At 69.5% G+C, this 55982-nt stretch carries 58 protein-coding genes (2 of these 58 cut by a window edge); 28 read left to right on the forward strand and 30 right to left on the reverse strand.

Annotated features, from left to right (window positions below; translation table 11 throughout):
* The 7 genes from purB to CEF10_RS09215 form a co-directional block, all read left to right on the forward strand.
* Positions 1–791: the 3' portion of an adenylosuccinate lyase gene (gene purB, locus CEF10_RS09190; protein ID WP_101067884.1), read on the forward strand. The gene continues 523 nt to the left of window position 1, outside the view; 791 of the gene's 1314 nt are visible here — the last part of the coding sequence; its start codon lies off the left edge, out of view; it ends in the stop codon at positions 789–791.
* 53 nt (positions 792–844) lie between these two features.
* Positions 845–1000, forward strand: a complete 156-nt coding sequence (locus tag CEF10_RS16880; protein WP_157932991.1) for a hypothetical protein — start codon at positions 845–847, stop codon at positions 998–1000.
* A gap of 74 nt (positions 1001–1074) precedes the next feature.
* Complete coding sequence (locus CEF10_RS09195) at positions 1075–2154, forward strand: flagellar motor switch protein FliG (RefSeq protein WP_101067885.1); 1080 nt, start codon at positions 1075–1077, stop codon at positions 2152–2154.
* A gap of 52 nt (positions 2155–2206) precedes the next feature.
* Positions 2207–2545 carry a ScnB-like protein gene (locus CEF10_RS17425; RefSeq protein ID WP_332870144.1) on the forward strand — a complete coding sequence of 113 codons (339 nt, stop codon included), beginning with the start codon at positions 2207–2209 and terminating at the stop codon, positions 2543–2545.
* Complete coding sequence (locus CEF10_RS17430) at positions 2538–2801, forward strand: SH3-like domain-containing protein (protein WP_101067886.1); 264 nt, start codon at positions 2538–2540, stop codon at positions 2799–2801. The genes CEF10_RS17425 and CEF10_RS17430 overlap by 8 nt, the downstream gene beginning before the upstream one ends.
* Positions 2802–2804: 3 nt before the next feature.
* Positions 2805–3446, forward strand: coding sequence for a nitrile hydratase subunit alpha (gene nthA, locus CEF10_RS09210; RefSeq protein WP_101067887.1), 642 nt, complete (start codon positions 2805–2807; stop codon positions 3444–3446).
* Between the two features lie 78 nt (positions 3447–3524).
* The gene (locus tag CEF10_RS09215; protein ID WP_232796454.1) at positions 3525–4457 is read left to right on the forward strand and encodes a lysophospholipid acyltransferase family protein; all 933 of its coding nucleotides are present in this window, start codon (positions 3525–3527) and stop codon (positions 4455–4457) included.
* Positions 4458–4471: 14 nt separating this feature from the next.
* Here the strand turns inward: CEF10_RS09215 and CEF10_RS09220 are convergent, their stop codons facing one another.
* Positions 4472–5197 carry a DUF1223 domain-containing protein gene (locus tag CEF10_RS09220; protein WP_232796455.1) on the reverse strand — a complete coding sequence of 242 codons (726 nt, stop codon included), beginning with the start codon at positions 5195–5197 and terminating at the stop codon, positions 4472–4474.
* Between the two features lie 193 nt (positions 5198–5390).
* Here CEF10_RS09220 and acnA point away from each other — a divergent pair, with 193 nt between their 5' ends.
* The 4 genes from acnA to CEF10_RS17335 all read left to right on the forward strand — a co-directional run bounded on the left by acnA (position 5391) and on the right by CEF10_RS17335 (position 10241).
* Positions 5391–8144 carry an aconitate hydratase AcnA gene (gene acnA, locus CEF10_RS09225; protein ID WP_101067889.1) on the forward strand — a complete coding sequence of 918 codons (2754 nt, stop codon included), beginning with the start codon at positions 5391–5393 and terminating at the stop codon, positions 8142–8144.
* Positions 8145–8417: 273 nt separating this feature from the next.
* A complete protein-coding gene (locus CEF10_RS09230; RefSeq protein ID WP_157932992.1) occupies positions 8418–8975 on the forward strand; it encodes a toxin-activating lysine-acyltransferase in 558 nt (185 codons plus the stop codon).
* 3 nt (positions 8976–8978) lie between these two features.
* Complete coding sequence (locus CEF10_RS09235; protein WP_101067891.1) at positions 8979–9920, forward strand: Hint domain-containing protein; 942 nt, start codon at positions 8979–8981, stop codon at positions 9918–9920.
* A 186-nt stretch (positions 9921–10106) separates the two neighbouring features.
* Positions 10107–10241: a hypothetical protein gene (locus CEF10_RS17335; RefSeq protein WP_269801319.1), complete on the forward strand. Its 135-nt coding sequence runs from the start codon at positions 10107–10109 to the stop codon at positions 10239–10241.
* A 17-nt stretch (positions 10242–10258) separates the two neighbouring features.
* On the opposite strand, the gene CEF10_RS09240 is transcribed toward CEF10_RS17335, so the two are convergent.
* Genes CEF10_RS09240 through ccmA form a run of 5 tightly spaced genes read right to left on the reverse strand, consistent with a single transcriptional unit; the run spans position 10259 to position 12980 of the window.
* Positions 10259–10795, reverse strand: coding sequence for a DsbE family thiol:disulfide interchange protein (locus tag CEF10_RS09240; RefSeq protein ID WP_101067892.1), 537 nt, complete (start codon positions 10793–10795; stop codon positions 10259–10261).
* Positions 10782–10943 (reverse strand): heme exporter protein CcmD, encoded by a 162-nt coding sequence (ccmD, locus tag CEF10_RS09245; protein WP_101067893.1) that lies wholly within the window; start codon positions 10941–10943, stop codon positions 10782–10784. Before ccmD ends, CEF10_RS09240 begins: the two co-directional genes overlap by 14 nt.
* Positions 10944–10947: 4 nt before the next feature.
* Complete coding sequence (locus tag CEF10_RS09250) at positions 10948–11685, reverse strand: heme ABC transporter permease (protein ID WP_101067894.1); 738 nt, start codon at positions 11683–11685, stop codon at positions 10948–10950.
* A gap of 24 nt (positions 11686–11709) precedes the next feature.
* Entirely contained in the window at positions 11710–12366 is a 657-nt protein-coding gene (gene ccmB, locus CEF10_RS09255) for a heme exporter protein CcmB (RefSeq protein WP_101067895.1), read from the reverse strand.
* Positions 12363–12980, reverse strand: coding sequence for a heme ABC exporter ATP-binding protein CcmA (ccmA, locus tag CEF10_RS09260; protein WP_101067896.1), 618 nt, complete (start codon positions 12978–12980; stop codon positions 12363–12365). The genes ccmB and ccmA overlap by 4 nt, the downstream gene beginning before the upstream one ends.
* A gap of 173 nt (positions 12981–13153) precedes the next feature.
* On the opposite strand from ccmA, the gene CEF10_RS09265 reads away from it, so the two are divergent.
* Complete coding sequence (locus CEF10_RS09265) at positions 13154–13474, forward strand: hypothetical protein (protein ID WP_157932993.1); 321 nt, start codon at positions 13154–13156, stop codon at positions 13472–13474.
* Between the two features lie 126 nt (positions 13475–13600).
* Positions 13601–14116, forward strand: coding sequence for a DUF411 domain-containing protein (locus CEF10_RS09270; protein WP_232796456.1), 516 nt, complete (start codon positions 13601–13603; stop codon positions 14114–14116).
* Positions 14117–14157: 41 nt separating this feature from the next.
* Here CEF10_RS09270 and CEF10_RS09275 read toward each other — a convergent pair whose 3' ends face one another.
* Genes CEF10_RS09275 through yajC form a run of 4 tightly spaced genes read right to left on the reverse strand, consistent with a single transcriptional unit; the run spans position 14158 to position 18240 of the window.
* Positions 14158–14526 carry an Mth938-like domain-containing protein gene (locus tag CEF10_RS09275; protein ID WP_101067899.1) on the reverse strand — a complete coding sequence of 123 codons (369 nt, stop codon included), beginning with the start codon at positions 14524–14526 and terminating at the stop codon, positions 14158–14160.
* Between the two features lies 1 nt (position 14527).
* Complete coding sequence (locus tag CEF10_RS09280) at positions 14528–15289, reverse strand: sulfite exporter TauE/SafE family protein (RefSeq protein WP_101067900.1); 762 nt, start codon at positions 15287–15289, stop codon at positions 14528–14530.
* Entirely contained in the window at positions 15282–17915 is a 2634-nt protein-coding gene (gene secD / locus CEF10_RS09285; RefSeq protein ID WP_101067901.1) for a protein translocase subunit SecD, read from the reverse strand. Before secD ends, CEF10_RS09280 begins: the two co-directional genes overlap by 8 nt.
* A gap of 43 nt (positions 17916–17958) precedes the next feature.
* Complete coding sequence (gene yajC / locus CEF10_RS09290) at positions 17959–18240, reverse strand: preprotein translocase subunit YajC (protein WP_101067902.1); 282 nt, start codon at positions 18238–18240, stop codon at positions 17959–17961.
* 211 nt (positions 18241–18451) lie between these two features.
* Here yajC and CEF10_RS09295 point away from each other — a divergent pair, with 211 nt between their 5' ends.
* Both CEF10_RS09295 and serS read left to right on the forward strand, forming a co-directional pair.
* A complete protein-coding gene (locus CEF10_RS09295; protein ID WP_101067903.1) occupies positions 18452–19912 on the forward strand; it encodes a pentapeptide repeat-containing protein in 1461 nt (486 codons plus the stop codon).
* Positions 19913–20124: 212 nt separating this feature from the next.
* Entirely contained in the window at positions 20125–21417 is a 1293-nt protein-coding gene (serS, locus tag CEF10_RS09300) for a serine--tRNA ligase (RefSeq protein WP_101067904.1), read from the forward strand.
* A 100-nt stretch (positions 21418–21517) separates the two neighbouring features.
* On the opposite strand, the gene CEF10_RS09305 is transcribed toward serS, so the two are convergent.
* Positions 21518–22681: a M20 aminoacylase family protein gene (locus CEF10_RS09305; protein WP_101067905.1), complete on the reverse strand. Its 1164-nt coding sequence runs from the start codon at positions 22679–22681 to the stop codon at positions 21518–21520.
* Between the two features lie 301 nt (positions 22682–22982).
* Between CEF10_RS09305 and CEF10_RS09310 the strand changes: the two genes are divergently transcribed.
* Positions 22983–24050: a YeeE/YedE thiosulfate transporter family protein gene (locus CEF10_RS09310; protein WP_101067906.1), complete on the forward strand. Its 1068-nt coding sequence runs from the start codon at positions 22983–22985 to the stop codon at positions 24048–24050.
* Here CEF10_RS09310 and CEF10_RS09315 read toward each other — a convergent pair.
* The 7 genes from CEF10_RS09315 to CEF10_RS09345 form a co-directional block, all read right to left on the reverse strand.
* The gene (locus CEF10_RS09315) at positions 23986–25266 is read right to left on the reverse strand and encodes a DUF3422 family protein (RefSeq protein ID WP_101067907.1); all 1281 of its coding nucleotides are present in this window, start codon (positions 25264–25266) and stop codon (positions 23986–23988) included. The two genes, CEF10_RS09310 and CEF10_RS09315, sit on opposite strands and share 65 nt — an antisense overlap.
* 164 nt (positions 25267–25430) lie before the next feature.
* Positions 25431–25610: a hypothetical protein gene (locus CEF10_RS09320; RefSeq protein WP_101067908.1), complete on the reverse strand. Its 180-nt coding sequence runs from the start codon at positions 25608–25610 to the stop codon at positions 25431–25433.
* Positions 25611–25662: 52 nt separating this feature from the next.
* On the reverse strand, positions 25663–27147 hold the full coding sequence (locus tag CEF10_RS09325) for an NAD(P)(+) transhydrogenase (Re/Si-specific) subunit beta (protein WP_101067909.1): 1485 nt from the start codon (positions 27145–27147) through the stop codon (positions 25663–25665).
* 14 nt (positions 27148–27161) lie between these two features.
* The gene (locus CEF10_RS09330; protein ID WP_101067910.1) at positions 27162–28736 is read right to left on the reverse strand and encodes a Re/Si-specific NAD(P)(+) transhydrogenase subunit alpha; all 1575 of its coding nucleotides are present in this window, start codon (positions 28734–28736) and stop codon (positions 27162–27164) included.
* Between the two features lie 34 nt (positions 28737–28770).
* Positions 28771–29265: a phasin family protein gene (locus CEF10_RS09335; protein ID WP_101067911.1), complete on the reverse strand. Its 495-nt coding sequence runs from the start codon at positions 29263–29265 to the stop codon at positions 28771–28773.
* Between the two features lie 125 nt (positions 29266–29390).
* Complete coding sequence (locus CEF10_RS09340) at positions 29391–29843, reverse strand: methyltransferase family protein (RefSeq protein WP_101067912.1); 453 nt, start codon at positions 29841–29843, stop codon at positions 29391–29393.
* 115 nt (positions 29844–29958) lie between these two features.
* Complete coding sequence (locus tag CEF10_RS09345; protein WP_232796457.1) at positions 29959–30915, reverse strand: MBL fold metallo-hydrolase; 957 nt, start codon at positions 30913–30915, stop codon at positions 29959–29961.
* A gap of 146 nt (positions 30916–31061) precedes the next feature.
* Between CEF10_RS09345 and CEF10_RS09350 the strand changes: the two genes are divergently transcribed.
* The 3 genes from CEF10_RS09350 (at position 31062) to CEF10_RS09360 (ending at position 35697) form a co-directional block, all read left to right on the forward strand.
* On the forward strand, positions 31062–31820 hold the full coding sequence (locus CEF10_RS09350) for an SDR family NAD(P)-dependent oxidoreductase (protein WP_101067969.1): 759 nt from the start codon (positions 31062–31064) through the stop codon (positions 31818–31820).
* An 11-nt stretch (positions 31821–31831) separates the two neighbouring features.
* A complete protein-coding gene (gene kynU, locus CEF10_RS09355) occupies positions 31832–33031 on the forward strand; it encodes a kynureninase (protein ID WP_101067914.1) in 1200 nt (399 codons plus the stop codon).
* Positions 33032–33222: 191 nt separating this feature from the next.
* Positions 33223–35697: a choice-of-anchor L domain-containing protein gene (locus CEF10_RS09360; protein ID WP_101067915.1), complete on the forward strand. Its 2475-nt coding sequence runs from the start codon at positions 33223–33225 to the stop codon at positions 35695–35697.
* Here the strand turns inward: CEF10_RS09360 and CEF10_RS09365 are convergent, their stop codons facing one another.
* The 6 genes from CEF10_RS09365 to CEF10_RS09390 all read right to left on the reverse strand — a co-directional run bounded on the left by CEF10_RS09365 (position 35698) and on the right by CEF10_RS09390 (position 41629).
* Positions 35698–36222, reverse strand: a complete 525-nt coding sequence (locus CEF10_RS09365; RefSeq protein ID WP_101067916.1) for a flavodoxin domain-containing protein — start codon at positions 36220–36222, stop codon at positions 35698–35700.
* Between the two features lie 110 nt (positions 36223–36332).
* The gene (locus CEF10_RS09370) at positions 36333–37109 is read right to left on the reverse strand and encodes a gamma-glutamyl-gamma-aminobutyrate hydrolase family protein (protein WP_101067917.1); all 777 of its coding nucleotides are present in this window, start codon (positions 37107–37109) and stop codon (positions 36333–36335) included.
* 98 nt (positions 37110–37207) lie between these two features.
* On the reverse strand, positions 37208–37636 hold the full coding sequence (locus CEF10_RS09375; RefSeq protein WP_101067918.1) for a GlcG/HbpS family heme-binding protein: 429 nt from the start codon (positions 37634–37636) through the stop codon (positions 37208–37210).
* A gap of 83 nt (positions 37637–37719) precedes the next feature.
* Complete coding sequence (locus CEF10_RS09380) at positions 37720–39852, reverse strand: malate synthase G (protein WP_101067919.1); 2133 nt, start codon at positions 39850–39852, stop codon at positions 37720–37722.
* A 137-nt stretch (positions 39853–39989) separates the two neighbouring features.
* On the reverse strand, positions 39990–40136 hold the full coding sequence (locus tag CEF10_RS09385) for a DUF2256 domain-containing protein (RefSeq protein ID WP_101067920.1): 147 nt from the start codon (positions 40134–40136) through the stop codon (positions 39990–39992).
* A complete protein-coding gene (locus tag CEF10_RS09390; RefSeq protein ID WP_101067970.1) occupies positions 40136–41629 on the reverse strand; it encodes an FAD-binding domain-containing protein in 1494 nt (497 codons plus the stop codon). The genes CEF10_RS09385 and CEF10_RS09390 overlap by 1 nt, the downstream gene beginning before the upstream one ends.
* Before the next feature lie 104 nt (positions 41630–41733).
* On the opposite strand from CEF10_RS09390, the gene pepN reads away from it, so the two are divergent.
* The 6 genes from pepN to CEF10_RS09420 all read left to right on the forward strand — a co-directional run bounded on the left by pepN (position 41734) and on the right by CEF10_RS09420 (position 48764).
* The gene (pepN, locus tag CEF10_RS09395) at positions 41734–44286 is read left to right on the forward strand and encodes an aminopeptidase N (protein WP_101067971.1); all 2553 of its coding nucleotides are present in this window, start codon (positions 41734–41736) and stop codon (positions 44284–44286) included.
* Between the two features lie 111 nt (positions 44287–44397).
* Complete coding sequence (locus CEF10_RS09400; protein WP_101067921.1) at positions 44398–45660, forward strand: hypothetical protein; 1263 nt, start codon at positions 44398–44400, stop codon at positions 45658–45660.
* 86 nt (positions 45661–45746) lie between these two features.
* Positions 45747–47261, forward strand: a complete 1515-nt coding sequence (gene gatB / locus CEF10_RS09405; RefSeq protein WP_101067922.1) for an Asp-tRNA(Asn)/Glu-tRNA(Gln) amidotransferase subunit GatB — start codon at positions 45747–45749, stop codon at positions 47259–47261.
* Between the two features lie 5 nt (positions 47262–47266).
* Positions 47267–47671, forward strand: coding sequence for a CopD family protein (locus CEF10_RS09410; RefSeq protein ID WP_157932994.1), 405 nt, complete (start codon positions 47267–47269; stop codon positions 47669–47671).
* 27 nt (positions 47672–47698) lie between these two features.
* On the forward strand, positions 47699–48175 hold the full coding sequence (locus CEF10_RS09415) for a thioesterase family protein (RefSeq protein WP_101067924.1): 477 nt from the start codon (positions 47699–47701) through the stop codon (positions 48173–48175).
* Positions 48176–48254: 79 nt separating this feature from the next.
* Positions 48255–48764: a DUF4177 domain-containing protein gene (locus CEF10_RS09420; protein ID WP_101067925.1), complete on the forward strand. Its 510-nt coding sequence runs from the start codon at positions 48255–48257 to the stop codon at positions 48762–48764.
* Here CEF10_RS09420 and CEF10_RS09425 read toward each other — a convergent pair whose 3' ends face one another.
* Positions 48765–49022, reverse strand: a complete 258-nt coding sequence (locus CEF10_RS09425; protein WP_101067926.1) for a BolA family protein — start codon at positions 49020–49022, stop codon at positions 48765–48767.
* Positions 49023–49097: 75 nt separating this feature from the next.
* Between CEF10_RS09425 and CEF10_RS09430 the strand changes: the two genes are divergently transcribed.
* On the forward strand, positions 49098–49721 hold the full coding sequence (locus tag CEF10_RS09430) for a J domain-containing protein (RefSeq protein ID WP_101067927.1): 624 nt from the start codon (positions 49098–49100) through the stop codon (positions 49719–49721).
* 173 nt (positions 49722–49894) lie between these two features.
* On the opposite strand, the gene CEF10_RS09435 is transcribed toward CEF10_RS09430, so the two are convergent.
* The 5 genes from CEF10_RS09435 to CEF10_RS09455 all read right to left on the reverse strand — a co-directional run bounded on the left by CEF10_RS09435 (position 49895) and on the right by CEF10_RS09455 (position 52931).
* On the reverse strand, positions 49895–50317 hold the full coding sequence (locus CEF10_RS09435) for an OsmC family protein (RefSeq protein WP_101067928.1): 423 nt from the start codon (positions 50315–50317) through the stop codon (positions 49895–49897).
* 117 nt (positions 50318–50434) lie between these two features.
* Positions 50435–50926: a peptide-methionine (R)-S-oxide reductase MsrB gene (gene msrB / locus CEF10_RS09440; RefSeq protein WP_101067929.1), complete on the reverse strand. Its 492-nt coding sequence runs from the start codon at positions 50924–50926 to the stop codon at positions 50435–50437.
* 89 nt (positions 50927–51015) lie between these two features.
* The gene (locus CEF10_RS09445) at positions 51016–51588 is read right to left on the reverse strand and encodes a fasciclin domain-containing protein (RefSeq protein ID WP_101067972.1); all 573 of its coding nucleotides are present in this window, start codon (positions 51586–51588) and stop codon (positions 51016–51018) included.
* A gap of 99 nt (positions 51589–51687) precedes the next feature.
* Complete coding sequence (locus CEF10_RS09450) at positions 51688–52392, reverse strand: anti-sigma factor (RefSeq protein WP_101067930.1); 705 nt, start codon at positions 52390–52392, stop codon at positions 51688–51690.
* A complete protein-coding gene (locus CEF10_RS09455; RefSeq protein ID WP_101067973.1) occupies positions 52389–52931 on the reverse strand; it encodes a sigma-70 family RNA polymerase sigma factor in 543 nt (180 codons plus the stop codon). The genes CEF10_RS09450 and CEF10_RS09455 overlap by 4 nt, the downstream gene beginning before the upstream one ends.
* A 143-nt stretch (positions 52932–53074) precedes the next feature.
* Here CEF10_RS09455 and cobS point away from each other — a divergent pair, with 143 nt between their 5' ends.
* The gene (gene cobS / locus CEF10_RS09460) at positions 53075–54061 is read left to right on the forward strand and encodes a cobaltochelatase subunit CobS (RefSeq protein ID WP_101067931.1); all 987 of its coding nucleotides are present in this window, start codon (positions 53075–53077) and stop codon (positions 54059–54061) included.
* 86 nt (positions 54062–54147) lie between these two features.
* Positions 54148–55982, forward strand: the 5' portion of a protein-coding gene (cobT, locus tag CEF10_RS09465; protein WP_101067932.1) for a cobaltochelatase subunit CobT. The gene runs 43 nt beyond the window's last position; 1835 of the gene's 1878 nt are visible here — the first part of the coding sequence; the start codon lies at positions 54148–54150; its stop codon lies off the right edge, out of view.

Consider the following 55982-nt stretch of genomic DNA (forward strand, 5'->3'; position numbering starts at 1 on the left):
GCGAGGAGGTGGCGACGGGCGCGATCTCGGGCGCGGTGGGCACCTTCGCCAACATCGACCCGGCGGTCGAGGAACACGTCTGCGCGCAATTGGGCCTGAAACCCGAACCCATCAGCACCCAGGTGATCCCGCGCGACCGTCATGCCGCCTTCTTCGCCGCGCTTGGCGTCGTGGCCTCGTCGATCGAGAACATCGCGGTCGAGGTGCGCCACATGCAACGCACCGAGGTGCTGGAAGGCGAGGAATTCTTCGCCAAGGGGCAGAAGGGTTCCTCGGCCATGCCGCACAAGCGCAACCCGGTGCTCAGCGAGAACCTGACCGGGCTGGCACGGCTGGTGCGCGGCGCGGTGATCCCGGCGATGGAGAACGTCGCGCTGTGGCACGAGCGCGACATCTCGCATTCCTCGGTCGAGCGCATGATCGGTCCCGACGCCACCGTGACACTGGATTTCGCGCTGCACCGGCTGACCGGCGTGATCGACAAGATGGTCATCTACCCCGAGACCATGCTCGAGAACATGCACAAGTTCCGCGGGTTGGTGATGAGCCAGCGCGTGCTGCTCGCACTCACCCAGGCCGGGGTATCGCGCGAGGATGCCTACCGGCTCGTCCAGCGCAACGCGATGAAGGTCTGGGAAGAGGGCAAGGACTTCAAGACCGAGCTTCTGGCCGACGCGGAGGTGCGCGCGGCCCTCGGCGAGGACGAGATCGAGGAGAAATTCGACCTTGGCTACCACACCAAGCACGTCGACACGATCTTCGAGCGGGTCTTCGGCACCTCCGCGCTTTGACGCCGGGGAAAGGCATGCTACCCTTGGAATGCGGCCAACAGGGAGCGACTGCCATGAAGACGCGTATCGTGCTCACCACCCTCGCGCTGACCTTCGCATCGGCCACGGCGGGCCAGGCCTGCCCGTGGCACGACAAGCACGCCATGTCCTGCGCGGACGGCATGGTCTACGACAAGGACGCCCGCACCTGCGTGAAAGTCACGGGCTGAACCGCCGGGCTTAGACATTTCTTCACCGCGGGTCCCGTAACCTTCGGGGCGACGGGCCGCGCCAGGGTGAAGCAATGTCTCGATCCAACAATGTCGCACAGATCGCGCCGCCGCGCGAAAAGGGGGCTGCCGCGCGCCTGACGCGCAAGCAGAAGGCGGCGATCATCGTTCGTTTCCTGCTCAACGAAGGGGCAGACGTCCCCCTGTCGGACCTGCCCGACGGCTTGCAGGCCGATCTGACCACCCAGATGGGCGCCATGCGCTACGTCGACCGCGCGACGCTGGCCGAGGTGGTGGCCGAATTCGCCGGGGAACTCGAATCGCTCGGGCTGACCTTTCCGCGCGGCGTCTCGGGCGCGCTTGCGGCGCTGGACGGGCGCATCAGCCCGCTAACGGCGGCGCGCCTGCGGCGCGAGGCGGGCGTGCGGCAAACGGGCGACCCCTGGGACCAGGTGCGCGACGCCAGCCTTGACGTGCTCGCCCCGATCGCCGCCGCCGAAAGCCCGGAAATCGCGGCGGTCATCCTGTCCAAGCTCGACGTCGACAGGGCGGCCGCGCTTCTGGCCAAGCTGCCCGGCGAAAGGGCGCGCCGCATCACCTACGCCGTGTCGCAAACGCAATCTGTCACGCCCGAAGCGGTGGACCGCATCGGGCTGTCGATCGCCGGACAGATCGCCGACATCCCCGACACCGCCTTTGCCGACGGCCCGGAAAAGCGCGTGGGCGAGATCCTGAACTCCTCGACGGCCGAAATCCGCGACGCCGTGCTTTCCGGGCTGGAGGAAACCGACGGGGATTTCGCCAGCCGCGTGCGGCGCGCGATATTCACCTTCGCCGACATCCCCCGCCGGCTGGAACCGCTGGACGTGCCCAAGATGCTGCGCGGCGTCGAGCAGCCCACGCTGGTCGCCGCGCTGGGCGCCGCCCGCGACGAGGACACCGGCGCCGCCGCCGAATTCCTGTTCGAGAACATGTCGCGGCGCATGGCCGACGCCCTGCGCGAGGAAATCGACGACGCCGGCCCCGTCAAGCCCCGCGAGGGCGAGGCGGCGATGACCGAAGTGGTCAATGCCATCCGCCGGCTCGAGGCCGCGGGGGAACTGCGCCTGCGCACGCCCGAGGATGACGCCAGCGACGATGCCGATGACGGCTGACCCGCACGGCGGGGACGTGGACATGGCCGTCCACACGGCGTAGTCTGCGGGAATGACGGATACGGACGGACGCCGCTGGCATGACATGGGCGGGCAAACCGCCGGGCCCGTGCCCCTGGACGAACACGATCACGCGCTGTGGGAAAAGCGTGTGGACGCGCTGATGGTGCTGTGCTCCGGCAAGGGGCTGTTCACCGTGGACGGCCTGCGCCGCGCGCTCGAGGACATGGGCGAGGATGCCTTCGAGCGCCACAGCTACTACGAACGCTGGATCGCGGCAGTGAACCAGAACCTGGTCGAGGCCGGGGTCTACACGCTGGCCGAACTTGGCGCGCGGATGCACGAGGTCGCCGCGCGCGGCGAGACCTACGCACAGGTCAACGATGGCTGAGCGGGTGCGCGTGAAAACGTGGATGCCGCCCGGCCACGTGCGCGCGCCGGCCTACCTGCGCGGCAAGACCGGCGTGATCGAGCGCGCGCTGGGCGCGTTCGGCAACCCCGAGCAACTGGCCTATGGCCTTCCCGCGGAAAAGCAGCCGCTCTACCGCGTGCGGTTCTCGATGGCCGAGGTCTGGGGCGCGGGCGCCGAGGTGTCCGATGACACGCTGGATGCCGAGATCTACGGCCACTGGCTGGAAAGGGTCTGACAGATGCCGCACGACCACCCCGACCACGCGGGGATCAGCGCCTCGGGACACCCCTTCCGTCCCGACAACGACACGCCGCTGACCTACTGGCAGCGCATGGAGGTTGCCGTGCGCGAGCTGCTCATCGAGAAGGGCGTGACCACGCCGGCCGAGATCGCCGCCCAGATCGACGCGATGGACGCCCGCACGCCGGCCAACGGCGCAAGGGTCGTCGCCCGCGCCTGGACCGACCCGGCGTTCAAGGCGCGGCTGCTGGCCGACGGCTCCGCCGCCTGCCGCGAGATGGACTTCGACATCGGCGCGCTCAACCTCGTCGCCGTGGAGAACACCGATGATGTCCACAACCTGATCGTCTGCACCCTGTGCTCGTGCTACCCGCGCAACCTGCTGGGGTTGCCGCCGGACTGGTACAAGACCCGCGAATACCGCAGCCGCGCGGTGCGCGAGCCGCGCGCGGTACTGCGGGAATTCGGGGTCGAGCTGCCCGCGCAGACCCGGGTGCGCGTCCACGACAGCACCGCCGACATGCGCTACATCGTGATCCCCGCGCGCCCGCCCGGCACCGAGGGCATGGACAGCACATCACTGGCCGCGCTGGTGACGCGGGATTCGATGATCGGCACGGGCCTGCCGCGGTGCCCCTGACGCACGGTGGCGTGCTTGCGCCCGACGGCCCCACCAACTATGACTGCGCGGATCAACGAAAAATCCGGCCCGGACCCGATGGGTAAACCCGACGACAGCTTCCGACAGCGCGCACGCGAATACGCCGTGAACCTCGTGCTTCAGGGCCTTCTGGGTGCGGCCCGCGCCCTGCCCTACCGCTGGCGCGTGCCGCTCATGGGGCGGCTGACGGCGCGCGTGGTTTCCCCCATCGCCGGGTACTCGCAGCGGGTGCGCACCAATCTCAACTACGTTCTGCCGGACCTTCCCGAGCGCGAGATCCGCCGGCTTGAACGCGCCGCGCCCGACAACGCCGGCCGGACCATGATCGAGCTCTACTCGGCGCGCGAATTCAAGGCACGCGCGCGCAACGCGCCGGTTTCCGGCCCCGGGCTGGCGACAGCGCGGGCAGCGGCGGAGGCGGGCAAGCCCGTGATCTTTGTCAGCGGCCATTTCGGCAGCTTCAACGCGGGGCGGGTGGCGCTGGTCGCCCAGGGTTTCGAGATGGGCGTGTTCTACCGTCCGATGAGCAACCGCTATTTCAACCGGCACTACGTGCGCGCCATGGCCACGCTGAGCGAGCCGATGTTCGAACAGGGCCGCCGCGGCACGCGGGAGATGGTCCAGCACCTGCGCCGCGGCGGGGCGCTGGGTGTGCTCACCGACATCAATGCGCACGACGGCATCCCGCTGGATTTCTTCGGCAAGCCGGCGCTGTCGTCGCTCAACATGGCCGAGCTGGCGCTCAAGTTCGACGCACCTCTCGTGCCATTCTGGGGGATCCGGGCCGCCAACGGGATCGACTTCGAGGTGACCGTGGAATCCCCAATTCCCCACACCGACGCGGTCACCATGACACAGGCGGTCAACGACCGGCTCGAGGCGCAGGTGCGCGCACACATGGATCAATGGTTCTGGATACACCGCCGCTGGAAGGATGGGACCGGCCCGGTGGCCGAGATGCGCCTGCGCCAGTGGCGCGAACGCACCTGAGCGTGCAATCCGGCTCAGCGCAGGCGCGCGGCCGCCTCGATCGCGCCCATGCCCGCGCGCTGGGCGATCACCACGACGGGGTCATTCCCGCCGAGTTCGACCTCGAGCTGCATCTCCCGGCCGTTCTCCCAGCGGCCGATGTCGCGAATCTCGGTCACGATGTTGGTATAGCTCAGCGTGCGGCCTGCATTCTCGCCCCGCGTTATGTCCACGGTGGCCTCGGGACGGTAGCGCAGCAGTTGCAGCTTCATCGGCCAGGGCGCCCCGGCCGCGGCACGGCAAATGACGGTCAGCCGGTCTCCGTCGCGCCTGAGGTCGAGGGTTACCTCGTGGTCCGCGTCGCGGTGGCGATCGATGATCCCGTCGACCCGCTCGGGGTGCGTGCCCATGACATGGTCCTGCCCCTGGACGATGATCTGGGGCGTGTAGACGCTGCCATGCCCCCCGGCCGCGGCATAGGCTTTCTGGCGGCGGGTATGCGCGGGATCGCCGAAACTGTCCTTCCACCCGATGTAATCCCAGTAGTCGACGTGCAACGCCAGCGGGATCACGTCGTCGTGGTCGGCCAGTTCGGCAAGGTAGGCATCGGCCGGCGGGCAGGATGAACAGCCCTGCGAGGTGTAAAGCTCGACGATCACGGCCCGCTCCTGCGCGGAAAGCGGCGCGGCAAGGGCGAGCAAGGCCAGAACGATTCCGGCGAAGCGGTGTATCATGCGATGCAGTTCGGTCATGCAGGTCATGGTGCGCCTTCCTGCATAATGCCATTGCGCGGCGACTGCCAATCAAGGTTTCGCGAGACGCGCGTGCGCGTCCGGCCTTGCGCCGAATTGTGTGCGACAGTATACATTTTGACCAGCGCCCCCTTGATCGGTCCCGCGAAATGGGCCAGAAGCGGGGCCAGCCATTCCTGCGAGACCCGAAAGGAACGCCAAGATGCCCATCACCGTCGGACATGATACCGCGCGCACGCGCAAGACGCTTCAGGTCGGCGACCAGAGCCTGGCCTATTATTCCATCGCCGCGGCCGAGGCGGCGGGGCTCGGCGATTTCTCGCGCCTGCCGATCGCGCTGCGCGTCGTTCTGGAAAACATGCTGCGCTACGAGGACGGCAAGACCGTCGTCACCGACGACATCAAGGCGTTCTCGGACTGGGCGGCGCAGGGCGGCCAGACCGCGCGCGAGATCGCCTATCGCCCGGCGCGCGTGCTGATGCAGGACTTCACCGGGGTTCCGGCGGTCGTGGACCTGGCTGCCATGCGCGACGGCATCGAGGCGCTGGGCGGCAAGGCCAGCCAGATCAACCCGCTCAACCCCGTCGACCTGGTGATCGACCACTCGGTGATGATCGACGAGTTCGGCAACCCGCGCGCCTTCCAGATGAACGTGGACCGCGAGTACGAGCGCAACATGGAACGCTACCAGTTCCTCAAGTGGGGCCAGTCCGCGTTCGAGAACTTCCGCGTCGTGCCGCCGGGCACCGGCATCTGCCACCAGGTGAACCTCGAATACCTCGCCCAGACGGTCTGGACCGACACCGACCAGAACGGTGAAACGGTGGCCTACCCCGACACTCTGGTGGGCACCGACAGCCACACAACCATGATCAACGGGGTCGCCGTGCTGGGCTGGGGCGTCGGCGGGATCGAGGCCGAGGCCGCCATGCTGGGCCAGCCGATCTCGATGCTGATCCCCGAGGTCGTGGGCTTCGAACTCACGGGCGCGATGGTCGAGGGCACCACCGGCACCGACCTGGTGCTCAAGGTCGTCGAGATGCTGCGCGCCAAGGGCGTGGTGGGCAAGTTCGTCGAGTTCTACGGCGACGGGCTGGACAACCTGCCGCTGGCCGACCGCGCGACGATCGCCAACATGGCGCCCGAATACGGCGCGACCTGCGGTTTCTTCCCGATCGACGACGAGACGCTGCGTTACCTGCGTCAGACGGGCCGTGACGAGAACCGCATCAAGCTGGTCGAAGCCTACGCCAAGGAAAACGGGTTCTGGCGCACCCCCGACTACGCACCGGTCTACACCGACACGCTCAAGCTGGACATGGGCGAGATCGTGCCGGCCGTCTCGGGCCCCAAGCGCCCGCAGGATTACGTCGCGCTCGACCAGGCGGCCCAGAAGTTCTTCGAGGTCGTCTCGGAGTACCGTGGCGAGGACGAGGGCAACGGCGCCACCGCCATGGCCGCCGAGGGCCCGGCGCCCGACGCGCTGGTCGACCCGCGCAAGACCCAGAAGGTGGAAGGCGAGGACTACGCGCTGCGCGACGGCTCGGTCGTGATCGCCTCGATCACCTCGTGCACCAACACCTCCAACCCCTACGTCATGATCGGGGCCGGGCTGGTGGCCAAGAAGGCCCACGAACTGGGCATGACCCGCAAGCCGTGGGTCAAGACCTCGCTCGCGCCGGGCAGCCAGGTGGTCAGCGAATACCTGGAGGCCGCCGGCCTGCAGGAGCATCTCGACGCCATCGGCTTCAACCTCGTGGGCTATGGCTGCACCACCTGCATCGGCAACTCCGGCCCGCTGCAGAAGGAAATCAGCGAAGCCATCGCCGAGGGCGACCTCGTGGCGACCTCGGTGCTGTCGGGCAACCGCAACTTCGAGGGCCGGATCAGCCCGGACGTGCGCGCGAACTACCTCGCCAGCCCGCCGCTGGTGGTGGTCTACGCACTGGCCGGCGACATGAACATCGACCTGACGCGTGATCCGATCGGCCAGGACAAGGACGGCAAAGACGTCTACATGCAGGACCTGTGGCCGAGCCAGCAGGAGATCGCCGCGCTGGTCGAACAGACCGTGACGCGCGAGGCGTTCCGGGAAAAATACGCGGACGTCTTCAAGGGCGACGAGAAGTGGCGCGAGGTCGAGGTCTCGGGCGGCGAAACCTACGACTGGCCCGAAGAGTCGACCTACGTGCGCAACCCGCCCTACTTCCAGGGCATGTCGCGCGAACCGGGCCGGATCGAGGACATCCGGGGCGCACGCATGCTGGCGCTGCTGGGCGACATGGTCACCACCGACCACATCAGCCCCGCCGGTTCGTTCAAGCCCGACACGCCGGCCGGCCAGTACCTGACCGAGCGGGGCGTGCAGCCGCGCGACTTCAACTCCTACGGGTCGCGGCGGGGCAACCACGAGGTGATGATGCGCGGCACCTTCGCCAACATCCGTATCCGCAACGAGATGCTCGAGGGTGTCGAGGGCGGCTTCACCAAGGCCCCCGACGGCGGCACCGTGCCGATCTTCGACGCGGCCATGGCCTGGCAGGACAAGGGCGTGCCGCTCGTCGTCGTGGCCGGTGAACAGTACGGCGCCGGATCCAGCCGGGACTGGGCCGCGAAAGGCACCAACCTGCTCGGTGTCAAGGCCGTGATCGCCGAAAGCTACGAGCGCATCCACCGGTCCAATCTGATCGGCATGGGCGTCATCCCGTTCGAATTCACCGGAGAAGACACGCGCAAGACGCTGGAGCTGACCGGCGACGAGAGCTTCGACATCACCGGACTGGCCGGTGACATGAAACCCCAGGCCGAGGTGCCATGCACCATCACCTATGCCGACGGCAGCACCAAGCAAATCACGCTGAAAAGCCGGATCGACACGGCCGTCGAGAAGGAATACGTCGAGAACGGCGGCGTGCTGCACTACGTGTTGCGCAATCTCGCGCGCAACGCCGCCTGAGGCCCCACGCCGGGCTGATGCGACGAAACGGGGCGGCCCCTGCGGCCGCCCTTTTTTCCTTGGCCCGGTCACCAACTGTGGTAGGATATCCATAATGGCGGCGTCAGACCGCCGAACAAACCCGAGGCAGAGCGCCCGCCCGACAGACCGCCCCTATCGGCCCGCGTGACGACCGCGACGGCGTGGCCAAGGCAACGCGAGGCAGGCCACTGCCGCCAAAGGCGGGGGCAACCAGGCTTGAGCAGGCCCGAACAGGATTTTCTGCGCACGTCCATGCGCCATCTGGCCGCCCTGCGCGACGCCGGGCCAAGTTCCACGTCCAACGACATACCCTTCCCCGACGGCTGGTTCGACCTGCCGCAGGATACCCTGGCCGACCTGGGCGCGATGATGTATCTCGCCGCGCTCAGCCGCTTCAACCGCACCCGCACGCTGCCGCAGGCGCTGGCACAGATCGAGCCACCGCTCCGGCTGAGCCAGTACAAGCTTTTCCGGTCCAACGGCTTTCCGCGCGCCTTCGTGACATGGGCCGGGCTGACGCACGATGCGGAGTACCGGCTGGCCATCGATCACCAGCCGCTGCAGCCGCAGGACTGGAACAGTGGCGCCTCGAAATGGCTGATCGATCTCGTGGCGCCCTTCGGCCACGTCGAACAGGTGCTAACCCGCCTGGCCGCCAACCCCGAGGAGACGCGCGTGCGCGCGCTTTGGCACAACCGGGCCGGCACACGCTACCGCATCGTGGAATGGACCCGCGCCGATCCGGGCGGCGAAATCGCGGTCGGCTCCTACGGCGTCGGCCAGTTCCGCAGACGGCTGGCGGAGGGCTGAGCGATGGGCTTCCCGGTCATCGGCGGCGACATCACCGGCACCGTCACCGAGGGCAGCGGCGACCTTGTCACCGGTGATCTCGACGATGTGCTGCAACCGGACAACCCCGATGACACCTGGTCGATCACGAGCGGGGCCAGCTACGGCACGGCCTCGATCGACCCGGCGACCGGGGAGTGGTCCTATGACCTCGACGACAGCCACCCCGCGGTGAAGGCGCTGGACCCGGGCGAGACGCTGACCGACACCTTCACCGTGCTGGCCGAAGACGCCGGCGGCGGCACCGACACACAGCAGGTGACCATCACCATCAGGGGCGCGGTCTGCTTTGCCGCGGGCACCCTGATCGAGACCGAAACCGGCCCCCGCCCGGTCGAGTCCCTCGCGGCGGGGGACCGCGTGCGCACGATGGACAACGGGTTGCAGACGTTGCGCTGGATCGGCGCGATGCCGGTCTCGACCGCCGAGATGGCCGCCGACCCGCGCCTTGCCCCGGTGCGCATCCGTGCCGGCGCGCTCGGCCGCGGTCTGCCCGCGCGCGACCTGCGCGTGTCGCGCCAGCACCGGGTTTTCGTGCGCGCCCCGCAGGCGCGCGAGGCCTTCGGCAGCGCCGAGGCGCTGATCCCCGCGATCAAGCTGACCGCCCTGCCCGGCGTGCGTGTGGAGACGGCACCGCGCGCCGTGGTCTACTACCACCTGCTGTTCGATCGCCACGAGATCGTTTTCAGCGAGGGCGCCCCGACGGAAAGCCTGCTGACGGCGCCGCAGGCGCTCAACAGCCTGCCCCCGGCCGCACGGGCCGAGATCATGGCGCTTTTCCCCGCGCTGGGGCATCCCGGATACGCGGCGCGGCCGGCGCGCACCGTCGCGGAAACCGGGAAAAAGGTGCGCGCCTTCGTCGACGCGCTGGTGCGAAACGATGCGGTGCCCCTGCAGGCCGCCTGACCGCGCCGGCGGGCCCGTGGCGCGACGCGCCACCGCCCGGTTTCACGCCAGACCACACGACCTCGCCGCGGCCGCGGCGTTTCAATACCCGCGACCCGGGGGATCCGGCGGGGGCCGGCGCCCGCACCGGCTGGCCGGCCGGCCCCGCGGTGTCACGCGGGAAATCGGAAACGGCATGGAGGTCACATGCGCAGAACGCTGATCATCGCCCAGATCGCAGCGCTGATGCTGATCGCCGTTGCCGGGGCATATGGCAGCGGCACGCCGCGCGCGCCGTGCCACAGCGAGGCCCCGCAAGGCGACACAGTCTGCCGGTACTGACCCGGCCGGCACTGTCCTTACTCTGCCGCCTTCTCGATGGCGGGGCGGATCGTGTTTTCCAGCACGCTGTCGGTGATCGGGCCGGCGAACCGCAGCACGATACGCCCCTGCCCGTCGATCACATAGGTTTCGGGCACGCCGTAAACACCCCAGTCGAGCGCCATGCGCCCCTTCGGATCGGCGCCGATCGCGGTGTAGGGATCGCCCAGGTTGCGCAGGAAGGTCAGCGCGTTGTCGGGCTTGTCCTTGTAGTTGACGCCATAGATGGTCACCCCCTCGCGCGCGAGCTGCTCGAGGTTCGGGTGCTCCACCCGGCACGGCGCGCACCACGACGCCCAGTAGTTGACCAGCTTCACGCCGTCGGCACGCACCTGCGCGTCCGAGACCACGGGCTTGTCGCCCAGCTGCGTCACCTCGACGGCCGGTGCGGGCTTGCCCGTCAACGCCGAGGGCAGCTCGTCGGGGTTGTCGCGGAACATCCCGAAATAGAACAAGGCCGCCAGCGCCGCGAAAATCAGCGGCGGGGCGACCATCATCGGCTTAATCCTGGCCATCGCGGCGGACCCTTTCCTCGACCTCTTCCAGCTGCGCCCGCACCCGGCGCGACCGCCAAAGGCTCAGCCCCACGAGGACGGCCAGAAGCGCGATCGACACCGCGTAGGACGACAGCACCTCGACGGCGTATTTTCCAAGCTCGGGCATTGCGTCACCTCATCCGTTCGCGGGCCAGAAGCGCGCGCATGCGCCGCGCGCGGATCTCGGTGCGGGTGCGCAGAAGCACCAGCGCGATGAACAGCAGCACGAAGCCCGCGATGCATACCAGCAGCGGCCAGTAGAACACATCGGCCACGTTCTCTTCCTTGTCCAGGCTCAGTGACGCGCCCTGGTGCAGCCCCTGGTTCCAGAAATTCACGGCATAGCGCGACAGCAGCGCGAAGACCGAGCCGACCAGGCACAGCACGCTGGTCAGGTCGGCGGCGGTGTCGTCGTTCTCGATCGCCTCCCACAGTGCCATGTAGCCCAGGTAGAACAGGAACAGGATCAGGAAGGAGGTCAATCGCGGGTCCCACGCCCACCAGGTGCCCCACATCGGCTGCCCCCAGATCGCCCCGGTGGCCAGCGCGATCACCGTCATCACGGCACCGACCGGCGCCGCCGCTCGTGCGGCCAGCGCGCTGACGTGGTGGCGCCGCACGATCCAGATGAGCGAGGTGATCAGCATCATCAGCCAGGTGTTGATCGCCATCAGCGCCGCGGGCACGTGCAGGTATATGATCTTGACGGTCGAACCCTGCCGGTAGTCGTCGGGGGTGAAGAAGAACCCCCAGATCAGCCCGACCACGAGCGCGACGACCGACAGCACCGACACCCAGGGCAGGACCCGCTCGGTCGTGCGGATGAATTTCTTGGGATTGGCATATTCCCACAGCGCGTTCAGGTTCATGCGAGCTTTCCGATTCGTACGTGCCTAGCGCAGGTTGACTCTCAATACAGCAGCCGAGGCGAAAGGCAAAAGCGCGATCGTGCCGCAGCTTATGCCCGCCAGCATCAGCAGGGGCGTGGTGGTGTCCAGCCCCTCGGCGCCGCGCCGGGCCATCTCGGCGCCGAAGATCAGCGTGGGCACGTAAAGCGGCAGCACCAGCAGGCTCAGCAGCAGCCCACCGCGCTTGATCCCCACCGTCAGCGCCGCGCCGAAGGTGCCGATCACGCTCAGCGCCGGCGTGCCCAGAAGAAGCGAGAGCACCAGCGGACCGTAGCCCGCGCCGGGCAGGCTCAGCAGCAGCGCGAACAACGGCGTGGCCAGCACCAGCGGCAGGCCCGTGGTCAGCCAGTGCGCCAGCGCCTTGACGCTGACCACCGCCTCCATCGGCAGCGGTGCCGTGGCCAGCAGGTCAAGGCTGCCGTCCTCCCAGTCCAGCGCGAAGATCCGGTCGAGCGACAGCAGGCAGGCCAGCAGCGCCCCCAGCCACAGGATCCCCGGCGCGATCGTGCCCAGAAGTGCCGTCTCGGGGCCCACGCCGAAGGGCACCAGAACCACCACGATCAGGAAGAACGCCAGCCCGAGGCCGAACCCCCCGCCCGCGCGCACCGCCAGCCGCAGGTCCCGCGTGAGAAGCGCGATCACAGGAACACCTCGTCGAAATCCTCGGCGTCGGGCGCCGCGGCGCGGAACGCGGCCACGTCCAGCACCCGCGCCTCGGCCAGTCCGAGGTCGATGTGCGTGGCCATCAGCGCGCTGCCGCCGCCGGCCAGATGCGCGCGCACGGCGTCCGCGAAAAGCGCCACCGCGTCCACGTCCAGCGATACCGTCGGTTCGTCCAGCAGCCAGACGGGCCGGCCCGTCACCAGCAGGCGCGCCAGCCCCAGCCGCCGCTTCTGCCCGGCCGACAGCGCGCCGGCCTGCCGATCCGCCAGCGGGCACAACTCGAAGGCATCCAGCGCCGGGCCGATCGCGCCCTGCCCGAAGACGCGCGCCCAGAAGGTCAGGTTCTCGGATACCGTCAGCGTCGCCTTGAGCCCGTCGGCATGGCCGGCATAGACCATCGACTCGGGCGGCGCCTCCACCCGTCCCGCGCGGGCGGGTTGCAAACCGGCGACCGTGCGCAGCAGTGTCGTCTTGCCGATGCCGTTGGGCCCGCGCAACACGACCGCTTCGCCGGGGCGCAGAGCGAAACTCAGCCCCTCCAGCACGGCCACCCCGCCGCGCGTCACGGTCAGATCGGACACATGTACCGTCATGCGCGCAGCCCTAGCCCAAAGGCGTGGCAGGCGAAAGCGCTCAAAGGTCGCAACGCGCCGCCGACGCCCCATCGGGTCACGCTTTCACCCCGGCCAAGGGTATTCCCCGCGCGCCCGCGATGCGATAAAATGACATGGCGCGGCGCGCGCGCCGCCAGAAACCACCGGATTCCATGCAACGCCTTCTCGGACTTTTCCTTGCCCTGGCCATGTTGATCGCGCCGCTCGCCGCGACGACGCAGGCGGGCGAGGCGCATGCGCACCCGGTTGCCGCGACGGCCGCGATGAACACGGAAGCCGGCGCGGTCGAGACCTGCTGCGAGGCCGCCGGCCATCACGCCGGCACGAGCTGCCCGATGCTCGTCTTCCTCCTGCCCGGCGCACCGGTCGTGCCCGGTGCCGACCCGGAGGTTTCGCGACTGCCGCGCCCCGGCAACGTCAGCTTCCGCGCGGTGGTGCCCGCCGGCCTGTTCGATCCGCCGCGCGCCACCTGAACCGCGCCAGCATCGCCCCCGGGGCCGTCCGAGCCCCGGACCATTCCCGCATTCCGGTCAATGACACCGCAGGGTGGCCGCGCCACCGTTGAACGGCCGATCCCCGCGAACCGAAGGACGATACCCATGAACAGGACTGTCAAACTCACCGCCATGCTCGCCGCGGCCGGCGTCGCCGCCGCCGGCGTCATGCTGACACGCACAGGCGGCCCCGAAACGCCGGCGCAGGCCGGCGCGGTCTCCGCCCAGAGCGCGCCCGCAGACGCGCCCGTGATGCATGTGACGAAAACGCCGACCTGCGGCTGCTGCAGCGCCTGGGTGGACCTGGCCCGCGCACGCGACTGGCGCGTCGAGGTCGAGGACACCCCCGATTACGTCGGCATGAAACAGGCGGCCGAGGTGCCCGAACGCCTGTGGGCCTGCCACACGGCCAAGATCGCGGGCTACACCGTCGAGGGGCACGTTCCCTTCGAGGCGATCCGCAAGCTGCTGGACGAGCGCCCCGACATCGAGGGCATCTCGGTGCCCGGAATGCCGGCGGGCTCGCCCGGGATGGGCACCGACCCCGACGCCGTCTACGACGTGATCGCCTATGGCGGCGCGGCGGGCGACGGAGCCGTTTTCTACACCGCCGGCCGGTAAGGCCGGCCGCCCCGGCGGCGTCCCCGCGGGATGCCGCCGGATCAGCCGGCGGAATCGCCCACCGGCAGCAGCGCCACGGCGACGCGCCGCCCCTCGGCCAGCAGCACGTTGTAGCTTCGGGCGGCGGCGGGCGAGTGCATCGTCTCCACCCCCATACCCGCGTCCTCCAGCCTCTCGCGCAGGCCGGCGGGGACATGGGCGATCTCGCCGCCGGTGCCGATGAACAGCACGTCGATCGCATCCGACAGTGCCAGAAGCGTGTCGGCATCCTCGAACCCGCCCCAGGGGCCCGCACCCTCTGCTGTCACGCAGATTGGGCCCGCCATCGCCTGTCCGCCCACGCGGAAGAAGCCGGGCCCGTAGCCGTCGATCGGCGTGGCCGCGGAGAAGGTGATCTCGCTGAGTCGCATGTCATCCTCCGTTGTCCCAGATCGGCAGGCCGGTCAGCACGGCCCCGAAGATCACCGCGTATGCAATGCCGCGGTAAAGCCGTTCGTGGGCCGGGTCGAACAGCGCCTGGCCGATCATGGTGGTAATGAAATAGGGCACGCAAAGCACCGCCGCCAGAACCAAGAGGTACAGATCGGTCACGCCGCGCAGCAGCAGCGTGCCCACGATCACCACGTCAAGTGCCGACAGCACCAGGATCGTGTTGGCCCGCACCGACTGCACGCCCGCCCGGCCGGCAAGGTAGAACAGGATCACCACCGGCCCGGTCAGCCCCGTCATGCCGCCCACGATGCCCGCCCCCGCGCCGATGCCCGCCAGTCCGCGGGCCCGCACGCGCCCGGTGTAACGCCAGCCGGCGACAAGCGCGCCCAGCGTGACCAGCGTCACGCCGGCGGCAATCCACCGCACGGTCACCGCGTCCAGCCCCTGCAGCGCCATGACGCCCAGCGGCACGGTCACCGCCGCCGCCAGCCCGAGGATGCCGGATTCCCGCCGGTCGGCCTGCCCCCAGGCGCGCGGCAGAAGCACCGCCATGCTGGCCACGCCCGTAAGCGTGATCAGCGCCACGACCTGCGGCGGCGCCAGGAAGATGCCCGCCACCGGCACGAAGATCAGCGCGGTGCCGAAGCCGGTGAACCCGCGAATGATCCCCGCCCCGGCCAGCGTCACCAGAAGCCAGGGCAGCCCCGGCGTCGCCAGGACCGCGTCGAGCGTGTCAGGCATCCACGTTGGCGAACTGGTTGCCGGTGGTCGCGTCGGGCTTGGACCAGTCGCGCTTGACGCCCAGCCACAGCAGGATCGCGCTTGCCACGAAGACCGACGAATAGGTCCCCACGATGACGCCCCAGATCATGGCGAAGACGAAGCCGCGGATCACGTCGCCGCCCAGTACGAAGAGCGCCAGCAGGGCCAGCAGCGTGGTCACCGAGGTCATGACCGTCCGGCTGAGCGTCTCGTTGATCGACAGGTTCAGCACCTCCGACAGCGGGCGCTTCTTGTACTTGCGCAGGTTCTCGCGCACCCGGTCGAAAACCACCACCGTATCGTTGAGCGAATAGCCCACGATCGTCAGCAGCGCCGCAATGATCGCGAGGTCGAACTGGATCTGCAACTCCGAGAAAATCCCTATGGTCAGGATCACGTCGTGCACCAGCGCGGCCACCGCGCCCACGGCGAACTGCCACTCGAAGCGCAGCCAGATGTAGACAAGCACCGCCGCGATGGCGAGTGCCACCGCGATCATCGCCGTCTGGATCAGCTCGCCCGAAACCTTCGGGCCGACGCTTTCGACCGAGGTGAAGGTTATGTCGGGTGCCACGTCCTGCAGGGCATCACGCACCTGTTCGACGGTGTCGGCGCTCACGCTCTGCTGGCCTTCCTGCGCCTGGATGCGGATCATGGCAACGTTCTGATCGGGGCCGAAGGTGGGGTCGAAGACCTCGGTGATCGTGACGTCGCCCAGCCCCAGCGGCTGGATCGCGTCGCGGTAGGCGCCGATGTCGATCTGCTGCGCGCTGTCGGTGCGGATCGTGGTGCCGCCGCGGAAATCGATCCCGAAATTCAGCCCCTGGAGCCCGAAGGACCCGGCCGCCAGCAGGATCAGCAGGCCGGACGCGCCCAGCGTGATCTTCCAGCGCGAGAAGAAGTCCCAGTTCGTGTCCTTCGGCACCAGCCGCAGCGCCCGGCCCTGCAGCACCGTCTTGGGCCGCTTGCGCTCGAACCAGAAGATCACGACCAGCCGCGTGACGAAGATCGCCGTGAAAACCGAGGTGATGATGCCCAGCCCGAGCGTCACCGCGAACCCGCGCACCGGCCCGCTGCCCAGCGCGTAGAGGATCACCGCCGTGATGAAGGTGGTGATGTTGGCGTCGGTGATGGCGCTCAGCGCCTTTTCGTACCCCAGCTCGATCGCGCGCGACGGGCCCTTGGCCGTCTTGAGTTCCTCGCGGATTCGCTCGAAGACCAGCACGTTGGCGTCCACGGCCATGCCGATGGTCAGCACGATGCCCGCGATCCCCGGCAGCGTCAGCGTCGCCCCGATGGCCGACAAAAGCCCGAAGATCAGCCCGACGTTGAGGATGAGCGCCACGTTGGCAAAGAGGCCGAACAGCCCGTAACTGGCGAACATGTAGACCAGCACCAGCGCGAACGCCACGATGCAGGCGATCTTGCCGGCCTCGATGCTGTCGGCGCCCAGTTCCGGGCCGATGGTCCGCTCCTCCAGGAATTCCAGCCCCGCCGGCAGCGCGCCGGCGCGCAGCAGCACGGCCAGTTCGGTGCTTTCCTCGACGGTGAAGTTGCCGGTGATGATCCCCGAGCCGCCGGGGATATGGCTCTGGATCACCGGGGCGCTGATGACCTCGTCGTCGAGCACGATGGCGAACGGCGAGCCGATGTTGTCGGCGGTGTAGTTGCCGAACTGCCGCGCGCCCGCCGGGTTGAAGCGGAAGGTCACCGCCGGCTGGCCGTTCTGGTCGAAATCGGGTTGCGCGTCGACCAGCTGCTCGCCGGTGACCACCGGGGCGCGTTCGAGGATGTAGTACTGGTCGGGGTCGTCCAATGACGGCAGCACCTCGTTGCCCGGCCCCGGCGCGGTGTCCGGGTCGGCCGAGCGGCTGACCACCGGCTGGAAGGTCAGCTGCGCCGTGGTGCCGATGAGGTCCTTGAGTTCCGCCGCGCTGCCCAGCCCGGGCACCTGGATCAGGATCCGGTCGCCGCCCTGGCGCTGGATCGTGGGTTCGCGCGTGCCCATCTCGTCGATGCGCCGCCGGATGATCTCCAGCGCCTGGCGGACCGTGCGCTCGTCGGTGGCGCGCTTCTCGGCATCGCTGAGGCGCACGATGACGTTGCCGTTGTCGGTGCTCACCGCGATGTCGCTCGCGCCGGCCGCGCTCACGCCCGAGACCGGCCGCGCCAGCCCGCGCACCAGCGCCGCGGCCTCGCCGGCCATCCCGGGCTTCTCGTTGAGGCGGATGCGCAGCACCGGCTCCTCCGTCCGCTGAAGCCGGATCGTGCCGATGCGGTCGCGCTCCTCGCGCAGCATGTCGCGGATCTCGGGCCACATCCCCTCGATGCGCGAGTCGTAGACGTCCTCGACCTGCACCTCGGCCAGAAGGTGCGCGCCGCCGCGCAGGTCGAGCCCGAGGTTCACCAGCCCCGAGGGCAGCCAGTCGGGCCACATCTCGGCCTGTTCCTCCAGCCCCGGCGCGGTGGCGCCGCGTTCGAGCGCGCGGGTGGCGTCGTTGTGGGTCTCCACCCGGGTATAGAAGGCGTTGGGCAGCGCCATCAGCAGGCCGAGCGCCACGACGCCCAGGATGACGATGCGTTTCCACAGGTCGATTTGCAGCATGATCCGGCCTTGGTCTGAGGAGTGGAGGGGCGGCGGCGGGGGCTCAGCCCTCCGCCGGTTCGGTCTTGCTGAGCACCTGCGCAATGGTGGACTTGACCACGCGCACCTTCACGCCCTGCGCCAGCTCGACCTCGATCTCGTCGTCGTCCTTGACCTTGGACACCTTGCCGATCAGCCCGCCCTGCGTGACCACCTGGTCGCCGCGGCGCAGCGCCTCGACCATCGCCTTGTGGTCCTTCAGCTTTTTCTGCTGGGGCCGGATCAGCAGGAAATACATGATCGCGAAGATCAGGATGAGGGGAATGAACTGGCCGAGGGCTTCCATGGGCGATGTCCTTTGATGTCACGGGCACGCGGGGAGGCCCCCGCCGGATTGGCCGCGAACCTATGGCCCGCCGCCCCCGTTTGCAAGGCGGGAAAGCCCGCCCGCACGGCATTTGCGACGCGTCGGTAGCGCATCGGTGCGCGCGCGGCCTTGGGCCGCGCCCCGGTCCCCGCTAGGGTGCGGGGGAATGCAGCGTGAAAAGGCAATTCCGGTGAGCCGCGACGACCGCCCCGACATCCTCGACTGGCTGGGCCTGCGCCAGCGCCCCGTCTGGGCCGCCGCCCGATGGCTCGGCCCGCTACTGAGCGTGACGGTGATCGCGCTTTTCCTCCTGGCGGTCGCCACCGCCTTCGTGATGCTGGGCGGCGCGATCTTCGGCAGCACGCTGGACTCGCCGCGCGCCACCCTTGGCACCGGCGCGGTCACCGTGGCCCTGATCGGCGCGCCCTTCGTGGTCTGGCGGGCGATCGTCGCGCAGAAACAGGCCGACGTTGCCGAACAGGGCCACATCACCGAGCGCATCAACACCGCAGTGCAGGGTCTGGGGGCGGAAAAGGAGGTCAAGCGCGACGGGGTGGAGAGCACCGAACCCAACCTCGAGGTGCGCATCGGCGCCATCTACGCGCTGGAGCGGATCGCGCGGGACAGCGACCGCGACCACGTGCAGATCATGGAGATCCTCTGCGCCTATATCCGCCAGAATGCCCCGGCGCCGCAGGCGGACGACTGGCCCGAACTGGAGATGCGGGAGGGCGAGGACGACGGCCCGCTGGCGGCGGACTGGAACGAGCGGCTGCAGGCGTTCCGCGAGGCGCAGGCGAAGGCCAAGGCCGGGCTGAAGCCGCGCGAGGACATCCAGGTGGCGCTGACGGTGATCGGGCGGCGCACGGCAAAGCAAAGGCGGCTGGAGGCCGGGCGCGGGGAAGAGGTTGAGTTCCCCTTCGACCGGGAGCCGCCGGAGTATGACGGGCCCGAGGACGGCCACGACAAGACGACGCTGGCGACCCATCGCGCAAGGGTCCGCGCTTGGAAAGAGGCGCTGATCGACTACACCGGCTACCGGCTGGACCTGCGCAATGCCGACCTGCGCGGCGCCGACCTGTCGGGCCTCAACCTCAACGGCGCGAGGCTCGACGGCACCTTTTTGCAGGGGGCGGACCTCTGGCAGGCGCGGTTGCAGGGGGCGGAGCTCATGGCGGCGCGGTTGCAAGGCGCAGACCTCCGGGAAATACGGTTGCAATGGGCGCAACTCGCAGAGGCGCGGCTGCAGGGGGCGCACCTCTGGGGGGCGCGGTTGCAGGGGGCGGACCTCGAGGACGCAAGGTTGCAGGAAGCCAAACTCCTGCACGTAAGTTTGCAAGGGGCATACCTCGGGTGGGCGCGGCTGCAGGGGGCGGACCTCGGGTCGGCGCGGTTCGGTCCTGACACGGACCTCTCGTGGGCCAACCTTAGCGGGGCCGCCGCGAGATCTGTCGATTTCACAGGCATGCCAGAGATCGCCGACCAGCTGGCGGGGATGTTCGGCGACGGGTCGGTGAAATTGCCCGACGGCTGCGACCGGCCGGCGCACTGGCCGCGGCAGGAGCTTGATTTCGGCGAATTTCTAAAGCAATGGCGCGAGTGGCAGGCCGATCCGAATGGCTACACGCCACCAGAGAGGACAGCCGGTTGAGAGGTCCGGCCCGGGGCATCGAGGGCAGCGCCCGGCCCGGCGGGGTGGGCGTGAAGCGCCCGCCCCGTGGGGGGGCGGGTCGGGCGCTGCCCGGCCTTGCGGCCGGGCGAGGCATGAGCCCCGGGTGCGGGATGAAACCCCGCCCTACACCTTCGCTCAAATCTGGGGCATAAGGCGGCGGACGAGTCGATCACAGCCTTCGAGGGACACCCATGCACGACATCCGCGCCATCCGCGACGCCCCGGACGCCTTCGACGCCGCGCTTGCGCGCCGGGGCGAGGCGCCGGCTGCGGCGGAGATCCTTGAGCTCGACGAGACGCGCCGCGCGCGCATCCATGCCGCCGAGACCGCGCAGGCCGAGCAGAACCGCGCCTCCAAGGAAGTGGGCGCCGCCAAGGCCGCGGGCGACGAGGCCGAGTTCGCCCGCCTGCGCGCGCTGGTGGCGGAAAAGAAGGACGAGGTCGCGCGCCTGCAGGCCGAGGCCAAGGACCTCGACCGCGCGCTCACCGACAGGCTGATGCGCCTGCCCAACGCGCCGCTGGACGACGTGCCCGACGGCGCCGACGAGGCCGACAACGTCGAGATCCGCCGCGCGGGCACGCCGCCGGCCTTCGATTTCACCCCCCTCGAGCACTTCGAGATCGCCGGCGTCGCGCGCGGCATGGATTTCGAGGCGGCGGCGAAGCTGTCGGGCGCGCGCTTCGTGGTGATGTCGGGCGCGGTGGCGCGGGTCCACCGGGCGCTGGCGCAGTTCATGATCGACGTGCACGTCGAGGAGAACGGCCTGCACGAGACATGGACCCCGGTGCTGGTGCGCGACGAGATGATGGAGGGCACCGGCCAGTTGCCCAAGTTCGGCGAGGACAGCTACCGCACCACCAACGGCTGGTGGCTGGTGCCCACGGCGGAGGTCACGCTGACCAACCTCGTCAACGGCGAGGTTGTCGAGGCGGACAGCCTGCCCCGCCGGCACGTCGCGCACACGCAGTGCTTCCGCTCCGAGGCCGGCAGCGCCGGCAAGGACGTGCGCGGCATGCTGCGCCAGCACCAGTTCGAGAAGGTCGAGATGGTCTCGATCACCCACCCGGACGCGAGCCTCGAGGAACACGACCGCATGACGCGCGCGGCCGAGGACATCCTCGACCGGCTCGGCCTGGCCTACCGCACGGTGGTGCTGTGCACCGGCGACATGGGCTTCGGCGCGCGCAAGACCCACGACATCGAGGTCTGGCTGCCCGGGCAGGACACCTACCGCGAGATCAGCTCGGTCTCGGTCTGCGGCGATTTCCAGGCGCGGCGGATGAACGCGCGCTTCCGGCCCGCCGAGGGAGGCAAGCCGCGGTTCGTGCACACGCTCAACGGCTCGGGGCTGGCCGTGGGCCGCGCGCTGATCGCGGTGCTGGAAAACGGCCAGCGCGCCGACGGCTCGGTGGAATTGCCCGGGGTGCTGCACCCCTACCTGCGCGGCCGCACGGTGCTCACGCCCGAGGGCAATCTGGCCTGAGGCGCGGCGTGCGCGGCCCGGGTTTCATCTTGCCCGAAATACTCCGGGGGTGAGGCCGAAGGCCGAGGGGGCAGCGCCCCCTGCCCGCCCGCGCGGCCGCTCAGCCCGCCGGCATCCGCTGCTCGACCACCCCGGCCCACCAGCTGCACCCGGCGGGGATCGCGGCATCGTTGAAGTTGTATTCGGGGTGGTGGACCATCGCGGTGTCGCCGTTGCCCACGAGGATGTAGGCGCCCGGGCGTTCCTCCAGCATGAAGGCGAAATCCTCGCCGCCCATGACCAGCGGGGCCTCGTCGCACTGGCCGCTGACCGCGCGGGCGACGCCGGCCGCGAAATCGGTCTGTGCCTCGTGGTTGACCATGACCGGGTAGTTGCGCTCGTACGCCAGCCGCGCCGCGCCGCCGAAGGCGGCCGGGATGGTGTCGCACAGCTCCTGCATGCGCGCCTGCGCGAGGTCGCGCATCCCCGGGTCGAGCGTGCGGACCGTGCCGATCAGCTGCACCGTCGAGGGGATCACGTTGAAGGCCTCCGAATCCGTGTGGAAGGAGGTGACCGAGACCACCGCCTCGTGCGTGGGGTCGATGTTGCGGCTCACGATGGTCTGCAACGCCAGCACGAGGTGGCTGGCGACCACCGTGGTGTCCACGGTGTCGTGCGGCTTGGCGGCGTGGCCGCCGCGCCCCGTCACCTCGATCTCGAACTTGTCGGTGGCCGCGAAGAACGGGCCGGGGCGGATCGCGAACTGCCCCTCGGGCACGCCCGGCCAGTTGTGCATGCCATAGACCTCCTGGATGCCGAAGCGGTCCATCAACCCGTCGTCGCACATCTCGCGCCCCCCGCCGCCGCCTTCCTCGGCGGGCTGGAAGATCACGACCGCCGTGCCGTCGAAGTTGCGCGTCTCCGCCAGGTAGCGCGCCGCGCCCAGCAGCATGGCGGTGTGCCCGTCATGGCCGCAGGCGTGCATGGCGCCCGGCGTTTGCGAGGCGTAGTCAACCCCCGTGCGTTCGTGAATGGGCAGCGCGTCCATGTCCGCGCGCAGGCCGACCACCTTGCCGCTGGCCGTCGATCGGCCCCGGATCACGCCCACCACGCCGGTGCGCCCGATCCCGGTGACCACCTCGTCGCACCCGAACGCGCGCAGCTTCTCGGCCACCAGCGCGGCGGTGCGATGGGTCTCGAACAGGATCTCGGGGTGGCGGTGGATGTCGCGGCGCCACGCGGTGATCTCGTCGTGCAGTTCGGCGAATCGGTTCTTCACGGGCATGGGGTGTCCTTTGTGCTCCGGTCGGGCCGGCGGGCCCGCACCCCGTCAGGGTGACGCCCGGCGCGGGAAAATCAAGCCCCGGCCCCGCGCCCCGAAATAAGAACCGTCGTGCCGCTCACCGGCCGAAGGGCACGATCCCGGGCCAAGGGATGCCGCTGCGGGAGAACCGCGTTCCGCGCCGCCGGCGCGGGGCGAACGCGCGTTCCACGGCGGCAAACGCATGGCACGGTTAGCCATGCTTGATCGTGGCGCCGCGCCGCGCCATCCGACGGCAGGCATTCGACACCCGGGGAGACGCGCAATGTATCACATGCTGGGATTCGAGACGCTGACCGCGCCGCAGGCCGCCGTCTGGTTCGCCCTGGCGCTGGGGGCGGTGTTCGGCGCGCTGGCGCTGGTCACCGGATTCTGCCTGCGCCGCGCGCTGGTGGGCACGGATCGCCGGGCCGCCGGGGCCGTCTGGTTCGTGGCGCTGGCCGCGGCCGTGGCGGGCACGCAGGCGGCGGTGGCCGCAGGCTGGATCGGGTTTGCGGACCACCGGTTCATGGCGAAGGAGCTGCCGGTGCTGGCCATCGCGCTGGGCGGGCTGGCCTTCGGCGCGGGCATGGTCCTGACCCGCGGCTGCATCTCGCGGCTGACGGTGCTCTCGGGTGCGGGCAACCTGCGCGCGCTGACAGTCCTCGTCGTTTTCGCGCTCACGGCGCAGGCCACGCTCAAGGGCGTGCTGGCGCCGCTGCGCACGGCGGTGGGCAGCGTGACGGTTCCAATCGACAGCGCCGCCCTGCCCGGGGCCTCGGCGATCTGGGTCGCGCTGCTTGCGGCCGCCGCGCTTGTGCTGGCCGCGCGGTCGGGCGCGCGGGCGCCGGTGCTGATTCTGGCCGCGCTGATCGGGTTGCTGGTGCCGGCCGGCTGGGTCGGCACGGGGCTGGTGCTTCTCGACGATTTCGACCCGATCGCGATGCAGTCCCTGTCGTTCACGGCGCCGGCGGCCGACTCGGTCTTCTACGTGGCCGCGGCCAGTGCGATCCCGGCGGGGTTCGGCACCGGGCTGGTGGGCGGCGTTCTGGCCGGGGCCCTTTTCGCGGCGCTGCTCACCGGGCGCTTCCGCTGGCAAAGCTTCGAAACCCCGGCGCAGACGGGCCGTTACCTGGCCGGCGCGGGGCTGATGGGCGCGGGCGGCGTGCTCGCCGGGGGCTGCACGGTGGGCGCCGGGCTGTCCAGGGTTGCCACGCTTTCGGTGGCCGCGGTGCTGGCGCTGGCGGCCATCGCGGCGGGCGCGCTGGCGATGCACCGGGCGCTGGCGGCTATTCCATCGACCGCCGAATCCGCCGGATCAGCCACCACACCGCCGCCACAACCGGCAGAGTGACGGCCGCCGTGACCATGCCCTTGCTCACGCCGAACGTCGGCGCAAGCGGGTAGAGCAGGTAGCCGGCCAACGACACGGCGTAGTAGCTGATCGCCACCACGCTGAGCCCCTCGACCGTCTTTTGCAGCCGCAATTGCAGGTCGGCACGGCGATCCATGCTTTCCAGCAGCGCCTGGTTCTGGGCGCTGCGTTCCACGTCCACGCGCGTGCGCAACAGGTCGCCCGCGCGCATCGCGCGGTCGGCCATGGCCTGCAGCCGCGCCTCGGTCGCCTTGACGGTGCGCATCGCCGGGTCGTAGCGGCGCATCATGAATTCGCGGAAGGTCTGGCGCCCTTCGAAGCGCTGCTCGCGAAGCACCTCGATGCGGCGGTGCACGAGGTTCTCGTAGGCGGCCGTGGCCCCGAAGCGGAACGAGGCGCGCGCCATCAGGCCCTCGAGTTCCGCCGAGACGGCCAGCAGCGATTGCAGCGTCTCCTCGGCCGGGCGCGCATCCTCGCTCATCGCCGCGGTGAGATCCGACAACCGTGCGTCCAGGTCGTTGAGCTGGGCGCTCATGGCGCGCACCCGCTCGTAGCCCAGCATCGACATGGCCTTGTAGGTCTCCACCTCGCACAGCCGCTGCACGATGCGCCCGATGCGCCGCTTGCCCGTGCCGGGCGAGACGTGAACCGAGAACCGAAGGTGACCGGCCGGATCGATGCGGAAGTCGCCGGCCAGCACCGCGGCGTCGTCGAGCACGCGCGCCATCGCCACGCTTTCGGGCACGAACCAGTCGGCCACCTGGTCGCGGATCGCCATGTCGTCGCCGTAGGGCGCGATCCGGATCAGCGCCGAGGTCAGCCGCGCGCCCGGGGCCTGCTCCAGCCAGTCCTCGGGGAACACCTCGAAATCGGCCGGGTCGAAGGGCCGCTCGGCCAGCCCGTCGCGGAAGACGGTGTATTCCACGAACTCCGTGTGGCTTTCCCATTTCAGCCGGTGGCGGCCGATGCGGCCGAAGTAATGCGTGGCGCCGGGTTGCGGGTGCGGCGCGCCGTGCCGGTCCAGAAGGTCCGTCAGATGCGCAAGGTCGGCGTCCCGGTCGCGCGCCGCCGCGTTGTCGGGCCGCTTGATCGCCAGGAACACGGCGGTGCACGGGGCCTCCACCGGCGGGAAAGGCCGCGCGTGCAGCTCGTTCGTCAGGCGGTAACGCAGCGGGTGATCCTCGATCGGCGGCATGGCCCTCTCCTTCGTGTGGCGGCAACCTAGAGCCTCGCCCGCGGAAGCGAAACCGGATTTTCCTTGCAATGCAGCATTTTAGCGGCGTGCAAAGGTATACCGCGGCTTGGCCCGCGCCGCGGCGCCGCGCGGCGCCACGCCATGCCCGAAGCCGGGCGGGCGGGTCAGCGTCGCAGCAACCGCCACGCGCCCAGCGCACACAGCGCCGCGCCCGCAAGGGCCACCACGAGCCCGGCGACGGCGGCCAGCGACGAGATCGCCGCGCCGGCGCCGGCCATCAGCATGCCCCCGACCAGTGCGAGCACCGGCCCGGCCGGCGGCGTCGGACCACCATCGCCTGTCATGCCGTTCCTCTTCTCGCGGCGGCGCCCCGCCCGCGGACGGGCGGGGGCCGGATCAGTCGATCAGGTGCAGCAGGCTGTCCACGCTCTGGCGTGCGTCGCCGTAGAACATGCGCGTGTTCTCCTTGAAGAACAGCGGGTTCTCGATGCCCGAGTAGCCCGCGCCCTTGCCGCGCTTGCACACGAAGACCTGGTTGGCCTTCCAGACTTCCAGCACCGGCATGCCGGCGATGGGGCTGTTGGGGTCGTCCTGAGCGGCGGGGTTCACGATGTCGTTGGAGCCGATCACGATCACCACGTCGGTGTCGGGGAAATCGTCGTTGATCTCCTCCATCTCGAGGACGATGTCGTAGGGCACCTTCGCCTCGGCCAGCAGGACGTTCATGTGCCCCGGCAGGCGCCCGGCGACGGGATGGATGGCAAAGCGCACCTCCTTGCCCTTGCCGCGCAGCTTGCGCGTCAGTTCGCTCACGGCGTTCTGGGCCTGCGCCACGGCCATGCCGTAGCCCGGCACGATGATGACGCTGTCCGCCTCGTTCAGCGCGGCAGCGACGCCGTCGGCGTCGATGGCGACCATCTCGCCCTCGACCTCCTGCTGCGGGCCGGCTGCGCCGCCGAAGCCGCCCAGGATGACGCTGACGAACTGACGGTTCATCGCCTTGCACATGATGTAGGACAGGATCGCCCCCGACGACCCCACCAGCGCGCCCACCACGATCAGCAGGTCATTGCCCAGGGAGAAGCCGATGGCGGCCGCCGCCCAGCCCGAGTAGCTGTTGAGCATCGACACGACCACGGGCATGTCGGCCCCGCCGATCCCCATGATCAGATGGTAGCCGATGAAGAGCGCCAGCAGCGTCAGCAGGACCAGCGTCCAGATGCCCGCGCCGCCCAGATAGAGCGCCGCGAACAGCAGCGACAGCGCCGCGGCACCGGCGTTGAGCATGTGCCCGCCCGGCAGCTTCTTGGCGGCGCTGTCCACCTTGCCCGCCAGCTTGCCGTAGGCGATCACCGATCCGGTGAAGGTGACCGCGCCGATCCAGATACCCAGCATCAGTTCGACCTTGAGGATCGAGACCTCGACGGCCGTCTTCTTGGCCACGATCGCCGCGAACCCCGAGAACCCCTTGGCGAACTCCGCCGCCTCGGGGCTGACGTCCTCGGGCCGCGGGAAGGGGAACCCGGCGCCGGTGAAGGCCGCGGCGACGCGGCCCAGCTCGAGGTCGGCGTTGAAGCCGACGAACACCGCCGCCAGCCCGACGAGGCTGTGCATGATCGCCACCAGCTCGGGCATCTGGGTCATCTCGACCCGCGTGGCGAGCTGGTAGCCCACGACCGACCCGGCGGCGATCAGCACCAGCGACAGCCACCACAGCCCCAGGCCGGGGCCGATCAGCGTGGCCACCACGGCGATGGCCATGCCGACGATGCCGTACCAGATGGCGCGCTTGGCGCTTTCCTGCCCGCTCAGGCCCCCGAGGCTGAGGATGAAGAGAACAGCCGCGACCACGTAGGCCGCAATGGTGAATCCGTAGTCCATTGTCGCCTACCCCCTCAGGATTTCTGGAACATCGCGAGCATCCGCCGCGTGACGAGGAAGCCGCCGAAGATGTTGATCGCCGCCATGAAGACGGCCAGCGCGGCCAGGATCGTGATCAGGACCGAGCTGGAGCCGATCTGCATCAGCGCGCCCAGGATGATGATCGACGAGATCGCGTTGGTCACCGCCATCAGCGGCGTGTGCAGGCTGTGGCTGACCCCCCAGATCACCTGGAAGCCCACGAAGACCGACAGCACGAAGACGATGAAGTGCTGCATGAAGCTGGCGGGTGCCACGAGGCCGACCGCCAGCACCAGCACGGCGCCGACCCCCAGAAGCGTGACCTGACGCTTGGTCTGTTCCTTGAACGCGGCCAGTTCCTGCGCGCGTTTCTCCTCGGGCGTCAGTTCCCTTTCCGGTTCCTTCTTCGGCGCGGCCGCGATCGCCTGCACCTTCGGCGGCGGCGGCGGATAGGTGACCTCGCCCCCGTGCGCCACCGTCGAGCCGCGGATCACGTCATCCTCCATGTCGTGGACCGGCTTGCCGTCCTTTTCGGGCGTCAGGTCGGTCATCATGTGGCGGATGTTGGTGGCGTAGAGCGTCGAGCTCTGCGTGGCCATGCGGCTGGGAAAATCGGTGTAGCCGATGATGGTGACATCGTTGTCGGTCACCACCTTCTCGTCGGGCTTGGTCAGGGTGCAGTTGCCGCCCCGCTCGGCGGCGAGGTCGACGATCACGCTGCCGCGCTTCATCGACTTGACCATGTCCTCGGTCCACAGCTCCGGCGCGGGCCGGCCCGGGATCAGCGCGGTGGTGATGACGATGTCGACGTCCGGCGCCAGTTCGCGGAACTTCTCGAGCTGCTTGGCCTGGAACTCGGGGCTCGAGGGCGCGGCGTAGCCGCCGGTGCCCGAACCGTCCTGCTGTTCCTCGTCGAAATCGAGGTAGACGAACTCGGCGCCCATGCTTTCGATCTGCTCGGCCACCTCCGGGCGCACGTCGAAGGCATAGGTGATCGCGCCCAGCGAGGTCGCGGTGCCGATCGCGGCCAGCCCGGCCACGCCCGCGCCGACCACGAGCACCTTGGCGGGCGGCACCTTGCCGGCGGCCGTCACCTGCCCGGTGAAGAACCGGCCGAAGTTGTTGCCCGCCTCGATGACGGCGCGGTAGCCGGCGATGTTGGCCATCGAGCTCAGCGCGTCCATCTTCTGCGCGCGGCTGATGCGCGGCACCATCTCCATGGCGATGACGGTGGCCCCCTTGTCGGCGGCCATCTGCATCTGCGCCTCGTTCTCGGCCGGGTTGAAGAAGCTGATGAGCGTCTGCCCCTTCTTCAGCCGCTTGACCTCGGTGTCGGTGGGCTGGCGCACCTTGGCCACGATGTCCGCGGCCTTCCACAGCTGCGCGGCCGTCTTGATGACCTCGACGCCCGCCTCCTCGTAGGCGGCGTCGGAGAACCCGGCGGCGACGCCGGCGCCGGTCTCGATCGCGCAGTCATACCCAAGTTTCCGGAGCGCGCGGGCCGAGTCGGGCGTCATCGCGACCCGCGCCTCGCCCTCGCGCACCTCCTTCGGTGTTCCGATCTTCAATGTGCTGTCCCCCTCGTCCGGCGGCGGTGCCGCCTTATTGCTTCTTCAGGTCGTCCATCGCGGCCGTCACCTGGCCGCTGAGGCGGTCGAACGCCTGCTGGTTCGCGCCCTGCGCCGCCTCGGCCATCTCGCGCATCAGTTCGAAGGCCTTCTGCGCCGCCTCGGTGTAGACCTGCGCGTTCTTCGAGGCCGCATCCGCGTCCACCGGCGATTGCACGTCCTGCGCCGCGGCCTGCGCGGCCTGCGTCATCCGGTTGAATATCTCCATCTGCTTCTCGAGCATGTCCTGGTAGGTCGCGGCAGCCGCCTTGTTCGCCTCGACCATCGCCTCGTAGGAGGCCTGGTTGCGCTTGATGATCGCGTCGATGTCGAGGTCGGCCGACTTCAGGGCCGGCATCTGCGCGAAGAACTGCTGCGGATCGAACAGGCCGGCGATCCGCTCGGGATCGTACATCTTGAACATCTCGGAGAAATCGAACGGGTTCTTCTGCTGCCCGCCCTGCTTGGTGGATTTCTTGTCTTCTGCCATGGCGCGTCTCCCAGGATTGCGGCCGGACCATTCGCGGCCCGGCCCGGCGTAAGCCGTATTTGGTATCTCGAACGTCGTTATTTCACACTCGCGGGCCTGTTGCGACACCCAGATTGTCACATCCCTCAGATCCACCGGCGCGTTTTCTGGCAGTAGCGGAAAAAATCGGCACGGAACCTGCGCCGCAGGCGGTTTTCCTCGGGGATGATGAAGCGCGTCTCGATGATCCAGACGAAGACCGGCACCAGCGCGAGCGACGGCACCGCGTCCCAGCGCAGGATGAACCCCGTCAGCACCAGCGCGTCGCCAAGGTAGATGGGATTGCGGCTGCGGCTGTAGATGCCCGACTGGACCAGCGCATCTGCCTCCTCGTGCGGGATCAGCGTGGTGCGGTGGCGCCGGAACTCCACCGCCGCCATGACCATCAGCAGAACGCCGCCGCCCACCAGCAGCCCGCCGGCGAACTCCGCCCAGGCCCCGCCGAAGCTCAGCCCCAGCGGGTATTGCGCCGATTGCCACCAGGCCAGCGCAAGGCAGCCCAGAAGCCACACGGGCGGCAGATCGATCCACTTCAGCATGACGCCCCGCCGTTGGCCGCGCGCGCAAGAGTTTTGACAAAACTCTTGCAAAAATTCTTGTCAAGAATTTTGGCCGCGCGCGGCCCGGGCCGCGCGACGGCCGCTCTGCGGCGCCTCATTCCCATTCCATCTCCTCGTAGACACGGCCGGCGTTCTTGGTCGCCAGTTCCTCGAAGGTGTCCAGATGCGCCCATTCCGACTGATCGACGTAATAGGCATCGGCCAGGTCGCCGCCCGCGTCGAGGTGCGCGCCGATCTTGGCGCGAAGGTCCTTCAGATACGCCGTGGTGTAGCGCCGCACCTGCGCCATGTTGGTCGGGTGCCCGTGGCCCGGGATCACGTAGGTCGCACCCAGCTCGGTGAAGGGGCCCTCGAAGGTCTCGATCCACGCGTCGGTATCGGTGGCGGGGAAAATGGGCAGCATGCGTTCATGAAAGGCGATGTCGCCGGCGATCACGATCTCCCACTGCGGGATCCAGACCTGCGTGTCGCCGGGCCCGTGCGCGGGGCCGAGGTGCAGCACCTCCATCGTCACGTCGCCCATCTCGACGACGTGGCGGTCCTCGAAGCTCAGGTTGGCGGGCACGACCGTGGTGCCCTCGGCCTTGTCCCTGTTGTAGCCCTGCATGCGCTGGAGGATGAAGTCGCCTTCCTCCTGCGTCTCGTGGATCGCGTCGACATGGGCGAGGATGTCCACCCCCTGCTCGGCCCAGTAGGAATTGCCGAGCATCGCGTGCCCCTGCCCGTTCTCGTTTATGACCAGTTTCACGGGCTGGTCGGTCACCGTCTTGATCTCGTCGTGCAGCGCCTTCGCCAGCCGGTAGGACGCACCGCCGTTGATGACCACGACGCCGTCACCGGTGACGACGAACGACAGGTTGTTGTTGTGGCCCGAGTTCTCGTAGGTGGGCGGTGCTGTCGCGCCGATGGCCGAGAAGACGTGGGGAATCACCTCCACCGGTTTCTCGTACAGCTCCGATTGCGGGTACTGGTCCGCGATGTCCTCGCTGGCGGCGGCGCCCTGCGTGACAAGGCTCAGCGCCAGCGCGGCGGCAGCCATGGGTCTGGTCATGGAAATCTCCTCCCTCGTGTTTCTTGCAGCCTACAAATTCATATGCATGAATGTCTAGCACCCCGTGCGAATTTCCCGCGCCGTCCGCGCTTGCCCCGGGCGGGCAAACCGCTAGGCTGGCGCGGCACGACGATGCGGGGGACATGATGACGATCGAGGGCAGACACGCGCTGGTCACCGGCGGCGGCACGGGCATCGGGCTGGCGGTGGCGCGCGCGCTGGCCGGGCACGGCGCGCAGGTCACGATCACCGGGCGGCGGCAGTCGGTGCTGGACGAGGCCGCCGGCGGCAACGCGGGGCTGCACCCGGCGGTGATGGACGTCACCGACGAGACCAGCGTCGCGCAGGCCATCGCCGCGGCGGTCGCGACGCGCGGGCCGGTGCAGATCTGCGTGCCCAACGCCGGCGTCGCCGAGGGCCGCGCCCTGCACAAGACCGACACCGCGTTCTGGCGGCGGATCATGGGCACCAACCTCGACGGCACGTTCTGGACGATCCGCGAAAGCCTCGCCTCCATGCGCGGGGCCGACTGGGGCCGGGTCGTCGCCATTTCCTCGGTCGCCGGGGTGAAGGGCCTGAAGGGCGCCGCGGCCTACTCCGCCTCCAAGCACGGCGTCGTCGGGCTGATCCGCGCGCTGTCGGAGGATTACCTGGGCACGCCCTTCACCTTCAACGCGGTCTGCCCCGGCTATGTCGACACCGAGATCGTGGCGCGCAACATCGCGATGATCCGCGACCGCGCCGGCGTGAGCGCGGACGAAGCGCGCGCCATGATGGTGGGCGCCAACCGGCACGATCGCCTGATCGCGCCCGAGGAGGTCGCGGCGGCGGTGCTCTGGCTGTGCGGGCCGGGATCGGAAAGCGTGAACGGCCAGGCGATCGAGATCGCCGGCGGCCAGTTCTGAGGGGGGCACCGATGCCGGGCACCGATTTCACCGCCACGCGCGAGATGTTCCACCTGCCCGAGGGGGTGATCTACCTCGACGGCAACTCGCTGGGGCCGATGCCGAAGGCGGCGGCGGCGCGGGTGCAGCGCACCGTCACCGGGGAATGGGCCGAGATGCTGATCGGCGGCTGGACCCGCGCGGGCTGGATGGAGCAGCCGGCACGGCTGGGCGACCGGATCGGCCGGCTCGTGGGCGCCGAGCCCGGCCACGTCGCGGTGGGCGACACGCTGTCGGTCAAGATCCACCAGGCGCTGTCGGCGGCGCTGGCGCTGCGACCCGGCCGCCGGGTGATCCTTTCCGACGAGGGCAACTTCCCCTCCGACCTCTACGTGGCGCAGGCGCTGATCGACGCGCTGGGCCAGGGCCACGAACTGCGCGTGGTGCCGCCCGGCGAGGTGGCGGCGCATGTCACCCGGGAGGTTGCCGTCACCCTGCTGACGGACGTGGATTACCGCACGGGCCGTCGCCACGACATGGCGGCGCTGACGCGCGCGGCGCACGAGATGGGCGCGCTGACGGTCTGGGACCTCGCCCATTCGGCCGGCGCGCTGCCGGTGGACCTTGCCGGCGCGGGCGCGGATTTCGCCGCCGGCTGCACCTACAAGTATCTCAACGGCGGCCCCGGTGCCCCGGCCTTCGTCTACGTGGCCCCGCGCCTCGCGGCGTCCGCGCGCCCCGCGCTGGCGGGCTGGCTGGGCCACGCGGCGCCCTTCGCGTTCGAACCCGACTACCGCCCCGCGCCGGGGGCGGCGGGGATGCGCGTCGGCACACCCCCGGTTCTGGGCATGGCCGCGCTGGAGGCCGCGCTCGATGTCTGGGATCGCGTCGACATGGCCGAGGTGCGCGCGCGCTCGATCGAGCTGAGCGAGCTCTTCATCGCCGGCGTCGAGGCCGCCTGCCCCATGCTTGAACTTGTCAGCCCGCGCGATCCGGACCGGCGCGGCAGCCAGGTCGCCTTCCGCTTCGGGGACGGCCACGCCGCCATGCAGGCGCTGATCGCCCGCGGCGTGGTGGGCGATTTCCGGGCACCCGACATCATGCGCTTCGGCCTCGCCCCGCTCTACCTGGACGAGGCGGACATCCGCCGCGCCATCGACGTGATGGCCGAGGTGATGGAGCGACGGCTGTGGGACCGCCCCGAATACCACGCGCGCGCGGCGGTCACCTGACACCCGAACCCCGGCGTCCGGCGCGGCCAGGGTGCACCAAATGGCCCCAATCCCGCGCCAACCGCGCCAGATTCATCCGTCACAACCGGTGTCAATTCCAGACAAGGCAGGGCCGGCGGCCGTGCCGCGCATTCGAGTTATCGCTTCGCCGCTCCGCCTCGGGGGTGGCACATTTTCAGGGGTGAACGGCCATGGCCACGTCATCGGAACTTTCGATCAACACCGACAGCACGGCGATGCAGATGGCGCAGACCATCTTCGGCCATGGTGTCACCGTCACCTCGGCCAGCCTGACCGGCGATCCGCAGTCGTCGGGCACCTACAGCGGGGCGAAGGACACGCTTCAGGGCATCTCGCCCACCGACGAGGGCGTGATCCTGTCCACCGGCAACGCCGGCGACTTCACCAATTCCAGCGGCAAGACGAACCAGGACTCCAACACGACCACCGACACCGACGGCGTGGACGGCGACGCGGGCATGGATTCGGTCTCGGGGCAGGACACCCATGACGCCACGTTCCTGGAGGCCGAGTTCACCCCCGACGGCGACCACCTGACGATGCAGTTCGTCTTCTCGTCGGAGGAATACCTCGAGTACGTCAACGGCGGCTACAACGACAGCTTCAACGTCTGGGTGAACGGCGAGGAAGTCGACATGACGGTCGGCTCGGGCGACGTGACGATCGACAACGTCAACACCGGCTCGAATGCCAACCTCTACCTCGACAACCCCGAGGGCACGGACGCCTACAACACCGAGATGGACGGGCTGACCAAGGTCCTGACCATCAAGGCGCCGGTCAACCCGGGCGAAACGAACTCGATCAGGATCGGCCTGGCCGACGGCGGGGACGCGAAATACGACTCCAACGTGCTGATCATGGGCGACAGCCTGCAATCCGTCGCCATCGCCTTCGACGACACCTTCGAGATCGCGCCCGATACGACCGCCGTCTTCGAACCCTTGGCCAACGACACCGACACCGTGGGCGGCGGGCTGACGATCACCCGCATCGACGAGCAGGACGTGTTGCCAGGCGAAACGGTGACGCTGGGCAGCGGCGAAAAGGTCACGCTGAACGCCGACGGCACCTTCTCGGTCACGTCGGATTCCGACACCGGCAGCTCGTCGTTCACCTACGAGGTGGTCAACGCCGACGGCACCACCGACGTGGGCTTCGCCGAGATCAAGACCGTCGCCTCGGTCTCTCCCGATTACATCGTGGAAGGGACAGCCGCGGCCGACACCATCGACACCGCCTACACCGGCGATCCCGAAGGCGACATGATCGACGCCGGCGACGGGCCGGGCGGCACGGACGCCGACACGGTCCTGGGCTACGGCGGCGACGACACGATCCTCTCCGGCGCGGGCGACGACGATGTCTCGGGCGGCCACGGCGCCGATTCGGTGGAGGGCGGCGCGGGCGACGACACGCTGCACGGCGGCCAGGGCGACGACCTGCTGCGCGGCGGCGCGGGGGCCGACAGCCTGATGGGCGGCGACGGGGCCGACTCGCTCAAGGGCGGGGCCGGCCAGGATACGCTTCAGGCCGGCGCCGACGGCGACCTGCTGCTGGGGGGCACCGAGGACGACGCCCTTCACGGCGGGGCGGGCGACGACACGCTCGACGCAGGCGACGGCAACGACACCGTCCACGCCTCGGCGGGCAATGACATCGCCTTCGGTCAGGCGGGCGACGACCTGCTGCTGGGCGGCGGCACGGAGGCGGACAGCGATACGCTCAAGGGCGGCACCGGCAACGACACGATCGACGGCGGACCCGGCGGCGACGACATGCGCGGCGGCGCGGGCGACGACCGGCTCATCGTCGCGCAGGACGACACGGCAACGGGCGGCGGGGGCGACGACACCTTCACGCTGGCCGATCACGGCGAAACCGGCGCGGGCACGATCACGATCAAAGGCGGCGAGAGCGACGAGACGGACGGCGACACGCTGCGCCTGACCGGCGACATCGGCAAGGGCGACATCACCTTCACCAACACCGACGATGAAAACGGCGGTCTGTCGGGCACCTTCGCGATGGCCGACGGCACGGTGGTCAGTTTCTCGGAGATCGAGAACATCATCTGCTTCGCCGCCGGTGCCATGATCCTGACCGACCGCGGCGAACGGCCGGTCGAGACGCTGCGCGAGGGCGACCGCGTGGTCACGCGCGACAGCGGCCCGCGCCCGATCCGCTGGATCGGCCGGCGGCGCGTCCGCGCCGAGGGCAAGCTGGCGCCGGTGTCGATCCGCGCCTCTGTCGCCGGGGGCACGGGCCGGCCGCTGGTGGTTTCGCCGCAGCACCGGATCCTCTTCACCGGCTACCGCGCCGAGCTGCTGTTCGGCGCCTCCGAGGTGCTGGTGCCCGCCAAGCACCTGATCGACGGGGCGGACGTGCGCCGCGCCGCGGGCGGCGAGGTGACCTACATCCACCTGATGTTCGACCGGCACGAGATCATCCATGCCGACGGCATCGCGACCGAGAGCTTCCACGCCGGCGACGCCGGCCTGACCGCGATGGACGCCGCCGCGCGCGAGGAACTGTTCGCCATCTTCCCCGAACTGCGCAGCGCGCCCTGCCGCCACGGCCCGACCGCGCGGCCCTGCCTGAAACGCCACGAGGCGCGCCTGCTGCACGGAGCCGGCGCGGTGTGATCACCCCGCCCAGTCCGACAGCACAGACTCCAGCGCGGCCCAGTCGGTGTATTCCCGGTCGCCGCGGGGGTCCACGGCCTCGCCCTTCTGGTGGGCGATCCAGCGCATCGCCCAGGCCTTGAAGAAATCGTACTCGGTGAAACGGAAGGCCCCGGCCACCTGTTCGACCCGCCCGGGCGTCCATCCCGTGGTCTCGGCGAACGCGGCCGCGATGCGGTCGAGGTCGGCGTGTTCCTCGGGGTCGGTGCCGGCGGCGGCCAAGGACACGGACAGGAACAGCGTCCGGAGCCCCGCCAGCGCCTGCGCGTGCGCGCGGGCGAATTCCACCATCTCGTCCTGGTAGCGGCCGACGTGCACCGAGGCGGCCAGGATGGCCGCGTCGAAGCGGGCCGGTTCCACCGCGCCCGCGTCCGCGACCGGCATCAACTCGACCGAGTGGCCGTCATCGACGAGCGTGTCGGCGCAGAACCGCGCGATCTTGCGCGTCTGTCCTTCCGTGCTGGCATAGGCGATCAGGATCTTCATCGGGGCCTCCCGTCAGCGCTGCATGCAGACTTCGTGCCACCGGAACCGGCCGCGCGCCTTGTCCTGCGTCAAACGCGGTCGGCAGCCCCTTGCCCCGCGGCGGCCGGGCCTCAGGCCGTGCGCCGCGCCGGCGCCATCTGCCCCGCGGCCCAGGCGCGCACCGCATCGCCGAAGGCGGAAAACAGCGGCCGGCTGACCGGGTCGTTCGCCGCGTCCCACTCGGGGTGCCACTGGACGCCCAGCGCGAAGCCCTCGGCGCCCTCGACGTACAATGCCTCGGGCGTGCCGTCCTCGGCCCAGCCGTCGATCACGATGCGCCCGCCCGGCGTCTTGATGCCCTGCCCGTGCAGCGTGTTCGTCATCACTTCCTGCGCGCCGAACAGGCGGTGGAACGGGCCGCCCTGCGTGAAGCGCACGCAATGGCGCAGCGCGAACTTCTCCTGCAGCGTGCCGTCGGGGGGCATGCGGTGGTTCATCCGCCCCGGCAGGTCGCGGATCTCGGGGTGCAGCGTGCCGCCCAGCGCGACGTTCACTTCCTGGAACCCGCGGCAGACGCCCAGGAAGGGCTGCCCGCGGTCGAGGCAGGCGCGCACCAGCGGCAGCGTCACCGAGTCGCGCGCGCGATCCGACGCGCCGTGCGCCTCGGTCCAGGCCTCGCCGTATTCCTCGGGGTGCACGTTGGGCCGCCCGCCGGTCAGCAGGAAACCGTCGCAGGTCTCCAGCAACTCCTCCACGCTGACGAACCGCGGATCGGCCGGGATCAGCAGGGGCAGGCAATGCGACACGCCGGCCACCGCCTCGGAATTCATCGTGCCGCCCGCGTGCGCGGGATACTGATCGTTGATCAGGTAATGGTTGCCGATGATACCGACGACAGGGCGCGCCATGGATCTCCCTCGAAGATTGCCCGACAAGAGATACAGCCATTTGCGGCGCAAGAAAACCGCCGCCGGGGCACAGGCCCGCGTGCGCCTGCGCGCAGCCCTCAGGCCTCGCCGGCCAGCCCCGCCGCCGCGATGCCGGCCAGCGCCGCCTCGGCATCGTTGTCCGAGGTGTCGCCCGTCACGCCGACCGCGCCGATCACCCGGCCTTCGGTATCGCGCACCAGCACGCCGCCGGGCACCGGCACGGTCTGCCCGCCGTAAACGCCGTTCACGGCCGCCATGAAATAGGCCTGCGATTCGGCGCGGTCCATCTGCGCGCGTCCGCCCATGCCCAGCATCACCGCGCCATAGGCCTTGCCCTGCGCGATGGCATACCGGCCGGGGCTCGCGCCGTCCTCGCGCTCGAAGGCGATCGGGTGGCCGCCGGCGTCCAGCACGATCACCGACAACGGCTTGAGGCCCATCGCGCGCCCCTTGTCCAGCGCCGCGCGCACCATCGTCCGCGCCGCCTCCTGAGAAATCTCCGCCATTACGTCGTCCCTTCTTCTTGCCTTCGGATATCTCCGGGGTGAATCTGCGCATGGTGCCAGGAGGGGCAGCGCCCCCCTGCCGGCTATCCCTGCGCCTTGAGCTCCAGCCGGCGGGCGTGCAGCACAGGCTCGGTGTAGCCCGAGGGTTGCGCGCGCCCGCGGAACACCAGGTCGCAGGCGGCCTCGAAGGCCACGCCGTCGAAACCGGGCGCCATCGGCGCGTAGGCCGGGTCGCCGGCGTTCTGGCGGTCCACCACCTGCGCCATCTTGCGCATCACCGCCATCATCCGGTCCGCGTCCACGACGCCGTGATGCAGCCAGTTGGCCAGCATCTGCGAGCTGATCCGGCAGGTCGCGCGGTCCTCCATCAGCGCCACGTCGTGGATGTCGGGCACCTTGGAACAGCCCACGCCCTGGTCGACCCAGCGCACGACATAACCCAGGATGCCCTGGGCGTCGTTCTCGATCTCCGCCGTGATCTCGTCGTCCGAGAAGTTGCGCCCGGTGGCCACCGGGATGGACAGCAGGTCGTCGAGCGTGCCGCGCGGGCCACCAGCGGCGATCTCGTCCTGCCGGGCCAGCACGTCGACGTGGTGGTAGTGCGTGGCGTGCAGCGTGGCGGCGGTGGGCGACGGCACCCAGGCGCAGGTCGCGCCCGCCTTGGGGTGGCCGATCTTGGCGTCCAGCATCTCGGCCATGCGGTCGGGCATCGCCCACATCCCCTTGCCGATCTGCGCACGCCCCTTGAGGCCGCAGGCCAGCCCGATGTCGACGTTGCGGTCCTCGTAGGCCGCAAGCCACGCCGCCTGCTTCATCTCGCCCTTGGGCACCATCGGGCCGGCTTCCATGCTGGTGTGGATCTCGTCGCCGGTCCGGTCGAGGAAGCCGGTGTTGATGAAGGCCACGCGGTGGCGCGCGGCATGGATGCAGGCCTTGAGGTTGACGCTGGTGCGGCGCTCCTCGTCCATGATGCCCAGCTTGACGGTGTATTGCGGCAGCCCGAGGATGCGCTCGACGCGGGTGAAGATCTCGTCGGCGAAGGCGACCTCCTCGGGGCCGTGCATCTTCGGCTTGACGACATAGACGCTGCCGGCGACCGAGTTGCCCCCGTCGCGGGCCAGGTCGTGCATCGCGATGGCCACCGTCACCAGCGCGTCCATCAGCCCCTCGAAGATCTCGTTGCCGCCGCGGTCGAGGACCGCCGGGTTGGTCATCAGGTGGCCCACGTTGCGCACCAGCATCAGCGACCGGCCCTTCAGCGTCACCGCGTCCCCGCCCGGCGCGGTGAAGGCCATGTCGTCGGCCAGCCGGCGGGTGAAGCTGCGCCCGCCCTTTTCGACCGTCTCCGACAGGTCGCCCTGCATCAGCCCCAGCCAGTTGCCGTAGGCGGCGACCTTGTCCTCGGCATCGACGCAGGCAACGCTGTCCTCGCAGTCCATGATCGTGGAGATGGCCGATTCCAGCCGGATGTCGGCGATGCCGGCGGCATCGGTCGCGCCGATCTCGCTGGTCGCGTCGATGTCGATGATGATGTGCAGACCGTTGTTGCGCAGAAGCACCGCTGTCGGCGCCTCCGCCGGGCCGGCATGGCCGGCGAACTGCGCGGGGTCCTTCAGCGCCGGGGCAACCCGGCCGTCCGCGACCGTGATCGCCGGCGCCTCGGCCCAGCTTCCGGTCGCCAGCGGCACGGCGGCGTCAAGGAATGCCCGGCCCCAGGCGATCACGCGCGCGCCGCGCTCCGGGTCATAGCCCCCGCCCTGCGGCAGATCGCCCAGCGCGTCGGTGCCGTAAAGCGCGTCATAGAGGCTGCCCCAGCGCGCGTTCGCCGCGTTCAGCGCGAAGCGCGCGTTGGTGATCGGCACGACAAGCTGCGGCCCCGGCACCTGTGCGATCTCGGGGTCGATGCCCGCGGTGTCGATCTCGAAATCCGCCGGCTCCGGCAGCAGGTAGCCTATTTCCTCCAGAAAGGCGCGATAGGCGGCGGCGTCATGCGGCTGGCCGGCGCGGGCGCGGTGCCAGTCGTCGATGCGCGCCTGTATCGTCTCGCGCGTCTCCAGCAGCGCGCGGTTGCGCGGTCCCAGTTCATGCGCGAGCTCCGACAGCCCCGCCCAGAAGGTCGCCGGCTCCACCCCGGTGCCCGGCAGCGCGCGGCCCTCGATGAACTCTGCCAGCTCCGGCGCCACCTGCAACCCGTCGCGTTCCACCCTCTGTGCCATGCCGATCCCCTCCGTTCGGTCCCGTGAGCTCGTGTTGGACCGATGGCATAGCCGATCCGTTTCCGATCGGCAACAGGATCGGTAAAATCAATTTACCAATTCCGGCATCCCGTGGCATGCCGGTCGCGGCACCCGCCTCAGCGCCGCCGCCCCGAACGGCATGCGCGCGAGCAGTAGCGCACCGCCTCCCAGTCGCGCGCCCACTTGCGCCGCCAGCTGAAGGGCCGGCCACAGGCCGCGCAGATCTTGCTGGGCAGATCGCCCTTGCGCCGCATGCGCCCCATCAGAACTCGAAACCCATCTGGCGGCTGTCGCCGCGTGGGGCGCGCCGCGCGGCCGGCGGGCGCTTGCGGCTGGCGTGCTTGCGGCGTACCTGCGCCGCGGCCTCGGCAAAACCCGCTTGCCGGCGCACCGCCCAGACGGCGGCGCGCGCGGCGCGGGCGGCGGCCGCCACGTCCACCAGCGGCTCGGGATAGGCGCGGCCCAGCAGGCCCCCCGCCCCGTCCCACGTCCATGGGGTCTGCAGGTGGGCGTCGGGTACCCGCGCCAGCTCGGGCACCCAACGGCGGGTGAACCGGCCCGCCGGATCCTGTTCGTGGCCCTGCTTGACCGGGTTGTAGATGCGGATCTGGTTGGTGCCGGTCACGCCCGACTGCATCTGCACCTGGCTCCAGTGGATGCCCGGCTCGTAATCGGTGAACAGCCGCGCCAGCACCGCGCCGCTGTCGCGCCAGTCCAGCCACAGGTGATAGCTGGCCACCGCCATCACCATCGCCCGCATGCGGAAGTTCAGCCAGCCGGTGGCATTCAGGCTGCGCATGCAGGCGTCGACGAAGGGCAGCCCGGTCTCGCCCGCCGCCCAGGCGGCCAGCCGCGCGGTGTCCGGTTCGGCCGGGCGCAGCGCCTCGTAGGCCGGGTGCAGGCAGCGCCATTCCAGCGCCGGTTCGTCCTCGAGCTTCTGCATGAAGTGATCGCGCCACGCGAGCCGCGACCGGAACGATCGCATCGACCCCGCCCAGGCCCGGCCGCGGCCCGCCGGCGCGGCGCGGCCCGCTTGCACCGCCTCGCGCACCGACAGGGTGCCGAAGGCCAGGTGCGGCGAGAGCCGCGAACAGGCGCGCGCCCCCGCTTCGGGCGCGGACATCGCCGCGCGGTAATGCTGCCCGCGCGTGCGCAGGAACCCCGCAAGCGCGCGTTCGGCGCGGGCGCGCCCCCCGCGCTGGCGGTCGGGGCAGGCATCAACCAGCCCCAGATCCGCCGCGGCGGGCAGCGGGTCGGCAACGGCACCGGACACGCCGCGGGCGCCCTCGATCCGTGGAACGACCGGCGCGGACACGAAGGCGTCGCGCCGCGCCTGCCAGCCGTCGCGCGAGGCCAGCCGGCGCACGACACCCGATTGCGGCACCTCGTGCCAGCGCACGCCTTGCGCGGCGGCCCAGTCGGCCACGGCCCGGTCGCGCGCGAAGGACGCGGCATTGCCCGTTTCCTCGTGGCTGACCAGGTCGGTCACGCGGTGGGCCGCGCGCAGCGCTTCGAGAACCTGCGGCGCCACGCCCACCCGCACGACAAGCTCCAGCCCGGTCGAGGCGAGCTCCGCGCGCAGCGAGTCGAGGCAGTCGCACAGGAAGGCGTACTGCCGGCCCGACGCGTCTGCCTGCCGCCACTGGTGCGGCTCCACGATATAGAGCGGGATCACCGGACCCAGCGCGGCGGCCCGCGCCAGGGCGGGGTGATCGGCGACCCGGAGATCGCGCTTGAACCAGCAGATGACGCCCATCATCGGCCAGATAGGCGGGGCGCGGGGGTGGTCAACGGCACGGCAACGGCTTGCGGCGGCGCGCCGATGCGCTACACCTGCGCGGGCACGACAAGGAGGATGCCATGCGCGATGCCGCCCCCCAGGCCGTCTACCTGAGCGATTACCAGCCCTACGGCTTCCTGATCGACCGGGTGGCGCTGACCTTCCGGCTCGACCCGCACGCGACGCGCGTGCGCAGCCGGATCGCCTTCCGGCCCAACCCCGAGGCACCGTCACGCGATTTCTTCCTTCATGGCGAGGGGCTCGCGTTGATCTCGGCGGCGATCGACGGCACCCCCGTCAGCCCGGAGGTGACCGAGACGGGGCTGACCTGCACCGTGCCCGACGGCCCCTTCACCTGGGAGGCCGAGGTCGAGATCGACCCGGCGGCCAACACCGCGCTGGAAGGCCTGTACATGTCCAACGGGATGTATTGCACGCAGTGCGAGGCCGAGGGCTTCCGCAAGATCACCTATTACCCCGACCGCCCCGACGTCATGGCCCCCTTCGACGTGCGCATCGAGGGCGACGCGCCGGTGATGCTGTCCAACGGCAACCCGGGCGCGCGCGGCGCGGGCTTCGCCGAATGGCACGACCCGTGGCCCAAACCGTCCTACCTGTTCGCGCTCGTCGCCGGTGAACTGGTCAACCACCCGGACAGTTTCACGACACGTTCGGGCCGGCCGGTGGAGCTCAACGTCTGGGTGCGCCCGGGCGACGAGGGCAAATGCGCCTTCGCGATGGAATCGCTGAAAAGGGCGATGGCCTGGGACGAGCGGACATACGGCCGCGAATACGATCTCGACGTGTTCAACATCGTCGCCGTCGACGATTTCAACATGGGCGCGATGGAGAACAAGGGCCTCAACATCTTCAACTCGGCCGCCGTGCTGGCGAGCCCGGAGACGGCGACCGACGCCAACTTCGAGCGGATCGAGGGCATCATCGCGCACGAGTATTTCCACAACTGGACGGGCAACCGCATCACCTGCCGCGACTGGTTCCAGCTGTGCCTGAAGGAAGGGCTGACCGTCTTCCGCGACCAGCAGTTCACCGCCGACCAGCGCAGCGCGCCGGTCAAGCGCATCGGCGACGTGGTCGCCCTGCGCGCGCGGCAGTTCCGCGAGGATGCCGGCCCGCTCGCCCACCCGGTGCGGCCCGAAAGCTTCGTCGAGATCAACAACTTCTACACCGCGACCGTCTACGAGAAGGGCGCCGAGGTGATCGGCATGCTCAAGCGGCTGGTGGGCGACGACGCATACGGCCGCGCGCTCGACCTCTACTTCGACCGCCACGACGGCGACGCTGCCACGATCGAGGACTGGCTGACGGTCTTCGAGGATGTCACCGGGCGGGATCTGGCCCAGTTCAAGCTGTGGTACCAGGAGGCCGGCACGCCCCGCCTGCGCGTGACCGAGGATTACGCCGACGGCACCTACACCCTGCATTTCACACAGCACACGCCGCCCACGCCGGGCCAGCCCGAGAAGCTGCCGCGCGTGATCCCCGTGGCCGTGGGGCTGCTTGGCCCGAACGGGGACGAGGTGCAGGAAACGGTGATCTGCGAGGTGACCGAGGCCCGGCAGAGTTTCACGTTCGACGGGCTTTCGGGCAGGCCGGTGCCGTCGATCCTGCGCGATTTCTCGGCCCCCGTGATCGTGGAGCGCGACACCGACAACGCAGAACGCGCCTTCCTGCTGGCGCATGACACCGACCCGTTCAACAAGTGGGAAGCGGGCCGCGCGCTGGCGCGCGAGGCGCTCGTCGCGATGATCCTCGACGACGCGGCGCCCGATCCCGCGTACCTCGACGCGGTGGCGGCGATGGCGCGCGACGACAGCCTCGACCCGGCGTTCCGGGCGCTGGCGCTCGACCTGCCGGGGCAGGACGACCTGGCGCAGACGATCCACACCCGCGGCCACACGCCCAACCCGGACGCGATCTGGGCCGCGCTGGAGGCCCTGCGCGATGCGCGCGCCGCCCGGATGGAGGAGCTGGCGCACGAGCTGTTCGCGGCGCACCAGGTGACCGCCCCCTACCGCCCGGACGCGGCGCAATCGGGCGCCCGCGCGCTGGCCAACGCGGCGCTGGCCATGATCACGCGGCGCGATGGCGGCGCGGCAGCGCAGGCGCAATTCGAACAGGCCACCAACATGACGCTGCAACTGGCGGGGCTGGCCAACCTGCTGCGCGCAGGCCGGGGCGACGCAGCGGCGCGCGCCTTCTACGACCAGTGGCGCGACGACCGGCTGGTGATCGACAAGTGGTTCTCGCTCCAGGTCGTGCAGGCCGATCCCGAGGACACCGCGGACATTGCCCGGCGCCTTACCGAACACCCTGATTTCGAAATGAAAAATCCCAACCGCTTCCGTGCGGTCCTGGGCGCGCTGTCGATGTCGCAGGCCGGGTTCCACCACGCCTCGGGCAAGGGATACACGCTGCTGGCCGACTGGCTGATCCGCCTCGACCCAGTGAACCCGCAGACCACGGCACGGCTGTGCACGGCCTTCGAGACATGGCGGCGTTTCGACGGCAACCGCCAGGCCCTGATCCGCCGGGAACTGGAGCGTATCCGGGCCACCGACGGGCTCAGCCGCGACACGACCGAGATGATCGACCGCATCCTTGCGGCGTGATCCAGCCGGGGCCTTCCGCGGCGCGCGGATTCCCCACCAAGTTCCAACTGATGCCACGTTTGTGCCCGAAATCGTCGGCAGCTTTGCCGTGAACGAGTTTCCGGGTATCCCATGTCACTTCTCAAACGCCTCGGCCAATCGCTGAACCGGCGACGGATCGCGGACCACCTCAATCCCGAGCCCGACGACGGAAGCGAGACACGCCCCTTCCGCATCCGCCGGGAGGAGCTGGCGGAGCGTATCCTGCTGCCGATGATGCGGGTGACCGACGAGCAGACGGCACGCGCGGAACACAGGGACAAGGGGCAGCACCTGGCCCGGCAGGAATTGTGGTCGGACCTGTCGCGCCTGATCCGACAGGCCGACCGCGACAGGGTGGGCACGCCGGGCGGCGAATCCGCGGCCCTGCTCATGGCCGGCGGCGCGCGGGAGGATGTCGTCGCGGTGGCCGAGCACCGGGTGATCGACGGAGCCGCGCCGGACGATGCGGGGATCGAGGCACTCGAATCGGTGCTCGGGGAGATGCCGAACGACTACCCGTGCGCGCTGATCGTCGCGATGGCGCATCTCGACATCGCGGGCGCATGGCAGTCCGCGCAGGAGGCCACCGCCCAGACCGCCCGGGACCGCGTCGCGCATCACATGGATCGGGCAGAGGATGTCCTGCAACCCTTCGACGCGGTGGCGCTGGACGCGCCGTCACTGGCCGCCGCGCAGTGCCGGATCGCCGCGGGCGGGCCCGACCCGTGCGAGCACCTCGCCGACGCGTTCGAGGACCTGATCGACCTCGACCCGGCGAGCCCGCGGCACATGCGTGAGCTGGGTCTTCACCTGATGCCGTCGCGATACGGCACCGCCGATACGCTGGAACGCGAGGCGCGACGCACCGCCGCGCGGACCGGCGATGTCTGGGGGGCGGGGGCGTACGCGTGGGTCTACCGCGACGCGCTGGTGCAGGAGCCGGCGATGCTGGCCACGCTGGATCCCGCCTTCTTCATCGACGGGCTGCACGATATCCTGCGGCACCGCCCCGACCAGCACGTCGCCAACGATCTCGCGGCCTTCTGCGCGATCTCGATGGCGCCCGGCGGCCCCGCCGCCGGACACGGTGCCCGCGAAGCCGCGCGCCGCCGGCTGCATCATTGCCTGGGCTGGATCCTCGAACGGCACCTGCACGAACTTCACCCGCTGATCTGGTCGCAGGCGCTGCTGTGCCCGGGCCAGACCACGCCACTGCCGTCGCGCCGCGCCTTCATCGACCGCGGGCACGACACCGCGCTGCAGGTGATCGCGCGCCACTACTCCGAGGAAATCGCCGGCGGCAAGCGCATCGCGTTCTCGCCGGGCGGCATGTACCAGCTGGGCGCGTCCTGACGCGCCGGCCGGGCGTCCGGCCGCCCCTTGCCCCCTCGCGCGCGCTGTCCTAGAAGGCGGTCCACGCGAGAGGGGACACCGATGCCATGCTGGATCTGACCTACGAGCCGCCCAAGCCCAAGGTGATCGCCGGGGCCAGGCACGACTGGGAACTGGTGATCGGGATGGAGGTGCACGCGCAGGTCTCCTCGCGCGCCAAGCTGTTTTCCGGGGCCTCCACCGAGTTCGGGGCCGAACCGAACTCCAACGTCTCCTTCGTGGATGCCGCCATGCCGGGCATGCTGCCGGTCATCAACGAATTCTGCGTCGAACAGGCGGTGCGGACCGGCCTGGGGCTGAATGCGCGCATCAACCTGGTCAGCGCCTTCGACCGCAAGAACTATTTCTACCCCGACCTGCCGCAGGGCTACCAGATCAGCCAGCTTTATCACCCGCTGGTGGGCGAGGGCGAGATCCTGGTGGACATGGAACCGGGCGTGGCACGCACCGTCCGGATCGAGCGCATCCACATGGAACAGGATGCCGGCAAGTCGATCCACGACATGGACCCCGAGATGTCCTTCGTCGATCTCAACCGCACGGGCATCGCGTTGATGGAGATCGTCTCCCGCCCCGACATCCGCGGCCCCGAAGAGGCCGCGGCCTATGTCGCCAAGCTGCGCCAGATCCTGCGCTACCTCGGTACCTGCGAGGGCAACATGCAGTCGGGCAACCTGCGCGCCGACGTCAACGTCTCGGTCTGCCGGCCCGGCGCCTACGAGCGCTTCATCGAGACCGGCGACCCCGGCCACCTGGGCACGCGCTGCGAGATCAAGAACATGAACTCCATGCGCTTCATCCAGCAGGCCATCGATCACGAGGCGCGCCGCCAGATCGCGATCGTGGAGGCCGGCGGCACCGTGGAGCAGGAGACGCGCCTCTACGACCCCGACAAGGGCGAGACGCGCTCGATGCGCACCAAGGAAGAGGCGCACGACTACCGCTACTTCCCAGACCCCGACCTGCTGCCGCTGGAGCTTGAACAGGACTGGGTGGACAGCATCCGCGACAGCCTGCCCGAGCTGCCCGACGCCAAGAAGGCGCGGTTCGTCAATGATTTCGGCCTGTCGGAATACGACGCGGGCGTGCTGACCGCCGAGGTCGAGGCCGCCGCCTATTTCGAAGCCGCGCGCGGCGACAACGACGGCAAGCTGACGGCCAACTGGGTGATCAACGAGCTGTTCGGCCGGCTGAAGAAGGACGATGACACCCCGATCACCCGAAGCCCCGTCAGCCCGGAGCAATTGGGCAAGATCGTTGCGCTGATCCAGTCCGAGGCGATCAGCGGCAAGATCGCCAAGGACCTGTTCGAGATCGTCTACACCGAGGGCGGCGATCCCGAGCGGATCGTCGAGGAGCGCGGCATGAAGCAGGTCACGGACACCGCCGCCATCGAGGAGGCGGTGGACCGCATCATCGCCGAGAACCCCGAGCAGGTCGAGAAGGCGCGCGAGAAACCCAAGCTCGCCGGCTGGTTCGTCGGCCAGGTGATGAAGGCCACCGGCGGCAAGGCCAACCCCAAGGCCGTCAACCAGATCGTGCAGGACAAGCTGGGGCTGTGAACGCGATGGCGGATCAGGCGCTGTTGATCGTGCATTACCTCGCCCTCGCCGTGGGCCTCGGCGGCGGAATCGCCGCCGGCGTGGTCGCCCATGTGGCCGGCCCGAAGGACCCGGCGCTGGCCGGGGCGGTGCAGGTGCGGCTGGCGCGCTTCGGCTTCCTGGCGCTGATCGTGCTTTGGCTGACGGGCTCGGCGATGCTGGCGGGCGGCCCGGGCGCGGCCGCCCTGCCCGTCTGGTTCTGGGTCAAGATGGCCGCGGTGGTCGTGCTGACCGGCGCCGCGGTCTGGATGCAGATCGCCATCAAGAAGCTCGAACCCGCGCAACGCGCCGCCCGCGCGAAGGTGCTGCGCCCGGTGATGAACGCGGCCGCCACCCTCGCGGTGGTGTTCGCCGTGCTGGCCTTCGGCTGAGCCCGCCGCGCGGAAAGGGAACCCGAGATGCCCGAGCCTTTCATGTCCTCGCTTCTTGAGCTCGAGGACGCGTGGATCGATTACAACGGCCACCTGAACATGGGCTATTACACGGTGCTGTTCGACCGCGCCGCCGACGAGGCGTTCGAGGAACTGGGCTTCGGCCCGGCCTACCGCGCGGCCACGAACCACACCACGTTCTCGGCCGAGTTCCACATCCGCTACCTGCGCGAGATCAAGCCGGGGGACCGGGTGCGGGCCTCGTTCCAGCTGATCGACTGGGACGCCAAGCGCTTCCACGCCTTCCAGCAGATGTACCACGAGGACGGATGGCTGGCCGCCACCGGCGAGGGTCTGACGCTGCACGTGGACCTGTCCGGCCCGCGCGTGGTGCCGATGCCCGAGAACATCCGCGCGCGCGTCGAAACGATGGGACAGGCCCACGCCGCCCTGCCCCGGCCCGAGGGGTTGGGCAGCACGATCGGCATTCGCCGCAAGGGCTGACCGTGGCGGGGCTTTGCGCGGGCGAGCGCAGACGCTAGGATGCGGCGGCCACACCACCCAGCACACCGGACACCCCCGCATGGCAGATTACGAATACAGGGTTCTTCCCGCCCCCGAGAAACCGCGCAAGATGCCGGGCGTGAAAGGCAACGGAGAGCGTTTCGCGCGCTCGCTGCAGGAACTGATGAACGAGATGGGCGCCGACGGCTGGGAATACCAGCGCGCCGACATCCTGCCATGCAGCGAACGCCATGGGATCACCGGCAGCCACACCGTCTATCGCAGCGTGCTGGTATTCCGCCGTCCGCGCGACGCGCAGGGGGGGCCGGCCGTCACCCTGCCCGGGGCCACGGCAGAGCACGACCCGGCGGTGCCGCCGCTGGAGGTTCCGCCGCCCGATCCGTCGCAGACCGAGTCCGCGCCGCGGGCGGAGCCCCTCACCAGCACCGCCACGCAGGACGCCCCGCAGGACGCCGGCGACACGACCCCGGAAACCGGGGACACGGCCGCGGATGCCGGGGACAACGCCCCGGATGCGGGGGACGAAACGGCGGAAACGCCGTCCGGCGAAGACCCGTCGCGGGGCTGATCAGCCGTCGAGGTCGAGCGCGAGCGCGTGCAGCCGCCCCAGCAGATCCGGCCCGAGCGCGGCATGCACCGCCCGGTGACGTTCGAGCCGGGACTTCTGCGCGAGCTCGGGCGCGCGCAGGCGGACACGAAAGTGCGACTCTCCGCCCTCGCGGTAGCCGGAATGGCCGCGGTGCGCTTCGCTTTCATCAATGATTTCAATATCATGCACGGTGAACGCCTGCTCCAGCGCCGTGCGGATTTCCGCCGCCACACCCATGGTTTTTTGCCACGCCCCCCTTCATTTTGCCGCCAATTAGCCTAAACTCCCGGCTCCGAGTCGAAAAGGTGCCGCATGTCCAAGACAGATCCATTCGGTTTCGATATGTCCGTGTCTTCCGCGAAGAAGAAGAACCCGCGCGGCCGGCGCGGGATGTCGGGGGCGTCCGAGACGTCCACGCGCGTCTGCGAACACGAGGGCTGCAACGAACCCGGCCTCTACCGCGCGCCCAAGGCGCCGGACGTACTCGACGATTTCTACTGGTTCTGCAAGGAACACGTGCGCGAGTACAACAACAAGTGGAACTTCTTCGACGGCACGACCGAGGCCGAGCTGAACGCCCAGATGTCCAAGGACAAGGTATGGGAGCGGGGCACGAAGAAGCTCAACGACCCCGAACAGCGCGCCTGGGCGCGGCTGGGTATCGAGGATCCGCACCAGGTGCTGGGCCAGAACGCCACCCGCAATCCCGGCAAGCAGGTGACCGGCACCCGCAAGCTGCCCCCGACCGAGCGGCAGGCGATCGAGATCCTCGAAGCCGAGGACAACTGGAGCAAGGCGGAGGTGCGCAAGGCCTACAAGGCGCTCATCAAGGTGCTGCACCCCGACATGAACGGCGGCGACCGCAGCCAGGAAGAGCAGCTGCAAAAGGTCATGTGGGCCTGGGAGCAGATCAAGGGCAGCCGCAACTTCAAGTAGGGCAACGCCGGCACGGGGCCGCTGCCCCCGTCACCCTACAGGCAACTTGCGCGGGATATTTCGGGCAAGAGGAAACAGGGGGGTGTGCGGCCCCGGGAGACTGCGGTGCCGGTCGCGGCGCCAGAACGGATCCTGCCCGGTTAAGCGGCCCCCGGGGCGCGGTGGGGGCAAGGTCACTCCAGCCTGGCATCCATGGTGATCTCGGCGTTCACCAGCTTCGAGATCGGGCATCCCTTCTTGGCATCCTGCGCCGCTTGCTGGAAGGTTCCACCGTCGGCGTCCGGGACCTTGGCCGTGACGTCGAGGTGGATGGCCGTGACGGCAAATCCGCCGTCGCGGTTTTCGAGCGTCACGTCGGCGCGGGTTTCGATCCGGTCGGGCACGAGCTGGCGTTCACCGAGCATCATAGACAGCGCCATCGAGAAACAGCCCGCGTGGGCCGCACCGATCAGTTCCTCCGGGTTGCTGCCCTGCGAATCCTCGAAGCGGCTGCCGAAACCATAGGCCACGTCCCTCAGGGCTCCGCTTTCGGTGGAGACGCGGCCCGTGCCGGTCCGCAGATCCCCGCTCCATTCGGCCGTTCCACGACGTTTCATCGATGCCTCCTTCGTCACAAGTGGGCGTTGCGCCCACCCTGACACGCGTCCCGCCCCCTCTTTCAAGGGGGCGCGCGATCCGCTTGGTCAGGCCCGGCGGGACGTCGCCCGGCGTGCTCAGGCCGGTTTGAACACCAGCGCCACACCGTTGATGCAGTGGCGCTTGCCGGTCGGCTCGGGGCCGTCGTCGAAGATGTGGCCCATGTGGCTGCCGCAGCGGCTGCAGTGGCATTCGGTGCGCGTGTAGAACAGCTTGCGATCGGGCTTCGTGCCGATGGCGCCGTCCAGCGCCTTGTAGAAGCTCGGCCATCCGGTTCCGCTGTCGAACTTGTGTTTCGACGAATACAGCGCCTGGTCACAACCCTTGCAGTGATAGAGGCCGGGCTCGTAGAGCTTGTCGAGGGGCGACGAGAAGGCGGCTTCTGTGCCCTCCTCGCGCATCACGCGGTATTCGAGGTCCGTCAACATGGCGCGCCACTCGGCCTCGGTGCGGGTCACTTCGAACTCACCCGCGGCCGCAGCGGCCGGCCGGGGGTTCATGGCCCGCACGGCGACCGGGATCATGCCGCTTGCGACAAGCGCGCCGGTCACGAAATTGCGGCGTTTCATGGTGGCTCCTTTCGGTCAATGTCTTGCGATCAGGATGGGGTGTGGGGACCGGGGCGGCAAGGCCCCGGCCCCGCACAATTCGGTGAGCGTTACTGCCTGGGCGGCAGGATCACCCGGTCCACGACGTGGATGACGCCGTTGGACTGCTTGACGTCCGCGATCGTCACGTTGATCTCGCGGCCGCGCTCGTCGGTCAGCGTGATCTCGTCGCCGTTGTAGGTGGCCTCCAGCGTGCAGCCGCCCACGGTGGGCACCTCGTGCATGCCGCCGTCGTCGTCGACCATGCCCTTGATGTCCATCGCCATGGCGTCCGCGGCGACGACGTGGCAGGTCAGGATCTGCTTGAGCTGGCCTTTCGCCTCGGGCTGAAGCAGCGCCTCGACGGTGCCGTCGCGCAGCATGCCAAAGGCTTCATCGGTGGGCGCGAAAACGGTGAACGGCCCTTCCGAATTTAGCGTTTCGACAAGACCCGCGGCCTTGACGGCGGTCACGAGGGTTTCGTGGTCGGCCGAGTTCACGGCGTTTTCCACGATGGTCTTGTCGGGGGACATCGGCGCGCCGCCAACCATCGGGTTGCCGGTCTCCGAATGGCTCCCGGCAAAACCCGCGGTGGCGGCCAGCACGATGGCGGATGTGGTTGCGGTGAATGTCTTGCTGAACATGGTTTGGTCTCCCTTGTTGCCCCCGGGCCCCTTGCCCGGGATCACGCGAAGACACGCAAGGTGCCCCCCGGGAGTTTCAGCGGTTGCGGAAACGCGCGGTCACGAGTCCGTGATCTGCCCCACGGCAAGGACGTCGCCCGTGGGTGCGCCCGTGGGCGAGCCGCCGGGCGGTTCGTCGGAAATCGCCAGCGTGCCACCGGCCAGCCGGTCGCGCAGGTCGGGCGAGACGGGCAGTTCGGCCTCCGGATCGTCGGGCAGCACGCCAAGCGAAACCGGCGCGTCGTCGCCGGCAATCAGCCACAGTTCCAGGGCGCGTCCCGGACGCGGTCCGCCCCGCCGGCGATCCACGTAAAGCGTGCCGTCCTCGGCATCAAAGGCGGCCTCGACCAGAAGGCTCTCGTCCTCCGCGGCCACCTCGGCGACATACGCCGGGTCGCCCGGCCGTGTCGGGCCGGTGTCCAGAACGCCGGTGACAACCGCGAGCGCAACGATCAGCACGCAGGCCGCGGCCGCGCCGGCCAGCAGCCGCCATAGCCCGTGGCCGGCCCGGCCCGCGCCCTGTTCGGGGCCGAAGATCTGCGCCTCGAGCGCGGGCAGAACGCGCGCGGGCGGCGCGACCGGCGCGATATCCTCTGTCAGACCGGCGAAGTCCTCCTGCCACCGGGCGACCAACGCACGCAGCTCAGGGTCCTGCGACAGTCGCGACTCGAAGGCCGCCCGCTCGTCCGGCGGCAGCAGCCCGAGGGCGTATTCGCCAGCGAGGACCTCGTCCTCGTCGCGTTCCGGTATGTCATGGTCGCTCATCGCGACAGACACTCCCTGAGTTTCAGCAGGCTGCGGCGCAGCCAGGTTCGCATCGTGTTGAGCGGCACTTCGAACCGCTCGGCCAGATCTGCATAGGTCTCGCCCTGCAGGTAGGCGCGGCGCACGGCCTCGGCACGCGCGGCCTCAAGTTCTTCGAAACAGGCGACCAGCCTGTCTCGTTGCGCCGTGCGCATCACCTGCCCCTCCGGCCCGGGGCGGTCGTCGGCCAGTTCGGCCGCCTCGTCCAGGCCGCCCTGCCCGGCACGGCGCCGACGCAGCCGGTCGATCGCATGGTTCCGCGCCAGTGTGATGAGCCAGGTCATCGGACTCAGCCCGTTGGCCTGATAACGGCCGGCATTGTCCCAGACCTTGACGAAGATGTCCTGGAGGGCGTCTTCGGCCTCGGCCCGATCACTCAAGATACGCAGCGCAATGCCGAAAAGTTTCGCGGAGGTGTGCCGATAAAGCTGGCGGAACGCCCCTCGGTCACCGGTGGCGACCCGGGAAAGCAGTGACTCGATTTCTTCAGGTGTCGCCATTGCGTCGAATCCGCCCCCTTGGTCCATTCCTAGGGGATGCACGCGCGCGACGCCAGCACCCTGCCTCTTTTCCTTGCTCTTGCCGGACATATGTTGCACCACGAGCCGAAAATCAGAGGACCCCATTTCAAAGGACTGCGCGCATGGCTGACGGACACACCGAGATGACCGCGAAACCGACCGAGGACATTTCCGTCCGCGAGGTTTTCGGCATCGACACAGACATGATCGTCAAGGGCTTCGCGGATGGCAGCGAGCGGGTGCCCGATCTCGACAGCACCTACAAGTTCGACGCCGACACGACGCTGGCGATCCTCGCCGGCTTCTCGCACAACCGCCGCGTGATGATCCAGGGCTACCACGGCACCGGCAAGTCCACCCACATCGAGCAGGTGGCCGCGCGGCTGAACTGGCCCTGCGTGCGCGTGAACCTCGACAGCCATATCAGCCGGATCGACCTGATCGGCAAGGACGCGATCAAGCTGCGCGACGGCAAGCAGGTGACCGAATTCCACGAGGGCATCCTGCCCTGGGCGCTGCGCAATCCCACCGCGATCGTGTTCGACGAATACGACGCGGGCCGCGCCGACGTCATGTTCGTCATCCAGCGCGTGCTGGAAGCCGACGGCAAGCTGACGCTGCTGGACCAGAACGAGGTGATCACGCCACACCCGTCGTTCCGGCTCTTTGCCACCTCCAACACCGTGGGCCTGGGCGACACCACCGGCCTTTACCACGGCACGCAGCAGATCAACCAGGGCCAGATGGACCGCTGGAGCCTCGTGGCCACGCTCAACTACCTCAGCCACGACGCGGAAACCAACATCGTGCTGGCCAAGAACCCGGTGTTCAACACCGCCGAGGGGCGCAAGACCGTCAGCCAGATGGTGACGGTGGCCGACCTGTCGCGCACCGCCTTCATGAACGGCGAGCTGTCCACGGTCATGAGCCCGCGCACGGTGATCACCTGGGCGCAGAACGCGACCATCTTCCGCGACGTGGGCTATGCCTTCCGGCTGACCTTCCTCAACAAGTGCGACGAGCTCGAGCGCCAGACGGTGGCCGAGTTCTACCAGCGCTGCTTCGACGAGGAGCTGCCCGAGAGCGCGGCGAACCTGAGCCTGGCTTGAACGGGCCCACGCCCACCCGGTGCTTGCGCGCCGTTTTCGCGAGAAAGCCCGCAAGGGCCGACAAGCGTCGCGCCGCGAGGAGATAGATGACCAAACCCGCAGACAACCCCGCCGACCCGTTCAAGAAGGCGCTGGCCCACGCCACCAAGGTGATGGCGGACGACCCGGACCTGAACGTCAGCTACTCGGTGGATCCCGCCGGCGTGTCGGGCGATTCCATGCGCCTGCCGCAGGTCAGCCGCCGCATGTCGCGCGAGGAGGTTCTGCAGGCCCGCGGCACGGCAGACGCGCTGGCGCTGCGCCACAAGTACCACGACGACGGGCTGCACGCCCGGTACCGCCCGCAGGGCGAGATGGCGCGCGCGCTCTACGAGGCGATGGAGACGGCGCGCTGCGAAGCCGTGGGCGCCCGCGAGATGCCCGGAACCGCCGGCAACATCGACGCGCGCATCGAGGCCGACGCGCGCGCCAAGGGCTACGACCAGATCACCGAGGCCGGCGAGGCCCCCCTGCCCGTCGCCGCCGGGTACATGATCCGGCACCTGGCCACCGGGCGCGAGCTGCCCCCCTCGGCGCGCAACGTGAAGGACCTCTGGGAAGGCTTCATCGAATCCCATGCCGGCACCACGCTGGAAGAGCTGCAGGCCCGCCTCGACGACCAGGGCGCCTTCGCGAAGTTCGCCCGCCAGGTCATCACCGACCTCGGGTACGGCGACCAGCTGGGCGAGGATCCCGACGCCCCGGAAGAAGAGGACGAGGACCAGGCCGAGGAAGCCGGCGAGGAGGAGCAGGAACCCGACAGCGCCGGCGAGGAGGACTCCGAGCCCGAGGAGGCCGACGCGGAGTCCCAGCAAAGCCAGGAGGACCAGCAGGACGCCGCGCAGGCCCAGATCAGCGTCGACGAGATGGCCGAGGACGAGATGTCCGAGGAGACCGAGCTGCCCGAGGGCGAGGCGCCAATGGAGCCGCCGGCGCCGCAGCCCGTCTCGGAAGCCGACCCGGACTACGCCGTGTTCTCCGACGATCACGACGAGGAGATCCGCGCCGAGGACCTGGCCGAACCGGTCGAGCTGGAGCGCCTGCGCGCCTTCCTCGACCAGCAGCTCGAGCCGCTGAAGGGCGCCGTGGGGCGGCTGGCCAACAAGCTTCAGCGCCGGCTGCAGGCACAACAGAACCGCGCCTGGGAATTCGACCGCGAGGAAGGCATCCTCGACGCCGGGCGACTGGCGCGGATCGTGGCCAACCCGACGACGCCGCTGAGCTTCAAGGTGGAAAAGGACACCGAGTTCCGCGACACCGTGGTCACGCTGCTGCTGGACAACTCGGGCTCGATGCGCGGCCGGCCCATCTCCATCGCCGCGGTCTGCGCCGACGTGCTGGCACGCACGCTGGAACGCTGCGACGTCAAGGTCGAGGTGCTGGGCTTCACCACCCGCGCGTGGAAGGGCGGGCAGGCCCGCGAGAAATGGCTGGCCGACGGCCGCCCGCAGCTGCCCGGCCGCCTGAACGACCTGCGCCACATCATCTACAAGGGCGCGGACGCGCCGATGCGGCGCACGCGCCAGAACCTCGGCCTGATGATGAAGGAGGGGTTGCTCAAGGAGAACATCGACGGCGAGGCGCTGGAATGGGCGCACCGCCGGATGCTGCGCCGGCCCGAGGCGCGCAAGATCCTGATGGTGATCTCGGACGGCGCGCCGGTCGACGATTCCACGCTGTCGGTCAACCCGGCCAATTACCTGGAAAAGCACCTGCGCGACGTCATCGACATGGTCGAACGCCGCCGGCAGGTGGAGCTGCTGGCCATCGGCATCGGCCACGACGTCACCCGCTACTACGACCGCGCGGTGACGATCACCGACGCCGACCAGCTGGCCGGCGCGATGACCGAGCAGCTGGCCGCGCTCTTCGACAGCGACCC

Origin of the sequence: Roseovarius salinarum (assembly GCF_002834145.1) — a bacterium.
Taxonomy (GTDB): Bacteria; Pseudomonadota; Alphaproteobacteria; order Rhodobacterales; family Rhodobacteraceae; genus Roseovarius; species Roseovarius salinarum.

Coding starts and splice junctions, on each gene's coding strand:
- CEF10_RS16880 (WP_157932991.1), top strand. CDS start 845: ATGAAGACGCGTATCGTGCTCACCACCCTCGCGCTGACCTTCGCATCG.
- CEF10_RS09195 (WP_101067885.1), top strand. CDS start 1,075: ATGTCTCGATCCAACAATGTCGCACAGATCGCGCCGCCGCGCGAAAAG.
- CEF10_RS17425 (WP_332870144.1), top strand. CDS start 2,207: ATGACGGATACGGACGGACGCCGCTGGCATGACATGGGCGGGCAAACC.
- CEF10_RS17430 (WP_101067886.1), top strand. CDS start 2,538: ATGGCTGAGCGGGTGCGCGTGAAAACGTGGATGCCGCCCGGCCACGTG.
- nthA (WP_101067887.1), top strand. CDS start 2,805: ATGCCGCACGACCACCCCGACCACGCGGGGATCAGCGCCTCGGGACAC.
- CEF10_RS09215 (WP_232796454.1), top strand. CDS start 3,525: ATGGGTAAACCCGACGACAGCTTCCGACAGCGCGCACGCGAATACGCC.
- CEF10_RS09220 (WP_232796455.1), bottom strand. CDS start 5,197: ATGACCTGCATGACCGAACTGCATCGCATGATACACCGCTTCGCCGGA.
- acnA (WP_101067889.1), top strand. CDS start 5,391: ATGCCCATCACCGTCGGACATGATACCGCGCGCACGCGCAAGACGCTT.
- CEF10_RS09230 (WP_157932992.1), top strand. CDS start 8,418: ATGCGCCATCTGGCCGCCCTGCGCGACGCCGGGCCAAGTTCCACGTCC.
- CEF10_RS09235 (WP_101067891.1), top strand. CDS start 8,979: ATGGGCTTCCCGGTCATCGGCGGCGACATCACCGGCACCGTCACCGAG.
- CEF10_RS17335 (WP_269801319.1), top strand. CDS start 10,107: ATGCGCAGAACGCTGATCATCGCCCAGATCGCAGCGCTGATGCTGATC.
- CEF10_RS09240 (WP_101067892.1), bottom strand. CDS start 10,795: ATGGCCAGGATTAAGCCGATGATGGTCGCCCCGCCGCTGATTTTCGCG.
- ccmD (WP_101067893.1), bottom strand. CDS start 10,943: ATGCCCGAGCTTGGAAAATACGCCGTCGAGGTGCTGTCGTCCTACGCG.
- CEF10_RS09250 (WP_101067894.1), bottom strand. CDS start 11,685: ATGAACCTGAACGCGCTGTGGGAATATGCCAATCCCAAGAAATTCATC.
- ccmA (WP_101067896.1), bottom strand. CDS start 12,980: ATGACGGTACATGTGTCCGATCTGACCGTGACGCGCGGCGGGGTGGCC.
- CEF10_RS09265 (WP_157932993.1), top strand. CDS start 13,154: ATGCAACGCCTTCTCGGACTTTTCCTTGCCCTGGCCATGTTGATCGCG.
- CEF10_RS09270 (WP_232796456.1), top strand. CDS start 13,601: ATGAACAGGACTGTCAAACTCACCGCCATGCTCGCCGCGGCCGGCGTC.
- CEF10_RS09275 (WP_101067899.1), bottom strand. CDS start 14,526: ATGCGACTCAGCGAGATCACCTTCTCCGCGGCCACGCCGATCGACGGC.
- CEF10_RS09280 (WP_101067900.1), bottom strand. CDS start 15,289: ATGCCTGACACGCTCGACGCGGTCCTGGCGACGCCGGGGCTGCCCTGG.
- secD (WP_101067901.1), bottom strand. CDS start 17,915: ATGCTGCAAATCGACCTGTGGAAACGCATCGTCATCCTGGGCGTCGTG.
- yajC (WP_101067902.1), bottom strand. CDS start 18,240: ATGGAAGCCCTCGGCCAGTTCATTCCCCTCATCCTGATCTTCGCGATC.
- serS (WP_101067904.1), top strand. CDS start 20,125: ATGCACGACATCCGCGCCATCCGCGACGCCCCGGACGCCTTCGACGCC.
- CEF10_RS09305 (WP_101067905.1), bottom strand. CDS start 22,681: ATGCCCGTGAAGAACCGATTCGCCGAACTGCACGACGAGATCACCGCG.
- CEF10_RS09310 (WP_101067906.1), top strand. CDS start 22,983: ATGTATCACATGCTGGGATTCGAGACGCTGACCGCGCCGCAGGCCGCC.
- CEF10_RS09315 (WP_101067907.1), bottom strand. CDS start 25,266: ATGCCGCCGATCGAGGATCACCCGCTGCGTTACCGCCTGACGAACGAG.
- CEF10_RS09320 (WP_101067908.1), bottom strand. CDS start 25,610: ATGACAGGCGATGGTGGTCCGACGCCGCCGGCCGGGCCGGTGCTCGCA.
- CEF10_RS09325 (WP_101067909.1), bottom strand. CDS start 27,147: ATGGACTACGGATTCACCATTGCGGCCTACGTGGTCGCGGCTGTTCTC.
- CEF10_RS09335 (WP_101067911.1), bottom strand. CDS start 29,265: ATGGCAGAAGACAAGAAATCCACCAAGCAGGGCGGGCAGCAGAAGAAC.
- CEF10_RS09340 (WP_101067912.1), bottom strand. CDS start 29,843: ATGCTGAAGTGGATCGATCTGCCGCCCGTGTGGCTTCTGGGCTGCCTT.
- CEF10_RS09345 (WP_232796457.1), bottom strand. CDS start 30,915: ATGACCAGACCCATGGCTGCCGCCGCGCTGGCGCTGAGCCTTGTCACG.
- CEF10_RS09350 (WP_101067969.1), top strand. CDS start 31,062: ATGACGATCGAGGGCAGACACGCGCTGGTCACCGGCGGCGGCACGGGC.
- kynU (WP_101067914.1), top strand. CDS start 31,832: ATGCCGGGCACCGATTTCACCGCCACGCGCGAGATGTTCCACCTGCCC.
- CEF10_RS09360 (WP_101067915.1), top strand. CDS start 33,223: ATGGCCACGTCATCGGAACTTTCGATCAACACCGACAGCACGGCGATG.
- CEF10_RS09365 (WP_101067916.1), bottom strand. CDS start 36,222: ATGAAGATCCTGATCGCCTATGCCAGCACGGAAGGACAGACGCGCAAG.
- CEF10_RS09370 (WP_101067917.1), bottom strand. CDS start 37,109: ATGGCGCGCCCTGTCGTCGGTATCATCGGCAACCATTACCTGATCAAC.
- CEF10_RS09375 (WP_101067918.1), bottom strand. CDS start 37,636: ATGGCGGAGATTTCTCAGGAGGCGGCGCGGACGATGGTGCGCGCGGCG.
- CEF10_RS09380 (WP_101067919.1), bottom strand. CDS start 39,852: ATGGCACAGAGGGTGGAACGCGACGGGTTGCAGGTGGCGCCGGAGCTG.
- CEF10_RS09385 (WP_101067920.1), bottom strand. CDS start 40,136: ATGGGGCGCATGCGGCGCAAGGGCGATCTGCCCAGCAAGATCTGCGCG.
- CEF10_RS09390 (WP_101067970.1), bottom strand. CDS start 41,629: ATGGGCGTCATCTGCTGGTTCAAGCGCGATCTCCGGGTCGCCGATCAC.
- pepN (WP_101067971.1), top strand. CDS start 41,734: ATGCGCGATGCCGCCCCCCAGGCCGTCTACCTGAGCGATTACCAGCCC.
- CEF10_RS09400 (WP_101067921.1), top strand. CDS start 44,398: ATGTCACTTCTCAAACGCCTCGGCCAATCGCTGAACCGGCGACGGATC.
- gatB (WP_101067922.1), top strand. CDS start 45,747: ATGCTGGATCTGACCTACGAGCCGCCCAAGCCCAAGGTGATCGCCGGG.
- CEF10_RS09410 (WP_157932994.1), top strand. CDS start 47,267: ATGGCGGATCAGGCGCTGTTGATCGTGCATTACCTCGCCCTCGCCGTG.
- CEF10_RS09415 (WP_101067924.1), top strand. CDS start 47,699: ATGCCCGAGCCTTTCATGTCCTCGCTTCTTGAGCTCGAGGACGCGTGG.
- CEF10_RS09420 (WP_101067925.1), top strand. CDS start 48,255: ATGGCAGATTACGAATACAGGGTTCTTCCCGCCCCCGAGAAACCGCGC.
- CEF10_RS09425 (WP_101067926.1), bottom strand. CDS start 49,022: ATGGGTGTGGCGGCGGAAATCCGCACGGCGCTGGAGCAGGCGTTCACC.
- CEF10_RS09430 (WP_101067927.1), top strand. CDS start 49,098: ATGTCCAAGACAGATCCATTCGGTTTCGATATGTCCGTGTCTTCCGCG.
- CEF10_RS09435 (WP_101067928.1), bottom strand. CDS start 50,317: ATGAAACGTCGTGGAACGGCCGAATGGAGCGGGGATCTGCGGACCGGC.
- msrB (WP_101067929.1), bottom strand. CDS start 50,926: ATGAAACGCCGCAATTTCGTGACCGGCGCGCTTGTCGCAAGCGGCATG.
- CEF10_RS09445 (WP_101067972.1), bottom strand. CDS start 51,588: ATGTTCAGCAAGACATTCACCGCAACCACATCCGCCATCGTGCTGGCC.
- CEF10_RS09450 (WP_101067930.1), bottom strand. CDS start 52,392: ATGAGCGACCATGACATACCGGAACGCGACGAGGACGAGGTCCTCGCT.
- CEF10_RS09455 (WP_101067973.1), bottom strand. CDS start 52,931: ATGGCGACACCTGAAGAAATCGAGTCACTGCTTTCCCGGGTCGCCACC.
- cobS (WP_101067931.1), top strand. CDS start 53,075: ATGGCTGACGGACACACCGAGATGACCGCGAAACCGACCGAGGACATT.